At 64.2% G+C, this 57671-nt stretch carries 41 protein-coding genes and 1 pseudogene; 23 read left to right on the top strand and 19 right to left on the bottom strand.

Annotation, left to right across the window (positions count from 1 at the left end):
* Positions 1 to 537: 537 nt before the first annotated feature.
* Both dnaN and dnaA read right to left on the bottom strand, forming a co-directional pair.
* Entirely contained in the window at positions 538 to 1638 is a 1101-nt protein-coding gene (dnaN, locus tag ACVOLZ_RS06430; protein WP_057629944.1) for a DNA polymerase III subunit beta, read from the bottom strand.
* Between the two features lie 367 nt (positions 1639 to 2005).
* Positions 2006 to 3334, bottom strand: a complete 1329-nt coding sequence (gene dnaA / locus ACVOLZ_RS06425) for a chromosomal replication initiator protein DnaA (protein WP_296247335.1) — start codon at positions 3332 to 3334, stop codon at positions 2006 to 2008.
* 252 nt (positions 3335 to 3586) lie between these two features.
* On the opposite strand from dnaA, the gene rpmH reads away from it, so the two are divergent.
* From rpmH to ACVOLZ_RS06385, 8 genes are all read left to right on the top strand, one after another.
* Positions 3587 to 3727 carry a 50S ribosomal protein L34 gene (gene rpmH, locus ACVOLZ_RS06420; protein WP_006404565.1) on the top strand — a complete coding sequence of 47 codons (141 nt, stop codon included), beginning with the start codon at positions 3587 to 3589 and terminating at the stop codon, positions 3725 to 3727.
* Entirely contained in the window at positions 3724 to 4227 is a 504-nt protein-coding gene (rnpA, locus tag ACVOLZ_RS06415) for a ribonuclease P protein component (RefSeq protein WP_481515457.1), read from the top strand. Before rpmH ends, rnpA begins: the two co-directional genes overlap by 4 nt.
* Positions 4227 to 5936 carry a membrane protein insertase YidC gene (gene yidC / locus ACVOLZ_RS06410; RefSeq protein ID WP_481515456.1) on the top strand — a complete coding sequence of 570 codons (1710 nt, stop codon included), beginning with the start codon at positions 4227 to 4229 and terminating at the stop codon, positions 5934 to 5936. The genes rnpA and yidC overlap by 1 nt, the downstream gene beginning before the upstream one ends.
* A gap of 259 nt (positions 5937 to 6195) precedes the next feature.
* Positions 6196 to 8877: a polysaccharide deacetylase family protein gene (locus tag ACVOLZ_RS06405; protein WP_481515455.1), complete on the top strand. Its 2682-nt coding sequence runs from the start codon at positions 6196 to 6198 to the stop codon at positions 8875 to 8877.
* Between the two features lie 3 nt (positions 8878 to 8880).
* A complete protein-coding gene (mnmE, locus tag ACVOLZ_RS06400; RefSeq protein WP_481515454.1) occupies positions 8881 to 10230 on the top strand; it encodes a tRNA uridine-5-carboxymethylaminomethyl(34) synthesis GTPase MnmE in 1350 nt (449 codons plus the stop codon).
* A gap of 60 nt (positions 10231 to 10290) precedes the next feature.
* A complete protein-coding gene (locus ACVOLZ_RS06395) occupies positions 10291 to 10677 on the top strand; it encodes a VOC family protein (protein WP_481515453.1) in 387 nt (128 codons plus the stop codon).
* 213 nt (positions 10678 to 10890) lie between these two features.
* Positions 10891 to 12504, top strand: a complete 1614-nt coding sequence (locus ACVOLZ_RS06390; protein WP_481515452.1) for an ATP-binding cassette domain-containing protein — start codon at positions 10891 to 10893, stop codon at positions 12502 to 12504.
* 130 nt (positions 12505 to 12634) lie between these two features.
* Complete coding sequence (locus ACVOLZ_RS06385) at positions 12635 to 13669, top strand: glycerophosphodiester phosphodiesterase (RefSeq protein ID WP_481515451.1); 1035 nt, start codon at positions 12635 to 12637, stop codon at positions 13667 to 13669.
* Between the two features lie 243 nt (positions 13670 to 13912).
* Here ACVOLZ_RS06385 and ACVOLZ_RS06380 read toward each other — a convergent pair whose 3' ends face one another.
* Both ACVOLZ_RS06380 and ACVOLZ_RS06375 read right to left on the bottom strand, forming a co-directional pair.
* Positions 13913 to 14698, bottom strand: coding sequence for a rhomboid family intramembrane serine protease (locus ACVOLZ_RS06380; RefSeq protein ID WP_481515450.1), 786 nt, complete (start codon positions 14696 to 14698; stop codon positions 13913 to 13915).
* A 96-nt stretch (positions 14699 to 14794) separates the two neighbouring features.
* Positions 14795 to 15754: a TerC family protein gene (locus ACVOLZ_RS06375; protein ID WP_481515487.1), complete on the bottom strand. Its 960-nt coding sequence runs from the start codon at positions 15752 to 15754 to the stop codon at positions 14795 to 14797.
* A gap of 284 nt (positions 15755 to 16038) precedes the next feature.
* On the opposite strand from ACVOLZ_RS06375, the gene ACVOLZ_RS06370 reads away from it, so the two are divergent.
* Together ACVOLZ_RS06370 and ACVOLZ_RS06365 are read left to right on the top strand one after the other, a co-directional pair.
* The gene (locus tag ACVOLZ_RS06370) at positions 16039 to 17208 is read left to right on the top strand and encodes a class I SAM-dependent rRNA methyltransferase (RefSeq protein ID WP_481515449.1); all 1170 of its coding nucleotides are present in this window, start codon (positions 16039 to 16041) and stop codon (positions 17206 to 17208) included.
* Between the two features lie 338 nt (positions 17209 to 17546).
* Positions 17547 to 18788: a dipeptidase gene (locus ACVOLZ_RS06365; RefSeq protein WP_481515448.1), complete on the top strand. Its 1242-nt coding sequence runs from the start codon at positions 17547 to 17549 to the stop codon at positions 18786 to 18788.
* A 311-nt stretch (positions 18789 to 19099) separates the two neighbouring features.
* On the opposite strand, the gene ACVOLZ_RS06360 is transcribed toward ACVOLZ_RS06365, so the two are convergent.
* The 3 genes from ACVOLZ_RS06360 to ACVOLZ_RS06350 all read right to left on the bottom strand — a co-directional run bounded on the left by ACVOLZ_RS06360 (position 19100) and on the right by ACVOLZ_RS06350 (position 21951).
* Positions 19100 to 20536 carry an amino acid permease gene (locus tag ACVOLZ_RS06360; protein WP_481515447.1) on the bottom strand — a complete coding sequence of 479 codons (1437 nt, stop codon included), beginning with the start codon at positions 20534 to 20536 and terminating at the stop codon, positions 19100 to 19102.
* A gap of 218 nt (positions 20537 to 20754) precedes the next feature.
* Positions 20755 to 21384 (bottom strand): leucine efflux protein LeuE, encoded by a 630-nt coding sequence (leuE, locus tag ACVOLZ_RS06355; RefSeq protein WP_481515446.1) that lies wholly within the window; start codon positions 21382 to 21384, stop codon positions 20755 to 20757.
* Between the two features lie 18 nt (positions 21385 to 21402).
* Complete coding sequence (locus tag ACVOLZ_RS06350) at positions 21403 to 21951, bottom strand: nucleoside 2-deoxyribosyltransferase domain-containing protein (RefSeq protein ID WP_481515445.1); 549 nt, start codon at positions 21949 to 21951, stop codon at positions 21403 to 21405.
* A 120-nt stretch (positions 21952 to 22071) separates the two neighbouring features.
* On the opposite strand from ACVOLZ_RS06350, the gene ACVOLZ_RS06345 reads away from it, so the two are divergent.
* Positions 22072 to 23610: a DNA recombination protein RmuC gene (locus tag ACVOLZ_RS06345; RefSeq protein WP_481515444.1), complete on the top strand. Its 1539-nt coding sequence runs from the start codon at positions 22072 to 22074 to the stop codon at positions 23608 to 23610.
* Positions 23611 to 23928: 318 nt separating this feature from the next.
* Positions 23929 to 24474, top strand: coding sequence for a glutathione peroxidase (locus ACVOLZ_RS06340; RefSeq protein WP_481515443.1), 546 nt, complete (start codon positions 23929 to 23931; stop codon positions 24472 to 24474).
* Positions 24475 to 24646: 172 nt separating this feature from the next.
* Here the strand turns inward: ACVOLZ_RS06340 and ACVOLZ_RS06335 are convergent, their stop codons facing one another.
* The 6 genes from ACVOLZ_RS06335 to ACVOLZ_RS06310 form a co-directional block, all read right to left on the bottom strand.
* A complete protein-coding gene (locus ACVOLZ_RS06335) occupies positions 24647 to 25636 on the bottom strand; it encodes an MlaA family lipoprotein (protein WP_481515442.1) in 990 nt (329 codons plus the stop codon).
* 1 nt (position 25637) lies between these two features.
* Positions 25638 to 25946, bottom strand: coding sequence for an STAS domain-containing protein (locus ACVOLZ_RS06330; RefSeq protein ID WP_481515441.1), 309 nt, complete (start codon positions 25944 to 25946; stop codon positions 25638 to 25640).
* Positions 25936 to 26607 (bottom strand): MlaC/ttg2D family ABC transporter substrate-binding protein, encoded by a 672-nt coding sequence (locus ACVOLZ_RS06325; protein WP_481515440.1) that lies wholly within the window; start codon positions 26605 to 26607, stop codon positions 25936 to 25938. Before ACVOLZ_RS06325 ends, ACVOLZ_RS06330 begins: the two co-directional genes overlap by 11 nt.
* Entirely contained in the window at positions 26604 to 27128 is a 525-nt protein-coding gene (mlaD, locus tag ACVOLZ_RS06320; protein ID WP_481515439.1) for an outer membrane lipid asymmetry maintenance protein MlaD, read from the bottom strand. The genes ACVOLZ_RS06325 and mlaD overlap by 4 nt, the downstream gene beginning before the upstream one ends.
* 109 nt (positions 27129 to 27237) lie before the next feature.
* Positions 27238 to 27987 carry an MlaE family lipid ABC transporter permease subunit gene (locus ACVOLZ_RS06315; RefSeq protein WP_057629957.1) on the bottom strand — a complete coding sequence of 250 codons (750 nt, stop codon included), beginning with the start codon at positions 27985 to 27987 and terminating at the stop codon, positions 27238 to 27240.
* A gap of 187 nt (positions 27988 to 28174) precedes the next feature.
* On the bottom strand, positions 28175 to 28972 hold the full coding sequence (locus ACVOLZ_RS06310) for an ABC transporter ATP-binding protein (protein ID WP_481515438.1): 798 nt from the start codon (positions 28970 to 28972) through the stop codon (positions 28175 to 28177).
* A gap of 225 nt (positions 28973 to 29197) precedes the next feature.
* Between ACVOLZ_RS06310 and recC the strand changes: the two genes are divergently transcribed.
* The 9 genes and pseudogenes from recC (at position 29198) to ACVOLZ_RS06265 (ending at position 46149) form a co-directional block, all read left to right on the top strand.
* Positions 29198 to 32560 carry an exodeoxyribonuclease V subunit gamma gene (gene recC / locus ACVOLZ_RS06305; RefSeq protein ID WP_481515437.1) on the top strand — a complete coding sequence of 1121 codons (3363 nt, stop codon included), beginning with the start codon at positions 29198 to 29200 and terminating at the stop codon, positions 32558 to 32560.
* Positions 32557 to 36183 carry a UvrD-helicase domain-containing protein gene (locus ACVOLZ_RS06300; RefSeq protein WP_481515436.1) on the top strand — a complete coding sequence of 1209 codons (3627 nt, stop codon included), beginning with the start codon at positions 32557 to 32559 and terminating at the stop codon, positions 36181 to 36183. The genes recC and ACVOLZ_RS06300 overlap by 4 nt, the downstream gene beginning before the upstream one ends.
* Positions 36180 to 38147 carry an exodeoxyribonuclease V subunit alpha gene (recD, locus tag ACVOLZ_RS06295; protein WP_481515435.1) on the top strand — a complete coding sequence of 656 codons (1968 nt, stop codon included), beginning with the start codon at positions 36180 to 36182 and terminating at the stop codon, positions 38145 to 38147. Before ACVOLZ_RS06300 ends, recD begins: the two co-directional genes overlap by 4 nt.
* 203 nt (positions 38148 to 38350) lie before the next feature.
* Positions 38351 to 38896 carry a DUF3828 domain-containing protein gene (locus ACVOLZ_RS06290; protein WP_481515434.1) on the top strand — a complete coding sequence of 182 codons (546 nt, stop codon included), beginning with the start codon at positions 38351 to 38353 and terminating at the stop codon, positions 38894 to 38896.
* Positions 38897 to 39050: 154 nt separating this feature from the next.
* Positions 39051 to 39650 (top strand): GTP cyclohydrolase I FolE, encoded by a 600-nt coding sequence (gene folE, locus ACVOLZ_RS06285; RefSeq protein WP_282267683.1) that lies wholly within the window; start codon positions 39051 to 39053, stop codon positions 39648 to 39650.
* A 22-nt stretch (positions 39651 to 39672) separates the two neighbouring features.
* A complete protein-coding gene (locus ACVOLZ_RS06280) occupies positions 39673 to 41142 on the top strand; it encodes a DUF3375 domain-containing protein (RefSeq protein WP_481515433.1) in 1470 nt (489 codons plus the stop codon).
* Positions 41129 to 41845, top strand: coding sequence for a DUF4194 domain-containing protein (locus tag ACVOLZ_RS06275; protein WP_481515432.1), 717 nt, complete (start codon positions 41129 to 41131; stop codon positions 41843 to 41845). The genes ACVOLZ_RS06280 and ACVOLZ_RS06275 overlap by 14 nt, the downstream gene beginning before the upstream one ends.
* Before the next feature lie 73 nt (positions 41846 to 41918).
* Positions 41919 to 45464: pseudogene (locus ACVOLZ_RS06270) on the top strand (ATP-binding protein); the annotation flags it as partial.
* Positions 45465 to 45771: 307 nt separating this feature from the next.
* Positions 45772 to 46149, top strand: a complete 378-nt coding sequence (locus tag ACVOLZ_RS06265; RefSeq protein ID WP_481514069.1) for an MAPEG family protein — start codon at positions 45772 to 45774, stop codon at positions 46147 to 46149.
* Positions 46150 to 46359: 210 nt separating this feature from the next.
* On the opposite strand, the gene ACVOLZ_RS06260 is transcribed toward ACVOLZ_RS06265, so the two are convergent.
* The 4 genes from ACVOLZ_RS06260 to ACVOLZ_RS06245 form a co-directional block, all read right to left on the bottom strand.
* Complete coding sequence (locus ACVOLZ_RS06260; RefSeq protein WP_481515431.1) at positions 46360 to 49236, bottom strand: TonB-dependent receptor plug domain-containing protein; 2877 nt, start codon at positions 49234 to 49236, stop codon at positions 46360 to 46362.
* 144 nt (positions 49237 to 49380) lie between these two features.
* Complete coding sequence (locus ACVOLZ_RS06255) at positions 49381 to 50124, bottom strand: SDR family NAD(P)-dependent oxidoreductase (RefSeq protein ID WP_481515430.1); 744 nt, start codon at positions 50122 to 50124, stop codon at positions 49381 to 49383.
* Positions 50125 to 50200: 76 nt separating this feature from the next.
* A complete protein-coding gene (locus ACVOLZ_RS06250) occupies positions 50201 to 51832 on the bottom strand; it encodes an EAL domain-containing protein (protein WP_481515429.1) in 1632 nt (543 codons plus the stop codon).
* 96 nt (positions 51833 to 51928) lie between these two features.
* On the bottom strand, positions 51929 to 52708 hold the full coding sequence (locus ACVOLZ_RS06245) for a sulfite exporter TauE/SafE family protein (RefSeq protein WP_481515428.1): 780 nt from the start codon (positions 52706 to 52708) through the stop codon (positions 51929 to 51931).
* An 88-nt stretch (positions 52709 to 52796) separates the two neighbouring features.
* On the opposite strand from ACVOLZ_RS06245, the gene ACVOLZ_RS06240 reads away from it, so the two are divergent.
* Both ACVOLZ_RS06240 and ACVOLZ_RS06235 read left to right on the top strand, forming a co-directional pair.
* Positions 52797 to 53192 (top strand): YchJ family metal-binding protein, encoded by a 396-nt coding sequence (locus ACVOLZ_RS06240; protein ID WP_481515427.1) that lies wholly within the window; start codon positions 52797 to 52799, stop codon positions 53190 to 53192.
* A 314-nt stretch (positions 53193 to 53506) separates the two neighbouring features.
* Positions 53507 to 55666 (top strand): lytic murein transglycosylase, encoded by a 2160-nt coding sequence (locus ACVOLZ_RS06235; RefSeq protein WP_481515426.1) that lies wholly within the window; start codon positions 53507 to 53509, stop codon positions 55664 to 55666.
* A gap of 91 nt (positions 55667 to 55757) precedes the next feature.
* On the opposite strand, the gene ACVOLZ_RS06230 is transcribed toward ACVOLZ_RS06235, so the two are convergent.
* Positions 55758 to 56933 carry a benzoate/H(+) symporter BenE family transporter gene (locus ACVOLZ_RS06230; RefSeq protein ID WP_481515425.1) on the bottom strand — a complete coding sequence of 392 codons (1176 nt, stop codon included), beginning with the start codon at positions 56931 to 56933 and terminating at the stop codon, positions 55758 to 55760.
* Positions 56934 to 57466: 533 nt separating this feature from the next.
* The coding region (locus ACVOLZ_RS06225; protein WP_481515424.1) for a hypothetical protein at positions 57467 to 57671 on the bottom strand (205 nt) is incomplete at its 5' end.

The raw sequence follows: 57671 nt of genomic DNA, 5'->3' as shown, positions 1-57671 counted from the left end.
CACCGATTTGGCTGCTCGCCTAGCTCTGCCTATCGGGCATGAAGCTCTGAAAACCGAGAACGTTGAGCTGCAGATTCTTGATCTCGTTAGCCAACACGAAGGATCAGCGGAACCGTGCACGGACATGGACGCTGATGCAGCCGGGCAGGGAAGAGGCTCTGTGGATCAAAGGCTTCCGGTAAGCGCTGACGCGATCGGATCAGACAGGACATCCAGTGCAGGAATCTCGATGTGTTTCGAAGGCAAAGACGAGGCCGATCGGCATGAAGGGGTACCCGGTCTCTGAGCTCTGCTGTCGGAATGGTGGCCGGCCCTGATAGCTGGAGAAAGCCTCGAGATTCATATCGGCCGGAGATCTGGCGGCGCTTCGCTGCTCCACCGTGGGAAGCAGGCGGATAGGGCTGCCAGACATCCAGAAATCAGTGAATTCCAGGGTTTCGTCCTGGCGGTTCCACGTGGAACCTCAGCCAGAACCAAAGCCACAAAAAAGCCCGGCAATAGGCCGGGCTTCTTCGTGTTCCACGTGGAACCTGCTGGTCAGAGACGCAGCGGCATCACCACGTGACGCGACTTCTCGCTACTGGCTTCACGCACCAGTGCCGAGGAGTTGGAGTCGCGCAGCTGGATCACAACGTGCTCATCGCGCAGTGCCGACAAGGCATCGAGCAGGTAGTTCACGTTGAAGCCGATGGCCAGATCGCTGACCACCGTATCGGCTTCGATTTCCTCCTGAGCCTCTTCCTGCTCCGGGTTGTGCGCGCTGATCTTCAGCTGGCCCGGGGTCACTTCGACGCGAACGCCGCGGTACTTCTCGTTGGAGAGAATTGCCGCACGCTGCAGCGAAGCACGCAGGGTCTCACGCTCAACCTTCACTTCGCGGTCGGCGCCGATCGGAATCACTGCTTCGTAATCCGGGAAACGGCCGTCGATCAGCTTCGAGGTGAAGGTGACATCGTCGCGCTTCATGCGCACGTGGCTACGGCCAACTTCCAGCTCGACCTCACGCTCGCCGCCTTCCAGCAGACGCTGCAACTCAGTCACACCCTTGCGCGGCACGATGATCTGACGCTTGGCGCCGTTATCGTTTTCCAGTGCGGTTTCGCACAAGGCCAGGCGGTGGCCGTCGGTTGCGACGCAGCGCAGGATGCTGTCACGCAGATCGAACAGCAGGCCGTTGAGGTAATAGCGCACGTCCTGCTGCGCCATCGCGAAGGCAGTGCGCTCGATCAGTTCCTTCAGCGCTGCTTCCGGTACGACGACGCGTTCGGTGGCTTCAACTTCGTCTACCGACGGGAAGTCATTTGCCGGCAGGGTTGCCAGGGTGAAGCGGCTGCGTCCTGCCTGGACGGTGATCTTGTCGCCCGTCTGCGAAACCGTGATGCGGCTGCCATCAGGCAGGGCACGGATGATTTCAAACAACTTACGCGCCGGGATCGTGGTTTCGCCGTCCTGGGCATCTTCGACCGCGATGCGGGAGACCATTTCCACTTCCAGATCGGTGCCGGTCAGCGAAAGCTGGCCGCCCTGAACCTGGACGAGGAAATTGGCCAGAACCGGCAGGGTCTGACGGCGTTCAACCACGTTGACGACTTGGGCCAACGGCTTGAGAAAGGCTTCGCGCTGCAGTGTGAAACGCATGTGGTTTCGTGCCCCTATGCTTTTAAAAGATGTGGATTAAATCAAAAGCTTGGTGGTGCTGGTAGAGCCAGATTTGGCTTAAAACACACCTAAGTGTTTGTTTTTAAATGTTTTATTGAAGCTGAAACCCATGTATTACTGACGCTGAGCAGGTGGGTGAACCTGTGGATAATTTTGACGCGGATTTGCCGACCAATTTTATCCACAACTTCTCCCAAGCCTGCCCCCGAATCATGCACCGTTTTGTGCGATGACGCCGCAGTGGCGTCGGTGCATCATTCGCTCCACTTCCAGCCCAGACCCTGCTGCCCCAATGGTTTTCCCACCTGTTTCATCGATGAGCGTTTCCACAGGGCAGCGCCGGGGCTTACTCGCTGAGCTTGCGGATCAGCTTTTCCCAGTCCTCGCGCAGCTTGCCGTCGGTTTCCATCAACGTGCGGATCTGGCGGCAGGCGTGCAGCACCGTGGTGTGGTCGCGGCCGGCAAACGCATCGCCGATTTCCGGCAGGCTGTGTTCGGTCAGTTCCTTGGTCAGCGCCATGGCGACCTGACGCGGACGGGCCAGTGAACGGGTGCGCCGCTTGGACAGCAGATCCTTGATCTGCAGGCCGTAGTAGTCGGCAACCGTTTTCTGGATATTGGGGATGCTGATGGCTTGTTGCTGGGCACGCAGAAGATCGCGCAGGGTTTCCTGGGCAAACTCGGTGGTGATCGCGCGGCCGGTGAAATTGGCGCGGGCGGTCAGCGTATTGAGTGCACCTTCCAGATCGCGCACGTTGGAGCGCATCTTCTTGGCGATCAGGAATGCCACGTCGTCCGGAATCTCGGCGCCGCGTTCGCGGGCCTTGGCCAGCACGATCGCAGCACGGGTTTCAAAGTCTGGCGGCTCGATGGCGACCGACAAACCCCAGGCCAGACGCGATTTCAGGCGGGCCTCCAGACCTTCCACTTCGCGCGGGTAGCGGTCGCAGGTCAGGATGATCTGCTGCTTGCCGTCAAACAATGCGTTGAAGGTGTGGAAAAACTCTTCCTGGGTGCGGTCTTTGCCGGCGAAGAACTGGATGTCATCGATCAGCAGCGCATCGACCTGCTGGAACTGGCGCTTGAACTGGTCCATGGACTTTTCCTGCAGCGCACGGATCATCGCGCTGAAGAACTGTTCCGAACGCAGATACAGCACTTTTGCCGCAGGATTGGCCTGGCGCATGGCATTGCCGGCAGCCAGCATCAAGTGGGTTTTACCCAGACCGGTGCCGCCGTACAGCAACAAGGGGTTATGCGCACGATCACCCGGCTTTTGCGCCGCCTGGAATGCCGCCGCCAAACCGAGCTGGTTGCTGCGGCCTTCGACGAAATTGGTGAAGGTGTAGTGGGCGTCGAGGTTGCCGTTGAACGGCACCACCGGCGCGGCCGGCACATAACTGGCGCTCGGCGCGACCAGCGGGGCCGGTTCCGGCGCACGCGGACGCGAGCCGATTTCCAGGATCACCTCGCCGAAACCGGCGAAATGGGTCAGCAGTTCGCCGATGCGCGGCAGGTAGCGTTCGCGCACTTGGTCGACGATAAAGGCATTTGGCGCGTACAGCACGAGGCTGTCAGCGCGTTGGTCGGCCTGCAGCGGCTTCAACCAGGTGTGGACATCTTCGGGCGGAAATTCCGCCTCCAGACGTTCGAGACAACGTGTCCAGGCATCCATCAGCAATAGTCGTCAAAGGCTTGCCAGCCGGGCGCAGAAAGCCGCCGGGCCACAGGCCGGAAGGGGGAAAGTGGATGGCCCAGACTACCACCGCAGGCCCGATGCGGGAATGCTTGTCCCGGATTTATTCACAGGCTCATCCACAAGATGTACACCGGCCTGTGGATAGCTTTGTCAAGCAAGACTTGACGTGACCCCGGTAGGGTCTATAGAATTTCCGGTTCTTTCCGTCCACTTCATACAGGTGCCCCAATGGCCACCAAGCGCACGTTCCAGCCCAGCAACCTCAAGCGCAAGCGCGATCACGGTTTCCGTGCTCGTATGAAGACCGCCGACGGCCGCAAGATCCTGTCGCGTCGCCGCGCCAAGGGCCGCAAAGTCCTCAGCGCTTGATTGCGTTGCCGCGTGAAGCGGCAATCGCAACACCGATCGTGATCAGTGCCTACCCGCGTAAGCGATTTCCTCGCTCTGCGCGGGTTCGTACGCGTGCCGAATATACAACGGTCTTCAACGGCGCCCGCCGTGTATCCGATCCCTTGATGACACTCCACTGGTTGAAAGGGGATACCCCCGCTCGACTCGGTCTGGCTGTGTCACGCAAGGTGGATACGCGTGCGGTCGGTCGTAACCGTATCAAGCGTGTGTTGCGGGATGCAACACGCCATCTACGGTCGTGCCTGAGCGGTGGCGATTACGTCATCGTTGCCCGATCCGCGGCCAAGACCGCCAGTAATCAACAGATCCGTGAGGCGTTCGAGCGCCTGCTGCGCCGTTCCGGCGCATTGCCCGTTGTGGCTGCGGGCGGCACAATGCCGCCGCACGAGGGCGCACCCGCCCCTCTTCCTTTGAACGTACCGGACACTTCCTCCGGTCGAGCCGAGCCTGCCTGCTGATGAACCAGACCCGTGTATTCCTGATTTTTGCCTGGCTGATGGTAGCCGTGCTGCTGTGGATGGAATGGGGTCGCGAAAAGGCCGCACCGGATCCGGCAACCGTGGCCACCACCCAGCCGGCCGTGCCGGGTGCCAATGACGTGGACCTGCATGCGCCGGCCACCGCCGACGTGCCGCAGGCCACCGTGCCGGGCCAGCCGCCGGTTGCCGCCGCCGCGCCGGGTATGGAAGCCGCTTCCAGCGCCCAGCGCGTGACCGTCACCACCGACGTACTGAAGCTGGTGCTCGACGGCCGCAGCGTGCTCGACGCCGATCTGCTGCACTTCCCGCAGACCAAGGCCGCCGGCAGCCCGCCGGTACAGCTGCTGACCGAAGACAAGGCGCATCCGTACAGCGCCACCGCCGGTTGGGCCAGCCAGAACAACTCGCCGGTGCCCGGCGCGAATGGCTTCCAGCCAGTGCAGGGTGTCACCACCGTCGCCCTGGCTGATGGCCAGAACGAAGTGCAGGTGCCGTTCGTCTGGAACGGCCCGAACGGCGTCAGCATCCACCGCACCTACACCTTCAAGCGTGGCGATTACGCCATCAGCGTGAAGGACGAAGTGGTCAACACCGGTGCCGCAGCGTGGCAGGGCTATGTGTTCCGCAAGCTGGACCGCGTGCCGCCGGTGATCACCAAGGGCATGACCAACCCGGATTCCTTCAGCTTCAACGGCGCCACCTGGTTCAGCCCGGCTGATGGCTACCAGCGTCGTGCGTTCAAGGACTACCTGGAAGACGGCCCGATCAACCAGACCATCAGTGGTGGCTGGGTGGCGATGCTGCAGCACCATTTCTTCACTGCATGGATTCCGCAGGCTGACCAGTCCGCGCTGTACCTGCTGTCGCAGAACGGCCCGCGCAACGTGATCGAAACCCGTGGCCCTGGCTTCACCGTGGCACCGGGCCAGAAGGTCAGCACCGAGGCACGCCTGTGGGTGGGCCCGAAGCTGGTCAACCAGATCGCCAAGGAAGACGTGAAGGGCCTGGACCGCGTGGTCGACTACAGCCGCTTCTCGATCATGGCCATCATCGGCCAGGGCTTGTTCTGGGTGATGAACCAGGTGCACAAGCTGGTCGGCAACTGGGGCTGGGCCATCATCGGCCTGGTGATCCTGTTGAAGATGGCGCTGTTCCCGCTGGCCAATGCGCAGTTCAAGTCGCAGGCCAAGATGCGCAAGTTCCAGCCGCGCATCGCGCAGCTGAAGGAGCGTTACGGCGACGACAAGCAGAAGTTCCAGACTGCAATGATGGAGCTGTACAAGAAGGAGAAGATCAATCCGCTGGGTGGATGCCTGCCGCTGCTGATCCAGATGCCGATCTTCTTCGCCCTGTACTGGGTGCTGGTGGAGTCGGTGGAGCTGCGTCAGGCACCGTGGCTGGGCTGGATCCAGGACCTGACCGCGCGTGACCCGTACTTCATCCTGCCGATCATCAACATCGCGGTGATGTGGTTCACCCAGAAGCTGACCCCGGCTGTGGGCATGGACCCGATGCAGCAGAAGATGATGCAGTTCATGCCGCTGGTATTCGGCGTGATGATGGCCTTCATGCCGTCCGGCCTGGTGTTGTACTGGGTGGTCAACGGCGGCCTGAGCCTGCTGCAGCAGTGGTGGATGATCAAGAAGCACGGCGAAGACGCGCCGAGCAAGGTGATCGAAGCCAAGTAAGCAAAAGCCCGCCGCAAGGCGGGCTTTTCGCATGTGGGGGAGGCGATGCTAAGACAGGCCGTTCGGCTGTTTGTAGGAGCGGCGTAAGCCGCGAAGCCGACGCAGCATCAGATCGCACAGCTTCCAAGTGTTCCAGCAAGGCCAGCTTCGCGGCTTACGCCGCTCCTACAAAGGGGGCGGCATTTCGCCGCAAGCTTGCCTTTTCGCCTGTGGCGTTAGAATCACCACGCCCGTTGCACCTTTTCATCCCGAGCCTGCCATGCCCCGTTCGTTGTCGCGTCGCCTGACCTTGCCCGCTCTGTTGCTTGCCACGCTGACGGTTGTCGGCTGTTCCAAACAGGACGAGACCGGCACCGCGACGCCGACCCAGGCCAGCGCGCAGGCTGCGGCCGCAGCTAATCCAGCGGCGGCACCGCTGTTGACCGCTTTGCAGAAACAGTTGGACGGGCACCGCCGCATCGTCGTGTTGCTGGCCGACGAAGCACAGCAATCGCCGGCCGACCGCCAGACCTCCAGCCGCATCGGCCAGCAGCTGTTCCACGATGGTTTGGAACAGCGCCAGGCCATTGCAGCGCAGTTTGATGCCTTGCTGCGCGATCCCAATCCACAGCGCTTCGCCACCCTGGGCACGGTGCTGGACTACATCGAATCCTCGCCCGAGCTCTACGACGCAGATCGTCTGGCCTTCCGCGAAATACTGCGCGAACTGCATCAGCGTGTAGGTGTGGATTCCTCGCTGCCAGCGGTGAAGCTGCACCAGCGCATCGGCGAAGACCTGGAAGCACTCGATGAGATCGAGCGCAACTACAACCAGGAACTGACCCGCATCTTCAGCCGCTTCGAACGTACCCGCGCCATCGAGCTGAAGCGCGAGAAGTGGGACGACTACGTCGCCCACCTCAACACCCTCTACAAGCGCGACGCGATCCTGCGCGACTTCGGTGTGATCGAGCCTTACCCGATGTCGATGCAGGACAGCGACCGCGAGATCTTCGGCCGCGACCTGCCGGCAAAAACCGTTGTGCTGACCTTCGACGATGGTCCGCACAAGGCTTACACCGATGAAGTCGTCGCTATCCTGCAGCGCTACGACGTGCCAGGTGTGTTCTTTGAAGTCGGCCGCAACCTCGGCACAGTCGAGGCTGATGGCAAGGTCAAGCTTGGGTCGATGGCCGGCATCAGTCGCAGCCTGATGGAGCACGGCTATGCGGTCGGCAACCACAGCCTGACCCACGCGCAGTTGTCGCGCACCACCGGCGATGCGCTGCGTCAGCAGGTGCTGGATACCGACACGCTGCTCAAGGGCGTGGATGCCAAGCGCGCACCGCTGTTCCGCTTCCCTTATGGCGCGCGCAATGCCGAAGGCCTGCAGCTGCTCAACGAAGCCGGGCTGAAATCCATCATGTGGAACATCGACTCGATGGATTGGGCCGATCCGGTGCCCGAATCCATCGTGCAACGCGTGGTCGACCAGGTGCAGAAGGAACAGCGCGGCATCATCCTGTTCCATGACATCCACGACCGCGCGGTGAAGGCGCTGCCGCAGATCCTCGACAAGCTGATCGCCGATGGCTACCAGTTTGCTGGCTGGAACGGCCGCGACTTCAGCGTCAGCCGTGCGCGCAAGGGCGCGGTAGCCGACACCACGGTCACTACCGGCTATGAAAAATCCTGGGCGATCGTCATTGGCATCGATGAGTACGCAAAGTGGCCCAAGCTCGAATACGCCGGCCGCGACGCGCAATCCATCGCCGATACCCTGACCGGCCAGTTCGGCTTCCCGTCCTCGCAGGTGATTGTGCTGAAGAACCAGCAGGCCACCCGCAACAATATCCTCGCCGCCTTCCACGACCGCCTGGCCGATGAGCGCACCGGCAAGAACGACCGCGTGTTCGTGTTCTTCGCCGGCCATGGCGCGACCCGCCAGCTCGCCTCCGGCCGCGACCTCGGCTACATCATTCCGGTGGACTCGGACCCGAACGAGTTCGCCACCGATGCGATCGCGATGACCGACATCCAGAACATCGCCGAGAGCATGCAGGCCAAACACGTGCTGTTCGTGATGGATGCCTGCTACAGCGGCCTCGGGCTGACTCGCGGCGGCGGCAGTTCGTCGTCGTTCCTGCGCGAGAACGCACGCCGCAGCGCGCGGCAGATGCTGACTGCCGGCGGTGCCGACCAGCAGGTCGCCGACAGCGGCCCGAACGGGCATTCGGTATTCACCTGGGTGCTGTTGCAGGCGCTGGCCGGCAAGGGCGACCTCAATGGCGATGGCCTGATCACCGGCACCGAGTTGGCTGCGTATGTGGCGCCTGCCGTGTCGGCGGTATCGAGACAAACTCCAGCCTTCGGCAGCCTGCCCGGTTCGCAGGGCGGTGAGTTCGTGTTCCAGGTGCCGGACAGCCAGGAATTCCTCAATGCCGATACCCGTCAGCTTTCCGCTGACGCCATCGCCCTCAACAGTCGCGTCGATGCGGTGCAGGAAGCCAAACCTGCGGGCAAGACGGAGGCGCCGGTAACCGTTGCCGATCTGCAAGGTGGCAAAAGCACCTTGGTGGTGCCGGCCGCCGTGCCGACCTCGGATCGGCAGCGCGCGCAGCAGGCCAATGACCGCGGCCTGCAGCTGTACCGCGAGAAGCGTTATGACGAAGCCGCGGTGCAGTTCACCGAAGCACTGAAGCTGCGTCCGGACTTTGCCCAAGCCGCCAACAACCTTGGCTTCGTCTACTACCGCCAGCAGCGCTATGCAGAAGCCGCACGCTGGCTGGAGAACACCTTGAAGATCGATCCCTCGCGCGCGGTGGCGTATCTGAATCTCGGCGACGCCTACTTCAATGCCGGTGACAAGGCCAAGGCCAAGCAGGCCTACAGCACCTACCTGGAACTGCAACCGCAAGGCAGCGGTGCAGCCCAGGCTCGCGCACAACTGCAGAAGCTGTAAGCCATGAGCGACGTGTCCACTGGCCAGACCATTGTTGCCATCGCCAGCGGCGCTGCTGCCGGCGGCGTTGGCATGCTGCGTGTCTCCGGTCCGCAGTCACTGCGGATTGCGGTTGCATTGGGTTGTCCACAGCTCAAGCCGCGCCACGCCCATTACGCCAGGTTCCGCGATGACGCAGGCGAGGTCATCGACGACGGCATCGCCCTGTACTTCCCCGGCCCGCGCAGCTTTACCGGCGAGGACGTGGTGGAACTACAGGGTCACGGCAGCCCGGTCGTGCTGCGCCAGTTGTTGGCCCGCTGCATCGAACTGGGCGCACGCCAGGCCCGCGCCGGTGAGTTCAGCGAACGGGCCTTCCTCAACGGCAAGCTCGACCTGGCCCAGGCCGAGGCCATCGCTGACCTGATCGCCGCTGGCGATGTGCGCGCCGCACGCGCTGCCCGCCGCTCACTCGATGGTGTGTTCTCGCGTCGGGTGGAAGAGGTGGGCGAGCAACTGGTACGGCTGCGTATCCATGTTGAAGCGGCCATCGACTTCGCCGACGAACCACTGGACACGCTCGGTGGTGCGCAGGTGCGCGCCGGTATCGAACAGGCGAAGGCCTTGCTGGCTCAGCTGCGTATCGACGCTGAGCGCGGCCGCAAGCTGCGCGATGGCCTGCATGCAGTGCTGATCGGGCCGCCGAATGCTGGCAAGAGCTCGCTGCTGAATGCTTTGGCCGGCAGCGAACGTGCCATCGTCACCGATATTGCCGGCACCACCCGCGACACCTTGCGCGAGACCATCCGCATTGATGGTCTGGAGCTGGAACTGGTCGACACCGCCGGCCTGCGCGAAGGCGGTGACGCCATCGAACGTGAGGGCATGCGCCGCGCCCGCGCCGAGATGCAGCGCGCTGACCTGGCCATCGTGGTGCTCGACGCCCGCGACCCGGAAGCGGGCAGGGCAGCGATCGGTGATGCCGCCGCACAGGCCGCCCGCCAGCTGTGGATCTACAACAAGTCCGACCTGCTACCGCAATGGCCGCAGGCGCTGGGCGAAGACAGCATTGCTTTGTCTGCTGCCAATGGCCAAGGTCTGGAGCAGCTACACGCGCGCCTGCGCGAGATCGCCAGCCACGGCGCAGGCGAGGGCATGCAGGGCGAGTTCTCCGCCCGTCTGCGCCACGTCGAAGCACTGGCATTGGCCAGCGAACACCTCGACGCCGCTGATGGTCAACTGCACTACGACCAGCTGGAACTGGCCGCCGAGGAACTGCGCCTCGCGCATGACGCCCTCGGCGAAATCACCGGCCGCATGACCGCGGACGATCTGCTGGGCAGAATTTTCTCGAGCTTCTGCATCGGCAAATGATGCCGGCGTGGAGCCAACGGCCCGAAGGGGCCAGACAACACAGTAGTCAGGAGGTAGTGAATGTTTTCGCACATCATGGTGGGCGCCAATGACATCGAGGCATCCAAGGCGTTCTATGACGCGCTGCTGTCCACGCTCGGCGCAAAGCCTGGCTTCGTCGATCCCAAGGGCAATGTGGTCTATCTCCACGCCGGCGCCTTGCTGATCGTCGGCCATCCGCGCAACGGCGAGCCGGCCACCCATGCCAATGGCGGCACCATCGGCTTCAGCTGCGCCTCTCCAGAAGTGGTGGAGGCCTGGCATGCGGCGGGTGTTGGCCACGGCGGCGTGAGCGTGGAAGATCCGCCGGGACCGCGGCAAAGCCCGTTCGGTCCGCTCTACCTGGCATATCTGCGTGACCCGGCCGGCAACAAGCTGTGTGCCACGCACCGTCCTGCCCAAGCCTGAGCATCGCCTTTTCCGGCAGTGGCGGCGCGGAGCAGAACGCGCCACCGGTTACTGACTGTTCTGTTTGCCGCCGTTAGGCTAGGCCCTGTTACGGGATTCCCCCGCCAACGGAGTCAGTTCAATGCGCCATTGATGTCACCGTCTTGATGACGGTCCCTACCAGTCCCTGCTGCCGCTGGCGGCCGGGTGCTTCGGGCATCGATGGAATACCGCATGACAAACTCTATTTCAGTCACGCTGGACGGCGTCGCGTGGCAGACGCCTGACGGGCGCAGCCTGTTCTCCAATCTCAACGCACAGTTCGATGACCGGCCCACCGGTCTGGTCGGACGCAATGGCGTGGGCAAATCCGTGCTCGCACAAATACTGGCCGGGCTGCGCCAGCCCAGTGCCGGGCACTGCCGTCGCATCGGTGAGGCCTACTACCTCGCACAGCAGGTACAGCCACAAACAGGACAGCGCGTAGCCGAGCTCGCAGCTGTGGATAAGCGTGTGGATGCATTGCGCAGGATTGAAGCCGGAAGCACGCTACAAGCGGATTTCGACGCGATTGGCGAGCAGTGGAGCCTGTGTGAAACCTTGCAGCAATCATTGTCCGATGCAGGTTTGCATGGCGTGGATGCGGATACACCTGTGGATAAGCTCAGCGGCGGGCAATGCATGCGCGTTGCCTTGGTCGGCGCATTGCTGCAGCCGGTGGAATGGCTGATCCTCGACGAACCCAGCAATCATCTCGATCACGCCGGCCGGCAATGGCTGGCCGAGCAACTGCAGGCAAGAAAGCAGGGTCTGATCCTGGTCAGCCACGATCGTCTGCTGTTGCAACAGGTGGAGCGCATCGTTGAGCTGTCGCCGCAAGGCCTGCGCAGCTATGGCGGCAACCATGCTTTTTATGCACAGGCACGCGCTGGCGAACGCGCAGCAGCCGAGGCCTTGCTGCAGCAACGTCGACACGAACGCCGCAAGGGCGAGCAGGTGCTGCGCGATCAACGCCAGCGACTGGAACAACGCAGCGCGCGAGGCAACCGCGAGGCCGCCAATGCCAATCAAGCGCCGATCCTGCTTGGCCTGCAGCGCCAACGCGCTGAAGCCAGTCTGGGCAAGGCACGCGCGCAGTTGGATCAACGGCAGACACAGCTGCACGACGCGGTGCGCGAGGCGCAGGCGGACAGCGAGGCCGCCGCCCCGGTATTGCTGGTCCCAGGAGTGCAAGCGAGCGGGCCGGAGTGGGTAGTGCGTTCCACCGGACTGCAGCTGCCGCATGTGGCACCGGCGCTGCGCGCGCTGGACTTCAACCTGCGCCGTGGCGAACGTGTCGCCATCACTGGCGGCAACGGTGTGGGTAAATCGACCCTGTTGAAGGTGTTGGCCGGGCAACTGCCAGCGCTGGCAGGCGAGGTGAAGGTGCAGGTGCCAGTTGCCTTGCTGGATCAGCAGCTGCAGCTGCTGCCCGCGCACAGCAGCGTGCTGGAGGCCTTGCGTCTGCGAAATCCCCCGATGCCGGAAGGCGAGTTGCGTAGCCGGCTGGCCTTGCTTGGGCTGGATGCCACTCAGGTGCAGCTGCCTTCAGCCCAGCTCAGCGGCGGGCAACGCTTGAAGGCAGGCCTGGCCTGCGCGCTGTATGCCGATCCACCTGCACAGTTGCTGTTGCTGGACGAGCCCGGCAATCACCTGGATCTGGATGCGCTGGCTGCACTGGAAGCCTTGCTGCGCCAATACCAAGGCAGCCTGTTGTTGGTCTCGCATGACGAGGCACTGCTGAAGGCCATTGGCATCACCACGCGCCTGCATGCTGGCGCGGATGGCTGGCAGTGGCAACGCGAATAGTTGAAAGATGTTCTTCCCCGCGTCACATGCAGCCTTCATGCTTCGCGCCTTGTTCTCGATTGGAGTGCTGACGGTGCGAAGCTGGGCCTGGTTGATCGCAGTGGGGGTTGGCGTGGCATGCTGTTGGGCAATGGACAGCTCAGCCGCGCAGACTTATCCCCAGGTTTCGGTGTACGCGCATCGCGGTGCCAGCGCACTGCTGCCAGAGCACACCCTGGCAGCATATGCACAGGCCATCAGCGACGGCGCCGATTACATCGAGCCGGATCTGGTGATGAGCAAGGACGGGGTGATGCTGGCCCGGCACGAGAACGAGATCGGCTCGACCACCGATGTCGCCAGCCATCCGGAGTTCGCCAGCCGCCGAACCCGCAAGCTGATTGACGGCCAGCAGGTCGAAGGCTGGTTCACCGAAGACTTCACCGTCGCCGAGCTGAAGACGCTGTACGCACGCGAGCGTTTGCCGCAGATCCGTAGCACTGCTTTTGACGGCCAGTTCCGCATCGCCACTCTGGACGAGATCATCAGCTTCCTGGTGCAGCAGGCCGGCCGCGCCAACCGCGGCATTGGCTTGGCACCGGAGATCAAGCACGGCAGCTATTTCCAAAGCATTGGCCTGCCGATGGAAGACAAGTTGCTGAGCACCTTGCAGGGCAACAGCTACACCAAGGTCGCGCCGATCATGCTGCAGTCGTTTGAAACCGCCAATCTGCGGCAGATCCGCAGCAAGCTCGGCAAGGACAGCAACATCCGACTGCTGCAGCTGCTCGATGCCAGTGACGAAAAGCCGATCGACGTAGCGCTGGCCGGCGGCAAGCTGACGTATGCGCAGATGATGACTCCCGCTGGCCTGCGCGATATCGCCAGCTATGCCGATGCGATCGGTGTAGAACGGCGCGCGCTGGTGCCGCTGGACGCGCAGGGCAAGTTGGCTGCGCCTACTGCCTTGATCGGCGATGCGCATGCGGCAGGCCTGCAGGTAGTGGCCTATAGCTTCCGCCCGGAAAACCCGTTCCTGCCACCGGCATTGCGGCAGGGCACCGAGGGGGCGCGCAACCCGGAGGGTTCGGTGGCCGAGATCCGCGCCTACCTGCAGGCGGGCATTGATGCGTTCTTCACCGATGATCCGGCGCTGGGGCGGCGGGCGGTGGATGGTGGTTCTTAAAAGCTGAAGAGCGACCCCTCCCCAGCCCTCCTCTTGGCTGCGCCAAAGGGAGGGAGCCAAGCGGCTGCGCTGCGGGCTATCAGATCGCCAAGAAATGCCCCTCCCTTTGGCGCAGCCAAGGGGAGGGCTGGGGAAGGGTTAGCTCTTAGGCCTTTCAAGCTTCGCGGCTTGTGCTGCTCCTGCAGGTTGGTGGTTCGCTGGTAGAGCCTCTGCCGAGCATGGCTCGGCACTACCGCGCGGCTGTTACGGCCGCTCGTCTGAATCCCGCCGCCGCAACGGCACAACCACGTCATAGTCACGACCTTCGCGCGGCTGCCATAGCACTGGCACCTGGCCCGGTGCGGGCGGCTCCAGTTCGTTGTCGGCCTGGACTAGTTGTTCTTCTTCTTCGTCTTCCCAGCTATAGCGTTTGCGCTCAGCGCGCGGGTCGACGTTGCGGAACAGCAGTGCGGCGATCACGCCGGCCGCAGCTCCGCCCATATGCGATTGCCAGGACACACCCGGCTCGTGCGGCAGGATGGTGATCAACATGCTGCCGTAGAACAGGAAGCCGATCAGGCTGGCAGCAATTGCCGGCCGGTCGCGGCGCAGCAGGCCGAGCACGAATACCAGGAACATCAGGCCGTGGGTCAGGCCACTGGCACCGAGGTGGCGGCTGCCGGCGTCGCCCAGCATCCAGGCGCCCAGGCCGGAACCCAGCCACAGCAAGGGCAGGGCGCGCAGGGTGGCTTTGGGATAAACACTGCCAGCCAGCGTACCGAGAATAAGCAGGGCGACCGCGTTGGCGCCCAAGTGTTCAACAGAACCATGCAGCAGGGGCGCGCCAAGCAGGCCGGCCAGACCGCTGGCTTCCAGCGGCGCTACTGCCCATGGCCGCCAATCCCAACCACTGCTCTGCAGGGCGAACATCGCCACCAGCAGCAGGACGAAGCCCAGGCTGATGTTGAACGCGCGCAGCACCCGGCTGCGGTCGTTGCGGGCAGTGGTGGCCGGCGTGTCGCCGGTGTCGGGCAGGGTTGGCGTGTCCATGATCAAGGGATTGCGGCGTCTTTGGCGAAAGCCAAGGGCGCCGCGCATGGGAACTGGCGTGCCACCGGCGGGACAATCCCACCGGTGGCGCTAACGTCAAGCCTTGTGACCGCCCTTCGGCGGAATCTTCAGGCTCAGGATCACGGTGGCCACCAGGATCACCGCAACCACACCCAGCGATACCGGAACCGGGATCTTGAAGATGTCGATCAGCAGCATCTTGGTACCGATGAAGGCCAGGATGACCGCCAGACCATAGGGCAGCAGGTGGAAACGGTCCGCCATGCCGGCCAGCAGGAAGAACATCGCGCGCAGGCCCAGCACCGCGAACACGTTCGAGGTCAGCACGATGAACGGATCGGTGGTGATGGCGAAGATGGCCGGGATCGAGTCAACCGCGAAGATCACGTCGGTGACCGCGATCAGGATCAGCACCACGAACATCGGGGTGAACCAACGAACGCCGTCCTTCTCGGTGACCAGGTTGTTGCCGTTGTACTCGTGGCTGATGCGCAGGTGCTTGCGCATGAACTTCAGCGCCGGGTTGTTATCCAGGCTGGGTTCTTCGCTGGCGGCAAACCACATCTTCCAGCCGGTGTAGAGCAGGAAGGCGCCGAACACGTACAGCAGCCAATGGAACTGGGTAACCAGCACGGAACCGGCGAAGATCATGATCGTACGCAGCACGATCGCGCCAAGGATGCCGATGATCAGTACACGTTGACGCTGGGTCTCGGGTACCGCGAAGTAGCCCATGATCAGCAGGAAGACGAAGATGTTGTCGACCGCCAGTGCCTTTTCGATCAGGTAACCGGTCAGGAACTGCAGGCCCACTTCGTTGGCAACGGCCGCGCCTGCGGTCTCGTGCAGGTAGTACCAAAGGCCCGCATTGAAGGCCAAGGCCAGTGCCACCCAGCCCAGCGACCAGTAAATGGCCTCCTTGAAGGTGACTTTGTGCGGTCCGCCGTGGCGCATCAGCACCAGGTCGATCAACAGCGCGGCAATGACGACGACGATGAAGCCGCCCCAAAGCCAAGGATTACCAATTGTCTGCATCATGGGAAAAATTCCGGTCGTGAACGGGGGTATCTCGGAACCACAAAGGCCAAGAGCTGGACACGGAATCGGGGAGACCGGGGACAGAGCTTCGCCTATGCGGCGAAGGTCTTGCTCACAGTTCCAATGGCTGGAACTGCCGTTGCACCGGAGTCTTGCGACTCGAATTGACGGCGACAACGTCTGGGAGCTACTCCCCTTCTGGAGCGAATAGTGCCGTGCGGGCCTATTACAGTCAATGAATACGCTGCAGGCAGGGGGCGCTGCGCGGCTACAATAGCGCCATGAATACCCCACTCCCCGTCGTACGCCTGAAGAACGCGTGGCGCTCCAGCCACCCGTGGATTTTCCAGAAACTGGTCGAGAAGCCGACCGTCAAGCCCAAGTCCGGCACCATCGTCGATGTGGTCGGCGTGGACGGCGAGTGGATTGGCCGCGGCTTCTACAACGGCCACTCGCGCATCGCCGTGCGCATCCTGGAAACCAATCCGGACGTAGCGGTGGACCAGGCTTGGTTTGCGCAGAAGCTGGCGCAGGCGGTGTCGCTGCGCCGCGACGTGCTCAAACTGGATGCAAGCTCCAATGCCTGGCGCGTTGTCCACAGCGAAGGTGATGGTCTGTCCGGCCTGGTGGTGGACCGTTACGACGATCTGCTGGTGGTCGAGTTCTTTGCTGCCGGCATGTTCCGTCACCGCGAATGGATCTACGAAGCACTGCGCGACCTGTTCCCGGGCTGCCGCTTCCACAGCTTCGCTGACGAACACGTGCAGAAGCAGGAAAGCTTCGATTTCCACGGCAACACCACCACCGAACCGGCAGTCATCACCGAGTACGGCATCAAGTTCCGTGCCGACCCGGCCGGCGCGCACAAGACCGGTTTCTTCGCCGACCAGCGCGAGAACCGTGAGTGGCTGAGCCAGCAGGTGGAAGGCAAGACCGTGCTGGACCTGTGCTGCAACACCGGCGGCTTTGCGGTGTACGCCGCAGCGCGCGGCGCGGCCGACGTGCTGGGCGTGGACATCGACCAGGACGTGATCCATCTGGCCAAGGGCAATGCGCGTCTGAACAACGCCAAGCCGCGCTTCGTGCAGGCCGACATCTTCCCGTGGCTGCGTGATGCGGCCAACCGCGGCGACCAGTACGACGTGGTGATCCTCGACCCGGCCAAGATGACCCGTGACCGCGACCAGGTCATCACCGCGCTGAAGAAGTACCTGGACATGAACAAGCTGGCCTTGGGCGTGGTCAAGCCCGGCGGCCTGTTCGCCACCTTCTCCTGCACCGGCCTGGTGGCCGAGGACCAGTTCCTCGACATGCTGCGACGTGCGGCGTTCTATTCCAACCGCACCATCCAGATCCTGAAGGTTGCCGGCGCTGGCCCGGATCACCCATTCATGGCGCACGTGCAGGAATCGCGTTACCTCAAGGCGGTGTTCTGCCGCGTGCTGGACTGAGCCACCAACCGGGTTGTAGTGCCGAGCCATGCTCGGCAAAGGGCCTTCCCAGCGAAAAGCTGCCCTCACCCCAACCCCCGCTCCGCGCCCCGGCCCTTGCGCCAGCGCAAGGGCGTTCGATGGGCAGCGAACCAATGGTTCGCAAGCTGCCCCTCTCACCCCGCATGCGGGAGAGGGGCTAAAACGTAGTGCCGAGCCATGCTCGGCAGCGGCCTTCCCGGTAGAGCTCCAGCCGAGCATGGCTCGGTTCTACAAAAACCTGCTACATGCCGTCCGTCACTGGCCGACAACGGCACAGCGGCGCTAAGGTCTGGCCTTTCCCTTCACGGTGAGGCCTCATGACGCTGCGTCCCCTGTCCCTGCTGGTATCCCTGTCGTTGTGTACCCCACTGGCAGCCTCGGCGGTGGAGTTCAGCCAGGCTGAGCTGAGCAAGGCCAGCGCCTTGCAGCACAAGCTGCTGACCCTGGATTCGCATCTGGATACGCCGGCCAACTTTGGCCGCGCCGACTTCAACATCATGCAGCGCCACGACCACAATGCCTTGTCGCAGGTCGATTACCCGCGCATGGTCGAAGGCGCGCTGGATGGCGGCTTCTTCGCCATCTATACCGATCAGGGCGACCGCAGCCCGGCCGCGCATATCGCCGAGCGCGACCATGGCCTGCAGCGCATGCAGGAAATCCACGAAATGCTGGCCGCCAACCCGAACAAGTTCCAGCTGGCGCTCACTGCTGACGATGCCGCCAAGATCAAGGCGGCCGGCAAGCGTGTGGTCTACATCAGCATGGAGAACGGCAGCCCGCTGGTCGCCGATCCCACCTTGCTCAGCTACTACTACAAGGCCGGGCTGCGGTTGATGTCGACGGTGCATTTCGCCAACAACGAATTTGCCGATTCGGCCACCGACCCCAAGGGTGCCGAGTGGAAGGGCTTGAGCCCGGCCGGCAAGTCGCTGGTCAACGAGGCGGTGAAGCTGGGCATCGTGATCGACCAGTCGCATGCTTCCGATGCGGTGTTCGACAACCTGATCGAAATGATGCCGGTGCCCTTCATCCTCTCGCACAGCTCGGCCAAGGCGGTGTTCAACCACCCGCGTAATCTCGATGACGCGCGCCTGCGTCAGCTCGCCGCAAAGGGTGGCGTGATCCAGGCCAATGCCTATGGCGGCTACCTGGTCGATGAGACCAAGAGCGCCGAGCGCAAGCAGGCCGAAGAGGAACTGGAGAAGCGCCTCGGCGGTTGGGAAAACATGACCATGGCCAAGGGCGTGGAACTGCGCAAGGCGATGGCCGAGCTCGACCAGAAGTACCCGCGCCGCAAGGCTACGCTGGATGATTTCTTCCAGCACTTCGGCCACATGCTCGACGTGGTTGGTCCGGACCATGTCGGCATCGGCATGGATTGGGACGGCGGCGGTGGCGTGACCGGCATGGAAGACGCGGCTGACCTGCCCAAGATCACCGCCTGGATGCAGCGCCGTGGTTTGACCGATGCGCAGATCGGCAATATCTGGAGCGGCAATGTGCTGCGGGTTATGCGCCAGGCGCAGGACTACGCGGCGGCGCAGAAGAAGTCTTGATCGCGCGCTGTTGGATGTGTGGAATGACGAAGCGGGCCCAGGCCCGCTTTGTTTTTATCCACAAGTTACTGGGGATAAGTGGGTTGTCCACAGGTGGCGTTGAGCTTTAGGGCTTTCGAGCTTTAAGGCAAAGGCACCCCTCCCCAACCCTCCCCTGCGCTACGCGCAAGGGAAGGGGCAGAGCTTCTCCCTCCCTTTGCCGCAGGCAAGGGGAGGGTTGGGGAGGGGTGCTCTTCAAGCAGAACCCAAACCCCAAAAAACAAAAAACGGGCCGAAGCCCGCTTTTCGCTTTATCCACAACAAGCTGTGGATTACTTGCTACGCCCCAGCACCGCATTGCGGCGGCTGTACAGGGCATAGACCAGCAGGCCGAACACGTTCCACGCCAGGAACCACAGCTGGGTGCGCATCGGCAGGCTGATGAACAGGTAGATGCAGCCAGCGATTGCCAGCGGCCCCACCACCCACGCCAGCGGCGTGCGGAAGGTACGCGGACGGTTCGGCTCGCGCTTGCGCAGTACCAGCAGACACAGGCCTACCGCGGTGAATGCCGCCAGCGTGCCGGCATTGGCCAGCGCGGCGATTTCATCCAAGCGTGCCACACCGGCCAGTGCAGCCACCAGCACCGCAGTGAACAGGGTGATGGTTACCGGCGTACCGGTGCGCTGGTTGACCTTGGACAGGCTGCGCGGCAGCAAGCCGTCACGCGACATCACGAAGAAGATGCGGCTCTGGCCGTAGAAGAACGCCAGCAACACGGTCGGCAGCGCAATGATGGCGACGATGCCGATCACCAACGCAGCGGTGCCGTGACCGAGTTCGCGCATGATCAGCGCCAGCGGCTCGGCGCTCTTGCCGAACACCGTGTAGCTCATCGCACCGACCGCAGCCAAGGCGACCAGCAGGTAGATGATGGTGCAGCCAACCATCGAACCGATGATGCCGATCGACAGGTCGCGCTTGGGGTTCTTGGTTTCTTCGGCGGCGGTGGAGATCGCATCGAAGCCGTAGAAGGCGAAGAAGATGATCGCTGCCGCTGCCATCACCCCGCGTTCCACACCATCCGGACCCAGCGACTTGGGGAAGCCATAGGGCATGAACGGCTGCAGGTTGGCACTGTCGAAGGCCGGCAGCGCAACCGCCACGAACACCGCCAGCGCGATCAGCTTGAACACCACCAGCACCGCGTTGAGGGTGGCGCTCTCCTTGGTACCGACCATCAACATGCCGGCAACCAGGAAGGTGATGACGATGGCCGGCACGTTGAGGAAGCCGCCTTCCACGTGCGGGCCAGCGGCCAAGGCTTGCGGCAAGGCCACGTTCCAGCCGAACGAGGTGTGCAGCCACTCGAGGAAGCCGACGAAGTAGCCGGACCAGCCGACCGCCACCGTGCTGACCACCAGCGAGTACTCAAGAATCAAACTCCAGCCCACCACCCAGGCGATGGTCTCGCCCAGCGCGCTGTAGCTGTAGGTATAGGCGCTGCCGGCAGCCGGCATCATCGTCGACAGCTCGGCATAGGCCAGCGCCGCACAGGCGCAGATGGTGCCGGCGATGATGAAGGACAGCAGCACCGCAGGGCCGGCCTTGTCCGCACCCACGCCGATCAGCGTGTAGATGCCGGTGCCGACGATGGCGCCGATGCCAAGTGCGACCAGATGGGGCCAGCTCAGCGTTGGAATAAGCCGACGGCCTTCTTCGTGCTCGGTGAGTTGGTCGATGGGCTTGCGCCGGAGCCAGGATTGCATGCGGACCTCACGGTTCGTGGTGGTTCGGGGAAGCGGCCGAGTTTGGCGTAACGCAGTGCAGCAAAGCTAGAAAAACCCGCAATTTGGCGCGCTTTTACCGCGAATGGATGTCAACGTGCCGAATTCGGCATAAAACCACGGGCGCTGGCCAGGCCGCGGCCCCGGTAACCGAGCTTACGCTGCTGTGGCAGCTGAACAGTGCCGGCTTTGCAGCAGCATCACTCGGCAATGCCAAGCCGCAGCCCGAACACCACCAGGCAGACGCCAACCCCGCGGCGCAGCCATACGCCGACGCGTGGATAGCCGGCCAGGCGGCGGGCGATGAACTGGCCGCCGAAGATCAGCACCGAGCACCAGCCGATGCTGAGGATGGCGATCAGCACCGCCATCGTCGCCAGGGTCAGCGCACCGCGCTGGCGGACCGGGTCGATGAACAGCGGGAAGAAGGCCATGTAGAACAGGATCGCCTTCGGATTGAGCACACCGACCAGCAAGGCCTGGCGGAACCAGCGCCGCCCGTGTTGTACCGGCGCACTGTCGCCAGCGACCGCAGCTGCCGGTTCACGCAGCAGGTTGATGCCGACCCAGATCAGATAGGCCGCACCCACATAGCGCAGCGCGGCAAACAACACAGGATGCGCCTGCAGCAGCGCGGCTACGCCGGTGGCGGCAATCGCGATCAGGATCTGGTCGCCCAGCATCAAGCCGGCCAAGGTGGCGTAGCCGGCACGCACGCCACCGCGCGCGGTGGCGGTGAGCAGGGTGAAGGTGCCCGGTCCCGGCAACATCAGGAACAGGATCACGGCCACCACGAAGGTGCCCAGATCGTTGATACCCATCCACGGCATGTTGATTCTCCGGTGGGCTCAGCGCGCGCGCTGGTCGGCGATGCGTTGTTTCACCGCGTCGATCAACGCTGGTAGGTCATCAAAGCGCGGCACGCCGTAGCGGTCACCGGTGATATCCAGGTTGCCCTTGCGCCAATAACCCGCTGGTGCCGCCACCAGCAGCTTGCCTGAGTGCGCATACAGACCGAACTCGAGCAGGGTGATCGGGCTCTGCGTGCCCGGCGCGAAATACATCAGCACGATGTCGGCCTGCTCCAGCGCAGCCAGTTCCCATTCCACCTGACGGCGGAACTCGGGCTCGTCGGCCTCGGCACGCCAGGCCGGGTTCCAGTCGGCGCGGCGTGGATTGAGCATCAGCACGCCCTGGTCGGCTAACGCCGCCTGCACCTGCTGCTGCCAATCACCGGCCTTGCCCATCTCGATGCTGCCAGCCAGGAACACCTTGGGCCGCGCGTCGTTGACGGGCAAGGCGTTGGGCGAGGTGATGGTCTGCGAGTCACTGGCCAGGGCTGCCATCGGCAACAGGCACAACAGACTCGATAACAGCAGCAGCGACAGCGGCTTCATGGCGGGGATACGGCGGGTGGGGGTGCTTATGATCGCAGATAGGCGCCGATGGCAGTTTTCGCCAGTGGTCGGCTGGTTGCAGGATCAGCTTCTGAGACGGGCAGGGCTACACTTCTCCCCATGCAAACTGAAACCCTGATCCTTGGCGGCCTGCTGGTCGCCGTCCTCGTGCTGCAGCTGCTGCTGTTGCTACGCCGTAATGACAACTCTGCGCTGGAGAACACCTTGCGCGAAGAACAACGCAGTGGCCGTGGCGAACTGCGCGAGCAGCTGGAAACCATGGCGCGGCAGCAGGACATCCGCATCGATGGCTTCGGTCGCAACCTCACCGACTTGTCCACACGCACCGACCAGCGCCTGGACCTGCTGCGTGACAGTCTCAATGACGACGCCCGCAAAGGCCGCGAGGAAACCGCCAATGCGCAGCAGCTGCTGGCGCAATTGCTGGGTACGCGGCTGCAGGACGTGCGCGGCCAGCTCGACGTGTTCGGCCAGCAGCAGGAAGCGCGCATGGAAGCCTTCGCCCGCCAGCTGGCCGGCTTGCAGCAGAGCCTGGTCGAGGAAACCCGCAAGGGCCGCGAGGAAGGCGCGCAGGTACAGCTGCGCTTCGGCGAAACCCTCAACCAGAAGCTGGGCGAGCTGACCCAGCGCAACGAGCAGCGCATCACCGAGATGCGCCAGACCCTGGAAGCGCGGCTGAAGGACCTGCAGGGCGACAACGCCGCCAAGCTCGAGCTGATGCGCCAGACCGTCGACGAGAAACTGCAGAGCACGCTCAATACGCGCCTGGATTCCTCGTTCAAGCTGGTTTCCGAGCGGCTGGAGCAGGTACAGCGCGGGCTGGGCGAAATGCAGCAGCTGGCGACCGGCGTTGGCGACCTCAAGCGGGTGCTGAGCAACGTCAAGAACCGCGGCGGCTGGGGTGAAGTGCAGCTGGACAACATCCTCGAGCAGACCCTGACTGCCGAGCAGTACTCGCGTGGCGTCAAGCTGCGTGCCGACAGCGGCGAGATGGTCGACTTCGCCGTGCGCCTGCCCGGCCGTGGTGATGCTGATACGCCGGTTTGGCTGCCGATTGATTCCAAGTTCCCGCGCGAAGATTACGAACGCCTGCTCGATGCACAGGAAGCCGGCGATGCGGAGGCGGTGCGCAACAGTGGCAACCAACTGGAGCGCGCGATCCGCATCCAGGCCAAATCGATCAGCGAGAAGTACATCGTGCCGCCGCATAGCACCGACTTCGCGGTGATGTTCCTGCCGACCGAAGGCCTGTATGCCGAAGTGATCCGTCGAGCCGGTTTGGTGGACGCCTTGCAGCGCGAGCACAGGGTGGTGATTGCTGGCCCGACCACGGTTACTGCCCTGCTCAACAGCTTGCAGATGGGCTTCCGTACCCTGGCCATCGAACAGCGCTCGTCGGAAGTGTGGAGCCTGCTGGGCGCGGTCAAGAGCGAGTTCGGCAAGTTCGCCGGCATCCTCGAAAAGGCCGAGAAGCAGATCAACACCGTCGGCAAGAGCCTGGGCGACGCCAGCCGCAAGACCCGCACCATCGAGCGCAAGCTGCGTGGCGTGGAATCGCTGTCCAGCGACGCCTCGCAGGCAATGCTGGGCACAGACGATGACGCCGACGAAGCAGAAGACGAAAGCCCGACAGCGTAGTGCCGAGCCATGCTCGGCAGAGGCTTTCCAAGCAATCCCCAACCGTAGTGCCGAGCCACGCTCGGCAGAAGCCTTCCCAGCAAAGCTGCCCTCACCCCAACCCCTCTCCCGCACACGGGAGAGGGGCTGAAGCTGTAGTGCCGAGCCATGCTCGGCAGAGGCCCTACCGGTAACGCCACAGCCGAGCATGGCTCGGCACTACCAATACCCAGCCAGCCGAGCATGGCTCGGCACTACAGTGTTGCAGCACTGCGGTCGTGCCAGCGCCACCTGCGCCGTTTATGCTTGCGTTCTCCCAACCCCACAGCAGGAAACCGCATGACCGCTTCCGTGTACGACATCGCGCTGAACACCATCGATGGCGCCGCCGCTTCGCTGGCCGACTACCGCGGCAAGGTGCTGCTGGTGGTCAACACCGCCTCCAAGTGCGGCCTCACCCCGCAGTACGAAGGCCTGGAAAAGCTGTACCGCGAAAAGAAGGACGCAGGCCTGGAAGTGCTGGGTTTCCCGGCCAACAACTTCAACGGCCAGGAGCCGGGTAGCGAAGACGAGATCAAGCAGTTCTGCGCGCTCACTTATGACATCAGCTTCCCGATGTTCTCCAAGATCAGCGTCGCCGGCGCCGACATCCATCCGCTGTACCAGCAGCTGACCGCTGCCCAGCCGGACGCCATCGGCGAAGGCCCGATGCGCGAAAAGCTGGTCGGTTTCGGCATCGAGGCCAACCCGGCCCCGGCCGTGCTGTGGAATTTCGAGAAGTTCCTGATCGGCAAGGACGGCAGCGTTGTAGCCCGCTTCGCCCCGGACACCAGCGCCGATGACGAAGGTCTGCGCAAGGCCATCGACGCAGCGTTGGCTGCGTAAGGCCCAGGCTCTTGTAGGAGCGGCGTAAGCCGCGAAGCAGACATTGCCGACGGGCCGGATCAAGCTGCGATCTGCTGATCTACGAGCTTCGCGGCTGACGCCGCTCCTACAAAAAAGCAGAAAGCAAAAAGCCCGGGTTTCCCCGGGCTTCTTCATCCAGCGGCGACCAGAATCAGTCGCCCCAGTTCGGCATCGGCATTGCGTCGACCGGGATCGTCATCTGGTCGTCATCGTCGTGCTTGCGGTCGCGGCGCAGATCTTTCTCGATCTGGTAATTGCGGCGCTGCAGCCAGGCATCGCGGGTCAATGCGTATTCGTCCACCGCGGTGTCACGCAGCGAATCCACCGCCATCAGCTGTGCACGCATATCCACCAGTTGCAGACCCTGCAGACCGATGCGGACCTTGTCCATCTCGATCTGCCGCATCGGCGACAGCGGAATATCACCGGCCAGGCCGAACACATCACGCACGGTACGCGGGCCGAAGAACGGCAGCTCCACGTAACGCGAACGACGCCAGCCCCACGCACCCAGGGTCTGACCGAAGTCTTCGCTGCGCTTGGGCACCATCGCCTTGCTGGCCGGATCGAACAGACCACCGATGCCGAAGGTGGAGTTCATCAGGAACCGGCCCAGCGTGTCCCATGCATCGTCGGCATGACCTTGCAGCAGCTGGTTGACCACGGTCAGCGGTGAACGCAGGTTGCTGAAGAAGTTGCTGACGCCGGTACGTGCGAACTGCGGCACCACATTGACGTAGGCCGTGGCCAACGGACGTGCGACGGCGCGGTCCACCGCATTGTTGAAGCTGTGCACGCCGCGGTTGTACTTCTCCCACGGGTCGTAGGTCACGCTGGCAGCAGCTCCACCCGCTTCGCCTTCAGCGCTCGGCGCCGGGCCGCCATACAGCGCAGCGAAGTCGTCTTCGGCACCAGTCGGGGCCGTGCCATCGCTGGCTGCTGCGGTGTTCTGCGCGCTGTCGGCGGAAGCCGTGCTTGCAGTGTCCTGCACCGGTACAGCAGTGGCAGTGACGACGGCTTGTTCAGCGGCCTGCGGTGCAACCACGGTGGACGCAGGCAGCGCATCGCGCGCTGGCTTGCCGGCACAGGCCGCAAGCATCGCCACGCTTAGCAGGAGGAAGAGGGTGCGGAAAAGTTTCATGTCAGCTTCCTGCTGATGAGGTATTGAAATCGAGGGACGCTGACAGCCGATAGGCTGCACACAGTTCGTCCAGACCAGCCGGGCTGCCGCAGACGTTGCCGCCACCGTGTGCCCGTAGACGTGCGGTCAGTTCACCCAGCAACGCCAGGCCGGCGCTGTCGATGCCATCAACCGCGCCCAGGTCGAGCTGACGTACAGGCGCAAGCGCCCGCGTCAGCTGCGGCCACAGTGCAACCACCGCCTCGCGGTTGATCACGCCTGCCAGCAGCAGGGTGTCGCCCTCGGTGCGGAAGGTGGCGTTACTTGCCACGGGGAGCGGCCGGACCCGCATTGGCCTGCATGCTGCCGCTGCGCAGCTCGGTGGCGACCTGCTTGATCGACTTCTGCCGCAGCGGGGCGTCGAACTGGTTCTTGAAGGTCTGCACGTAGGAGATACCTTCGATCATCACGTCGAAGATCTTCCACTGCCCATCCACATTGCGCATCAGGTATTCGACCGGGGTCGGCTCGCTGCCGGCGCGGACCAGCTCGGTGGAGACCTTGACGCCGCGGTTGCCCGGCAGCGGCTGCTCGCTCTTGTACCGGAAGCTGGGCTTGCCCTGGATATCGAGCAGGGCCGAGCCGTAGCGCGACATCAGGTTGTCGGCCATGGCATCGGCGAACAGCTTGACGTCGGCATCGGCGGCACCGCGGCCGTGCACGCCCAGCACCAGGCGGGCGGCGTAGTCGCGGTCGAAGGCGCGGCTCAGCTCGCCATCGATATAGCTGCGCAGGGTTGCCGGGTTGGCGCGGAACTCCGCGCGGCGGGTCTGCAGGGCATTGATGATGCGGGTGCTGGAGTCCAGCACGGTGCGGGCGGCGGCCGAGGGCTGCGCGGCGGTTGCGGCCGGGCGCGTCTGTGCCAGCGTGACCGACGGTGCGGCGGCCAGCAGGACTGAGGCGAGCACGACGGTAAGCAGTTTCACGTTCATGGTTGCGGTTCCGTAGCGGGCGCGTCTGCGCCGGGGGTTTCATTTGCAGCCGCGCCGGTATTGCCGCCGCCGCTGAACATGTATTTGCCAACCAGCTGCAGCAGGTCTACCGCCGGCTGGGTGAAGACGATTTCATCGCCGGACTTCAATACGTCCGGGTCGCCACCGGGCTGCAGGCCGATATAGCTTTCGCCCAACAGACCGCTGGTGAAGATGCCGGCCGAGGTGTCGGCGGGCAGGTCCTTGAACTTGCTGTCCAGCGACAAGGTCACGATGGAATCGTATTTAATCGGGTCCAGCTGAATGTCAGCTACTTGGCCGATCGTCACACCGCCAACCTTCACTGGCGCCTGCTTGCGCAGCTGCCCGATCTGGCTGAAACGGGCCTTCAGTTCATAGCCGCCACCGCCGGTGCCGAAGCGCTGGTTGGTGGAGGCGACGGCCAGCACCAGCAGCGAGGCCAGGGCCAGCAGCAGGAAGGCGCCGACGGAAAATTCGAGTCTGGGTCCACGGATGGCCATGTTGTGTCTCACTCCTGATCCATCTGGTGCTTCGCAGAGCGAAGCGGGTTGTTCGGTTGTTTGTTTGATCCCCGCACACGGATGTGCGGACTTCTGCGAGGGACTCGCATCATTGGAACAGCAGCGCCGACAGCACGAAGTTGAACATCAGCACCAGCAACGAGGCGTTCACCACCGCACGGGTGGTGGCCACCGAGGTGCCTTCAATGGTCGGCTCGGCGTGGAAGCCGACATAGGCCGCGACCAGCGCTGCGGTACCGCCAAAAATCGCTGACTTGAGCAGGGCCACGGCAAAGTCGTCCCAGAAATCGACACTGCCGCGCAGCCCCGACCAGAACGTTCCGTTGTCCTGGCCCAGGATGTGCACCGCTTCGAAATAACCACCGGCGATGGCCAGCGAGCAGAAGATGCCGGTCAGCAGCGGCACGGTCAGCACTGCCGCCCAGAAACGCGGCGCGACCGCCTTGGCGATCGGGTCGATGGCCATCAGCTCCAGCGCCTTGATCTGGTCGGTGGCGCGCATCAGGCCGAGTTCGGCGGCGATCGAGCTGCCGGCGCGGCCGATGAACAGCAGCGCGGTCAGCACCGGTGCCAGCTCGCGGTACAGCGACAGGCCAAGCAAGGTGGACAGCGCATCGGAGGCGCCAAAGGTGGTCAGCGTGCGGTAGCCCTGCAGGGTCAGTACCAGCCCGACGAAGGCACCGCCGACGGCGATGATCGGCAGCGAACGCGCGCCGATCTTGTAGATCTCGCGGGTCAGCTCGGCCAGGAAATCACGCGTCGGCAGTGAGCCGCGCAGCACGGTCAGCGAGAACAGCCCGGCACGGCCCAATGAGCGGATGGAGGAGGTGAAGGGCATCAGGAAACGGCTCCCAGAGCGCGACGGCTGCAGGGCTGTTCTCCCTTCTCCCGCAAGCGGGAGAAGGTGCCCGAAGGGCGGATGAGGGTAGCTTTTGCTCCAAGTGCTTTAAAAGCGCCCTCACCCCAGCCCTCTCCCGCTGTGCGGGAGAGGGGGCCAAAAGCGGACTTCGCGTGCATCTTCAGCATCACGCGTTCTCCAGCCCGTAATTACGTATCGGCGCATCGAACGGAATCGGGCCGTCCGGTTCGCCGTGCAGGAACTGCCGCACCAGCGGATCGGTACTGGCCTGTAGTTCGTCCGGCGTGCCGGAAAACACGATGCCGCCATTGGCGATCACGACCGCCTGATCACTGATCGGCAGGGTTTCATGCACATGATGGCTGACGATGATGCTGGTCAGGCCCAGGCTGTCGTTCAAACGCTGGATCAGGCTCATGATCACGCCCGAGGCGATCGGGTCCAGCCCGGTCAGCGGCTCGTCGTAGATCATCAACGGCGGGTCCAAGGCCAGCGCACGCGCCAAGGCAACGCGCCGCGCCATGCCGCCGGACAACTCGCGCGGCCAGGCATCGGCAGCGGCCAGCAGGCCAACCGCATGCAGCTTCATCTGCACCAGACGCTGCAGCACCGGCTCCGGCAGTTTGGTATGCGCACGCAATGGCAGCGCCACGTTGTCGGCCACGCTCAGGTCGGTCAGCAGACCGTTGCCCTGCAACAGCACGCCGACGTTCTTGCGCATCTCCAGCAGATCACGGTTTCCGTGCGGGATATCCCGACCAAACAACTGCACGTTGCCGGACACCGGCCGCAACTCACCGGTCAGCGCCGCCAACATCGTTGACTTGCCACTGCCCGAAGGGCCGAGCACCGCGGTGATGCTGCCACGCGGTACCTGCAGCGAAACGTCGCGCAGGATGGTGCGTCCGCCGCGATCGATTCGCACGTTGGACAACTGCACCAAGGGAGTCCGGGCTGAGGGCATGACGGCCTTTAACGGAAAACCAACGTTCTAGGATTGCCAGCAGCGCCTGAACATAAGCGTACTGGACCGTGCAGTATTGTCTCATTGTCAGCACCCAGCGCCATGCACAGCTTGGGGCCTTGTCAGCAACACAGTGTGCAGGGGATGGGAGAGTCAGTCGGTCAGGATTGTGCGCAATGCATTCATGTCTCGCCCCCTGCGATGCTGCTGCGGCAAGATGGCGTGATGAGCAATGCCCCCGATTTCCGCCTGTACCATTCCAATGCACTGGATGTGCTTGCCCAGCTGTTGGCTCACGCGCTGCGTGAGCCGGCACCCGGCCAGCCCTTGCTGGCTGCCGATATCGTCCTGATCCCGCAGGTGGCGATGCGCCGCTGGCTGCAGTCGACCCTGGCCGCCGAATACGGCGTCTCAGCCAATCTGGAATTCCTGACGCCGGGCGAATTCGTTGCCAAGGCACTGAAGGCCAATGTGCCGGGCGAGCGTGATGACCTCGGTGCGACCGGGTTGCACTGGCGTTTGTATGGGGCGTTGACCGACAGCAGCTTGATGCAGAAACCTGCGATGGCCGGACTGCGTGCCTACCTTGATCGTGACGATCCGTTGCGCCCGTGGGCGTTGGCGGCCGAGCTGGGCGGGGTGTTCGAGAAGTACCAGGCCTGGCGCCGCGACTGGCTGCTGCGCTGGGAGGACGGTGCCGAGCCGGACGACCCGCAGGCCATCCTGTGGCGGCATATCGCTGGTGGCCAGAACTACCGTGCACGGCGAATCAACGATTACCTGGCCCGCTTCGAAGGCGAACACCAACCGCTGCCGCAAGGTCTGCCGCAGCGCCTGTTCGCCTTTGCCACGCTCAATGTCTCGCCGGACGTGCTGCGGGTGATCGCCACCCAGGCGCGGGTCGGTACGCTGCACTTCTATATGCCGACGCCAACGCGTTCGTATTGGGGCGATCTGCAGACGCTGAAGGAAAAGCTGCGCAGCGGCCTGGCCGAGCCATTCGGCACCGAGGCCGGCGAGAACCCGCTGCTGCAGGCCTGGGGCGAAGCCGGCCGTGACTTCATGGCAGTGCTGGGCGACTACGAAGTGGTGCACCCCAGCGGCGAAATCGCCGCCTACGTCGATCCGGAAAGCATTCCCGTTCCCGGTCTGGATGACGGCGGGCTCGGCGACAGCCTGCTGCACTGCCTACAGGCCGACCTGTTCCACCGCCGCGCGCTGCCTTCGCCGCCGTTGCGCGAGACGCTGCGGGTGGACGACCCCAGCATCCAGATCCACGCCTGCCATACCCGCCTGCGCGAGATGCAGGTGCTGCACGACCAGCTGCGCGCGCTGCTGGAAGACCAGCGCTTCGACCCGCCGCTGCAGCCGCGCGAGATCGCAGTGCTGGCGCCGGATATCGACCCCTACGTGCCCTACCTGGAATCGGTGTTCGGCGGCCGTGGCGGCAACGATGCGCACATTCCATGGGCGCTGGCCGATGCCAGTCCGTTGCAGGGCGAACCGCTGGCCGAGGTGTTCGTGCAGTTGCTGGGCCTGCCGGTGTCGCGCTTCGGCCTCAATGAAATCCTCGACCTGCTGTCCAGCGCGCCGCTGGCGTCCGCCTCCGGTCTGGACGCGGCTGCGTTCGAACGCCTACACGGCTGGCTGCAGGCGGCCGGCGCGCGCTGGGGCCTGGATGCCGGCCATCGCGAGCAGCATCAGGCGCCGGCCGACGATGCCTACACCTGGCAGTTCGCGTTGGACCGGCTGCTGCTCGGCCATGCCAGCGGCAGTGATGAGGACATCGCAGGCGTCGCGCCGTGGCCGGAACTGGAAGGCGGTGGCCTGGCTGCACTCGATGCGCTGATCCGTCTGCTGCGTGTTCTCGCTCGCCACCAGAAGACCCTGGCCGAAGCATTGAGCCCCAACCAATGGCGCGAGCGCCTGCTCGGCCTGTTGCTGGCGCTGTTGCCGGAAACGCCGACCGAACCGTCCGCTGTGCGCGCGCTGGACCGCCTGCGCAAGCTGGTCAACGAATTCGCCGAAGAAGCCAACAGCGCCGGTTTCGACGCGTCGGTACCGGCCGAAGTCGTGCGTGCACATTTCGCCTCGGTGCTGTCCGAGGCCGATACCCGCGCGCCGCTGCTGACCGGCGGCATCAGCTTCGGCCGCATGGTGCCGATGCGCCTGCTGCCGTTCCGGGTGATCTGCGTGCTTGGTTTGAACGACGGTGATTTCCCGCGCCGCGACCCGGCAGCTGGCCTGAGCCGGCTTACCGCCGAGCTGGGCACTGAGCGCCGTCGCTATGGCGACCGCTCGCTGCGCGAGGACGACCGCTTCCTGTTCCTGCAGCTGTTTGCTTCGGCCCAGGACGTGTTCTACCTGAGCTATCTCGGCGCCGATGCCCGAGACGGCAGCGTGCGCGAGCCCTCGGTGTTGGTCAGCGAACTGGTCAACGCGGCGTCGGCGTATCACTTGGATAACGCTGCCGCGCGCAAGCAACTGGTGGTGCGGCATCCGCTGCAGCCGTTCGCCCCGGCGGCATTTGGCGGCGATGGTGAGCCGCGTCGTTTCAGTTACCGGCGCCAATGGCATCCGGCCGCCAGCGCGGTCGGCGGCAGCCGGCAACGGCTGGCGCCATGGTTCGATGGCCCGCTGAACGCACCGCTGCCCACCGCGCTCAACGACGACAGCCTGTCGCTGGATACCCTGCGGCGTTTCATCAGTGATCCGGCCGCGCAGTTCCTGAATCAGCGCCTGGGACTGCGGCTGGCCGGTGAAATCGATGACAGCCAAGACATCGAGCCGCTGCTGGTACCCAGCGGCGGTCGTCTGCATTCGTCCTTGCAGCAACACGTACTCAGCGCCCTGCTGGAAGGCCGCGAAGCAGGCCTGTACCAGCGCCTGCGTGCCCGCGCGTTGTTGCCTTCCGGTGCGCTTGGGCGGCAGCAGTTCGAACGCATGCTCAGCCGCATCCGGCCCTGTGCGGAAACGTTTTCGCAGTGGTACGACGGCAAGCCGCTGGGCTCGCAACGTTACGAAGTCGAGCTCGATGGCGTGCGTCTGCACGGGCGTGTCGAGCAGATTCATCCACAGGGCCTGGTCCGCCTGCAGGCGGGGTCGCCAGGGGTTGCCTATGTGCTGCGCGGCGGCCTTGATTGGCTGCTGGTGAACGCTGCCGGTGTGCCGTCATCGATGCTGCAGTTCCATGACAACGGGCAGGCTGACTATGGCCCGCATCAGCTTCCAGAGCTGTCTGCAGAGACTGCGCAGGAAGCCTTGAAAGCCTTGCTGCGTCTACGTTCTGAAGGAATGCAGGCGCCGCTGCTGTTCGCTCCCTACACCGGTTGGGAGATCTACAACGCCGACGATGACAAGCGTGAAAACGCGGCGCAGGCGCGCTGGTTCGGCAGCGAGCACAGCTGGGGCGAGCGCAACGGTGAAGCCCTGCAATTGGCCTTGCGCGGCACCGATCCGTTCGCTTCGCCAAGCACTACTCACAGATTTATCCACAACGCCTTGTTGATATTTACCGCGCTACGCGAGGGCCGCGTTTTGCCCGATTTCGACGCTGAAAACGATGCCATGAACGGAGCCGGCGCATGAGCACCGAAGCGCTGCAGCAGGACCCGTATCTGCACCTGCCGTTGGACGGCCTGCGCCTGATCGAGGCCAGCGCCGGCACCGGCAAGACCTTCACCCTGGCCACGCTGTTCACCCGGCTGGTGGTGGAGCAGGGCCTGCGCATGGGCCAGATCCTGGCCGTCACCTTCACCGACGCCGCAACCCAGGAACTGCGCAAGCGCATCCGCGAACGCCTGGAACTGGCCGCCCGTGTGGTCGACAGCACGCCGGACGACAACGACAGCCCCGAAACCACGCTCACACGCGCCATCCTGCAACGCCATCTGCAGCAGGGCAGCGAGAGTGCCGCGCAGCTGGGCCGACGCCTGCGCATTGCCGCTGAAGAAACCGATCTGGCCTCGATCTTCACCATCCACGGCTTCTGTACCCGCGTGTTGGGCGAATACGCCTTGGAGAGCGGCCACACCTTCGCCGCGCCCGAGCTGTTGGCCAATACCCGCGAACTGCATGCCGAACTGGCGGCGGATCTATGGCGCCTGCATGCAGGGCAGGGCGAGCATCTGGAAGCGCTGCTAGGCCTGTGGAAAAGTCCGGATGCACTGGCCCGGGATCTGCCCGCATTGGCGGCCGAGCTGCCGCTTTATCCACAGCCACCGCAGACCCTGATCGAAGACACCCGCCCGTTCCGCGACGACGCAGCGCAGCGTCTGGCCGCCGGCATCGCCGCGCACGGCGAAACCTACCTGCAACAACTGCGTGGCGCGCTGGAAGGCGGCATCCTCAACAAGGCCAGCTACAAGCCCGATTGGATCGAGCCGCTGTTCCAGCAATTGCTGCAGTGGAGCCGTCACCCTGATCCGACCGCCGAACTGGACGAACGTCTGGAGCGGCTGACCTTGGACGTGCTCACTGCCAAGACCAACAAGGCCAAGGCCGGCAGCACCCCGCAATCGCCGCTGCAGCCGCTGATCGCCGATTACCTGCAGGCGTTGGCGCAGGTAACGCAATGGCAGCGTCAGCAGTCGATCGTGCTGTTGCACCAGCTGCGCAGCGAAGTCCGTCAACGGCTGGCCCAGCTCAAGCAGCTGCGCCGCCAGCAGACCTACGATGACCTGATCGACAACGTCGCCAATGCCTTGCACGGCCCGCATGGCGCGCATCTGGCCGAACGCCTGCGCGCGCAGTACCGCTTCGCCCTGGTCGACGAATTCCAGGACACCGACCCGCGCCAGTGGGACATCTTCCGCCGCGTGTTCGCAGCTGATGACGCTGATGCTGCGCTGTTCCTGATCGGTGACCCCAAGCAGGCCATCTACGGCTTCCGTGGCGGCGACGTGCATACCTATCTGCAGGCCAAGTCACTGGCAGAAGCCGCACCGGCGCTGGACCGCAACTTCCGCTCACGCCCGGGCGTGCTGCGCGCGATCCAGGCCTTGTACGACAACGCCGGCCCCGAAGCCTTCCTCGACGAGCGCATCCAGTTCGAGCCGGTACTGCCTGGCAGCAAGCGCAGCGATGCCGACTATCTGTTCGACGGCAAACCCGCGCCAGCGCTGACCCTGCAGCTGATTGCAGGCGACGCTGACGGTAAGCCATTGAAGGCCGATGCCTCGCGCGATGCCGCCACTGAGGCCTGCGTGGCAGATATCCACAAGGTGCTCAGTGCCGCCCGCGAAGACCGCGCGCTGGTCGATGGCAAACCGGTGCAGCCGGGTGATATCGCCGTGCTGGTGCGCTCGCATAAAGAAGCTTCCCGTGTGCAGCAGGCCCTGGCCGCGCTCGGCATTCCGGCGGTAGCTGCAGGCAAGCAGAGCTTGTTTGCCAGCGCAGAGGCGCATGAATTGCGTCTGCTGCTGTTGGCCTTGCTGCAACCGGCGGACGAAGGCCGCCTGCGCGCCGCGCTTGCCACCGTGCTGCTGGGCGAAAGTGCAGCCGCCATCGCTGCGATGGAGCACGAAGGCGAACAACAGCGCTTGCATCAGGAACGCCTGCTGCAATGGCGTGAGCGCTGGCAGCGTGGCGGCGTGCTGGCCCTGCTGTCGGACCTGTGCGCCGAACAGGCCGAGCGTCTGTTGCTGCTGATCGACGGTGAGCGCCGCCTCACCAACTACCTGCAGCTGGCCGAAGCCCTGCAGGAAGCCAGCAACCGCAGCATCGGTCTGCACGGCCTGCTCGATTGGCTGCAGGCACAGATCGCCCACGCCGATGAAGGCGACGAAGCGCAGCTGCTGCGGCTGGAATCCGATGCCCGCCGCGTGCAGATCATCACTCTGCACAAGAGCAAGGGCCTGGAATATCCGCTGGTCTATCTGCCCTTCGTCGGCATCGCCACCAATGCGCCGGACAGCAGCAACCATCGCACCGTGCACGACGGCGAACAGCGCGTACTGCATTGGAAGATCGACAAGGAAGATCCCGATTGGAAGGCCGTTGGCCAGCAGGTCAACGCCGATGAGGAGGCCGAAACCGCGCGCCTGCTGTACGTCGGTCTGACCCGCGCCGAGCATGCCTTGTGGATAAGTGGCGGTGCCTTGACTGGCTTGGCAACCTCGCGGCTCGGGCCGATGCTGCAGGGCTTGCCCGAGCATGCCGACATCCAGGTGATCAAAGACGACAGCGGCCCGGCGCCGACGCGCCTGCCGCCCGAACGCGAGCAGGCCTTGCCGCCGGTACGCGAGGTACGCCGCAGCGTGCCGCACGACTGGTGGGTCTACAGCTTCACCCAGCTCGCCCATGCCGAAGGCGGCCATGACACTGCCGCCGCCGCCACCGAAGACAGCGGCGGTGCTGCCGACGAACCGGCGCAGGTCGATGTGGATGCCGAGCCGGCCAATGAAGCCGCCACCGCACAGCCGGAGGTATTCGATCCGCGCTTCGCCGGCAGCCGCTTCGGCAACGTGCTGCATGCCGCACTGGAGAACGTCGATTTCGGCATCTGGCGTGATTGGAAAACCACCGAAGAGGCACCGCAAGGGCAGGGCGAGATCATCGCCAAGGCCATGCGTGCAGATGGCTACATCGACGAAGAGATTGATGATGGCGTGGCCTTGCTGACCGAGCTGATCGGCCAGACCCTCACCGTCACCCTGCCCGAAGGCGGTGCCCTGCATTCGCTGGGTGACGGCGAGCGCCGCGCCGAAATCGAGTTCCACTTCGCCATGCAGCCGACCACGGTGCCAGCACTGCTGCGCGTGCTGCATGCACACGGGGTTGTGCGCGGCCGTAACGGCTTTGGCCTGCGCCGCCAGCTGGAAGGGCTGATGACCGGCAAGATCGACCTTACCTACGTCCGCGACGGGCGTTGGTATGTGCTCGATTACAAATCCAACCGCCTGCCGGACTACGCCCCGGCGCAGCTGGATGCAGCCATGCGCCATAGCGAATACGACCTGCAGGCGCTGATCTACACCGTGGCCCTGCACCGCTGGCTGCGTTTCCGCATCGGTGCCGGCTACGACTATGCGCGTGACTTCGGCGGCATCCGTTATCTGTTCTGTCGCGGTCTGGATGCAACGCGTGCGCAGTCGCCGGGCCTGTACGCGCATAACTTCGCCCCAGAGCTGGTGCACGCGGTGGACGAATTGTTTGCCGGTGGCCGCGACGGCCATGCGGCCTTGTTGGCACGACTGGGAGGCGAGGCATGAGCCTGCTGGCCGCTTTGAACAAAATCGGCGCGCTGCGCGCGATGGACCATGCCTTGGCGCAGAGCCTGCGGCGCCTGGATACGGAGACACCGGACGCGGTGCTGGCTGCTGCTGCCTTGGCGTCGCTGTCGGTATCGCAGGGGCATGCGGGCTTTGATCCGGCCCAGCCGCAGCGATTGGTGGATACCGGTGTGGAATGGCCGGCTGCCGAGGAATGGATTGCGCAGCTTGCGTCGTCCAAGTGGATATCCACAGCTGTGGATAACAGCGTGGAGTCGCAGCAGGCACCTTTGGTGTGGGAGAACGGGCTGCTGTATCTGCGTCGCTATCGTGAGTACGAACGCCGCTTGGCGGCGGGTCTGCAGCGGATCGGGCAGGCGCCGGTTGCTGATGGTGATGTGGCTGGATTGGCAGCGGTGTTTGCTTGCTTGTTTCCTGGGCAGGCAGCGCCGCAAGAACCACAGACCTCAGCGCAGCCGGATCTCTTCCTTCTCCCGCCTGCGGGGGATCAAAGGGCCTGTCCCCGCGAAGGCGGGGATGCCCGAAGGGCGGATGAGGGGAAGCTCTTGGACCACCAAGCAAGAGCCGCAGCCACCGCCCTGCGCCACAACCTGCTGCTGGTCACCGGCGGCCCGGGCACCGGCAAGACCACCACCATCACCCGCCTGCTGGTGCTGTTGGCCGCACAGGCGCAGGCCGCAAACCAAGCAGCACCGCGCGTCGCCCTGGCCGCGCCAACCGGCCGTGCCGCCGAGCGCATGGCCGAAAGCCTGCGCCACGCCCTGCAGAAGCTCTCGGCGGAAGGCATCGACAGCGCCCTGTGCGAGCAACTGCCGACCACTGGCACCACCTTGCACCGCCTGCTCGGCGTGATCCCGGATTCACCGCGCTTCCGCCACCACGCCGACAACCCGTTGCCTTATGACGTCATCGTGGTCGACGAAGCCTCGATGATCGACCTGCCGCTGATGACCAAGCTGGTCGAAGCCATCGCTCCCGGCACCCGCCTGGTGCTGCTCGGCGATCCCGATCAGTTGCCCTCGGTGGAAGCGGGCGATGTGCTCAGCGCCATCCTGCGTGCAGCGGGCGATGGCCAACGCACCACTGCAACAGATGCCGATGCATTGCGCCCGCTGTTGGGCGAATTGCCAGTCGATGCGATCGAAACCACCCCCGCCGACTTCGCCGGTGCCCGCGTGCAGTTGCAGCGCGGCTACCGCCAGAGCGATGCCCTGCAGCTCGCACCGCTGGCCAGTGCCATGCGCGACGGCGATGCAGTGCAGGCATTGCAGCTGCTGCGCGACGCTCAACTGACTGGGGTGCACTTCCACGAAGGCGATATCGATCCGCTGCAGGCCTGGCGCGAGCCTTTGCAGCAGTACTGGCAGGCACTGGCCGATGCAGCCACGCCGGCCGACGCGCTGGCCCTGGCCGGCCGCATGCGCCTGCTCACCGCCGTACGCGAAGGTCCGCAGGGCGCACGCGGGCTCAACGCCCGCATCGAAGACCTGTTGGCCGGCAACCGCGGCCGCGCGTTGGGCCCGGGCTGGTTCCACGGTCGCCTGCTGATCATTGGCGAGAACAGCTACCGCCACCGCCTGTTCAACGGCGATGTAGGCATCTGCCTGCGTGATGGCGACGGCCGCAGCGTCAGTGCCTGGTTCCCCGGCGACGACCCCGCCAACCCACGCGCCTTCCATCCGGCGGCGCTGCCGCTACACGAAAGCGCATTCGCGATGACCGTGCACAAGGCGCAAGGCTCGGAGTTCGACCAGGTATGGCTGCAGCTGCCACGCCGCGACAACCGCGTGCTCAGCCGCGAGCTGCTCTACACCGGCATCACCCGCGCCCGTAACGGGCTGCATCTGGCTGGCAGCGCCGAGGTGATCGAAGCCGCCCTGGCCCGCCACGCCAGCCGCTGGTCAGGGCTGGCGCAGCGGCTGTCTCCTTCCCCCTTGCCATAGACAAAGGGGAGCGGCCAGTCCGCACAAGAAGCACCCCTCCCCAACCCTCCCCTTCGCCTTTGGCGAAAGGGAGGGAGACAAGCGCTCTGCCCCCTCCCTTTGGCGCAGCCAAGGGCAGGGCTGGGGAGGGGTGCTTCAAAGCCTTTGCTTTCCCCAGCAGTCCCGCCTAAAAAGACCCGTCAAACGAACACGCAAGGACGCCCATGAAAACCCTGGCAACCACCTCGCTGCTGCTCCTGGCCCTGACCGGCTGCAACAAGGACGCCCCCGCCCCCACCACGCCCGCAGCAACCCCGGCTACGGCTGGCACCAGCGCGCAGGACATCAGCAACGCCCGCAGCTTCCTCAGCCACATCTACGCCGGCTATCACCCCGACGCCGGGCTGGACGCCATCCTGCCCGACGAAGAGGTCTACACGCCGGCCCTGATTGCCGCGATGCAGGCCAATAGCGACGCGTACGCCGGTGAAGTCGGCTATCTGGACGGCGATCCGCTCTGTGACTGCCAGGACACCGCGCAGGACCTGCGCCAGCTCAGCTTCGATATCCAGCCGCTGGCAGACGGCCAGCTGCGTGCCAGCACCCAGCTCGATGACCCCCAGCACCCCTTGCAGCTGCAGTTGACCCTGCAGCGCCAAGGCAACAGTTGGCGGGTTGCCGATATCGCCACCGCGCGTGCCCCCAGCCTGTTGCAGGCGCTGGAGCGCGATACCGCCACGGCCAAGCAGGCCGCAGGGCAGGCAGGTTGAACCGGCGGATCGGCTGGTTTTAAGAAATCCCATATAAAACAATTGGATATATTCGGAGCGCCCGGCTCGCCGGAGCCGGTCAAGGCGCCGTAAATGCTCCTCCACACCCCCGGCTGGTAGCATGTCTACCCCGTAATCCAAGCGCAGTTCTGTAATGGCCGATCCCAAGAACCCGTCCGTCACCCAAGCCCAGGCCGAAGACGCCGTGCGCACCCTGCTGCGCTGGGCCGGTGAAGATCCCACCCGCGAAGGTCTGCTCGACACCCCGCGCCGGGTAGCCGAGGCCTATGGCGATTGGTTCAAGGGCTATAACGACGATCCGCGCGAGTACCTGGCCCGCACCTTCGAGGAAGTGGCCGGTTACGACGAAATGATCGTGCTGCGTGACATCGAGTACGAAAGCCACTGCGAGCACCACATGGCACCGATCATCGGCCGTGTGCACGTCGGCTACATCCCCAATGGCCGCGTGGTCGGCATCTCCAAGCTGGCACGCGTGGTCGAGGCCTATGCACGCCGCTTCCAGGTGCAGGAAAAGATGACCGCGCAGATCGCCGACGTCATCCAGGACGTGCTGCAGCCGATGGGCGTGGGCATCGTGGTGGAAGGTGCACATGAGTGCATGACCACCCGCGGCATCCACAAGCGTGGCGTCAGCATGGTCACCTCGCGCATGCGCGGCACCTTCCATGACGACGCGCGTACCCGCGCCGAGTTCCTGCGTTTCATCGAAGTCGGCCACGCCCGACGCTGAGCCCAGGGATCGCACGCGCTCGATGAAGTACCGCCAACGTATCGCCGGCTATCAGCGTCTGCGCGAGCAGCCGCTATGGAAACTGCTGGCCTCCGACCGTGCGCCGGTGCTGGTGGGCCTGTTGCAGGGCCTGCTGCTGGAAGCGGACCGCCGCATTCCCGGTTCCATCCTCGCCGAGCGCCTGCAGCAGCAGCTGGACACGCTCAATGGCGAGGAGCTCGAGGTCGAGCTGCCGCGCACTGCACCGGCTTACATCGCCTACTGGCTGGCCCAGGGCTGGCTGGTACGGCGCCTGCCTGAAGGCGCGAGCGAAGAGGAATACGAGCTGTCGCGGCACGCCGTGCAGGCGATCCGCTTCATCGCCGGCATCGAGCACAACGCCAGCCTGGCCACCGAAAGCCGCTTGGCGATGGTGATGCAGCAGATCTCGCAGCTGGCTCAGCAGACCGAGGCCGATCCGGAAGCACGCTTGGCCGCATTGAAGGCCGAGCGCGACCGCATCGATGCCGAGATCGCGCAGGTGTCCACCGGCAAGGTCAGCGCGCTGGATGGCAAGCGCGCGCTGGAACGCACCCGCGACGTGATCCGTCTGGCCGACGATCTGGCCGAAGACTTCCGCCGCGTGCGCGATGACTTCGAGCAGCTCAACCGCCGCTTCCGCGAACGCATCATCGACGACGAAGGCGCACGTGGCGATGTGCTCGACCGCCTGTTCAACGGCGTCGATGTGATTGGCGAATCCGACGCCGGGCGCAGCTTCCAGGCGTTCTGGGACCTGCTCAATGACCCGCGCCGCAGTGGTGAACTCGACGCTGCGCTGGACACCGTGCTCAACCGCGGCTTCACCCGCAAGCTGGACCGCAACGAGCGCAACTTCCTGCGTAACTTCACCAGCACCTTGCTGGAGCGCGGCGGCCAGGTGCATGAGGTGATGCAGCATTTCGCCCGCAGCCTGCGTGGCTTCGTGCAGAGCCGTGGTTACCTGGAACAGCGCCGCCTCAACCAGCTGCTCAAGCAGGCGCAGGGTCAGGCCCTGCAGCTGCGCGAAGAAGTGCGGCCAACCGCACCCACCGGCTTCGTGCTGCCGCTGTCCTCGGCGCGCGTGCGCTCGATCGGCCAGTGGCGCCTGCACGACCCGCGCACGCATCAGGTCGATACCTCCATCTATTACGCCGAGGCCGCCGAGATCACCCTCGACAGCGTTGGCGATCTGGTCGCACAGTCGGAAATCGACGTGCGCACGCTGAAAGACAATCTTTTCATGCTGCTGGGTTCGCGCCCGCGCCTGAGCATCTCGCAGGTATTGCGCGAGCGGCCGGCGCGGCAGGGCCTGGGCAGCGTGATCGGCTATCTCTCCATCGGCACCCGCCATGGCAAGGTGATGACCGACCAACTCGAAACCGTGGAATGGACCGGCGGTGACGGCGTGGTGCGACGCGCCCGCGTGCCGCTGATCTGGTTCCTCAAGGAAAGACGCGATGAACTGGTCTGAGACCGAAACCGATAGCGAAGCCATCAGCGCGCCGGTCGCGCCGGCACCCACCTTGAGCGGCGGCGCCCTGTTCGTCGGCGACAGCGGCCGCCTGCCGGTCGATGCACGCCGCGCGCTGTGCCTGCTGCTGGCCGGCCCCAGCGTCGACGCCCAGCGCCAGCCGGCGCAATGGGCGGCACTGCTGCGCAATGAAGACGAAGTACGCAGCCTGCTGTGCGAACTGTTCCTGGAACTGGTGCTGGACCGTGACGGCGGCGTCGCCTTCACCCGCCAGGCCGATACCGCCGAGCTGGATTCGCCCAACCTGTTGCGCGCTGCGCCGCTGACTTTCATCGAGTCGGTGCTGCTGCTGTTCCTGCGCCAGCAGCTGGCCGAGGCCGACACCCGCGGCGAACGCGCGGTGGTGGCTGAGTTCCAGCTGGTGGAAGCGATGAGCATCTACCAGAAGAACGTCTCCACCGATCAGGCCGGTTACGGCAAGCGTGTTGCTGCCGCCATCGCCAAGATGCGCGAGAACCAGCTGCTGTCCAAGCTGCGCGGCAGCGAGGACCGCTACGAAGTATCGCCGGCGCTGAAGCTGCTGTTCTCGGCCGAGGACGTGCAGGTGCTGGTCGAGGCCTATCGCCAGTTGCGCGACGGCGATGCTGTCGCTGACGCGGTTGCCGACGATGAAGAAAACACCAGCGGCGCTGCCGCCGAATGATGCCTGGCGCCCACGCCAGGCTGACCAGAATGACCACCGCCGCGCCTTGCGTGGCGGCTGAAGGATGAGCCGTATGGAAACCACTTCCCACACCCTGCTTCCCAATGCCGCGTTGTTCAACGACCCGGCCAGCGATGCGCGCGCGAACCAGTTCCGCATGCGCCGCCTGCAGGTGCTCAACTGGGGCACGTTCTCCGGCCTGACCGAAGTGCCGATCGCCGAACGTGGCTTCCTGTTCGTTGGCCGCTCCGGCTCGGGCAAGTCCACCCTGCTCGATGGCATGAGCGCACTGCTGACGCCGCCGAGCATCGTCGACTTCAACGCCGCCGCGCGTGAAGCAGAACGCTCCGGCCGCGACCGCTCGCTGGTGTCGTATGTGCGTGGTGCCTGGGCCGACCAGCAGGACAGCGAGTCCGGCGAAATCGCCACCCAGTACCTGCGCAAGGGCGCTACCTGGAGCGCATTGGCGCTGGAATACCACAACGCCCGCGGCGACGCGGTGTCGATCGTGCGTCTGTTCTGGATCGCCGGTGCCGGCACCTCGGCCAATGATGTGCGCAAGCACTACATGGTGATCCCGCGTCGCTTCGACCTGGCCAAAGAGATGGAAGGCTTCGACCTGGACCTGCGCAAGCTGCGCGGTCGCCTGGGCGAAGACGTTGGCCACTTCGACAGCTTCACCGGTTATGCCGAGCGCTTCCGTCACCTGCTGGGCATCGGCAACGACATGGCGCTGCGTCTGCTGCACAAGACCCAGTCGGCCAAGAACCTTGGCGACCTCAACGGCTTCCTGCGTGGCTTCATGCTGGAAGAGCCGCGTACCTTCGAAGCAGCCGACCGTCTGGTCGATGACTTCGCCGAACTCGATGGCGCCCACCACGCCGTGGTCACCGCGCGCCGCCAGGTCGAAACGCTGACCCCGGCGCGTGATTTCCACCAGGACTTGATGACGCTGCGCAAAGGCGTGGCAACGCTGCGTGACCTGCAGATCGGCATCGACGGCTTCCGCGAGGAAAAGCGCCTGGAGCTGGTCAACGAGCGCCTGAAAGAAGTGGAGATGCTCGACCGAGGCCTGATGGGCGAGGAAGGGCAGCGCCGGCAATCGCTGGACAACCACGAACAGAAGCTGGTCGAACTGGAACGCCAGCAGCGCGAGCAGGGCGGCGAGCGTGTCGACGAACTCGAACGCGAGCGCACCCGCGTCGAGCGCGAAGTCGAAGAACGCAGCCGCCGCCGCAAGCAGCTGGAAGGTGCCTGCCGCCAGCTCGGCATGGCCCTGGCCGAAACCGCCAGCGGCTTCTCCGAGCAGGTGGAGCAGGCGCGTGCATTGATCGACGGCACCAAATCCGGCGCCGGCACCGTGGACGACGCCATCGCCGAGCGCATGGCCGAGCGCCGCGATGATGAAAAGCGTTTCGCCGCATTGCGGGTGGAACTGGAATCGCTGAAGGCCACGCCGAGCTCGATCCCGGCACCGCTGCAGCAGATGCGTGCACGTCTGTGCGATGACACCGGCCTGTCCGAGTCCGCGCTGCCCTTCGTCGGCGAACTGATCCAGGTGCGCGAGGACCAGATCGGCTGGCGCGGTGCGATCGAGCGCGTGCTGCATGGCTTCGCGCAATCGCTGCTGGTCGACGAGAAGAATCACCAGCAGGTCGCCGAGTGGGCCAACCGTACCCACCTGGGCACCAAGCTGGTGTACTTCCGCATCCGTGACAACGAGCTGCTGCACGCCCGCGAGCCGGAGAAGCGTTCGCTGATCCACAAGCTTCAGTTGCGCGATCATCCCTACGGCGATTGGGTCTACAACGAGCTGCAGCGCCGCTTTGATTACACCTGCGTGGAAAACGCCGGGCAGCTGCGCAACGAAGACCGCGCGATCACCCGCGAAGGCCAGATCAAGCACCCCGGCGACCGCTACGAGAAGGACGACCGGCATGCGGTCAACGATCGCAAGCGCTGGATGCTGGGCCATGACAACCGCGACAAGCGCCGCGTGTTTGAACGCGAAGGACAGGAGCTTGCGCAGCGTATCGCCCGCAGCGAGGCCGACGTGGCAATGCTGCGCAAGCAGCGCGAAAGCGGGCAGGAAAAGCAGCTGGCCGCGCACTCGCTGATCGAGCGCGACTGGGACGAGATCGATGTCGGCCCGCGCCTGCAGCGGCTGAGCGATATCGACGAGCAGCTGGTTGATCTGCGCGAAGGCGACACCGCCTTGGCGCGCATTGGCCAGCAGATCGAATTGACTCGTGGCCTGCGTGATCAGGGCAAGCGCACCTATGAAGACGTGCGGCTTGAGCGCGGTCAGTTCTCGCGCGAGCGTGCACGGCTGGAGCAGCTGCGTGACAACGGCCAGGCGCGCGTCGCCAGTGCGCCGCTGACCGAGTTGCAGCGCGAAGGTCTTGAAGAGCGTTTGAACATCCTGCCGGGCTTGAACCTGGAAAGCCTGGAAAGCCACTTCCGCGTGGTCGAGCGTGGGCTGGCAGAAGAGCTCGGCAGCAGCCAGGGCCGCGATGCCAAGCTGACCCAGCATCTGCTCGATTGCTTCCGCAAATACACCCAGCAGTGGCCGGAAGACTCCGGCGACTTCACCGTGTCGCTGACCAGTGCCGACGATTTCCTTGCGCGTTTGACCCGCCTTGAGAGCGACGGCCTGCCGCGCCATGAAGGCCGCTTCTTCGAGCTGCTGCAGACCCAGAGCAAGAACAATCTGCTGGCCCTGCAGCGCCACACTGCGGAAGCGCACAAGGCGATCAAGCAGCGCATGGACGAGGTCAACGCCTCGCTGGAGCAGGTGGCGTTCAACCGCGGCACCGTGCTGGCGATCGACGTGCATGACCGGCGCCTGCCGGAAGTGCAGGACTTCCAGCTGCAACTGCGTGCGGTGCTGACCCACCAGCAGACTGAAGACCGCTCACTGGCCGAGTCGCAGTTCAACGTGCTGCGTGAGCTGGTGCGCCGTCTCGGTGCACAGGAACCGGAGCTGCGTCGCTGGCGCGAGCAGGTGCTCGACGTGCGCCTGCATGTGGAGTTCATCGGCGTCGAGCTGGATGCTGATACCCGCGAGCAGGTGGAAATCTATCGCAGCGGCGCCGGCAAGTCCGGTGGTCAGCGCCAGAAGTTGGCTACCACGTGTTTGGCTGCCGCATTGCGCTACCAGTTGGGCGGCGAAGACGGCGAACTGCCGCGCTACGCCGCGGTGGTATTGGACGAAGCCTTCGACAAGGCCGATAACGAATTCACCGCCTTGGCGATGAACATCTTCGAGAACTTCGGTTTCCAGATGGTGGTGGCCACCCCGCTGAAGTCGGTGATGACGCTGGAGCCGTTCATCGGCGGCGCCTGCTTCGTCGAGATCAGCGGTCGTCACGATTCGGGCGTACTGCTGATCGAGTACGACGACGAAGGCAATCGTTTGAAGCTGCCGGCGCGTGCACGTGGTGCGATGGCGCAGGCCAGTGCGGAGGATGCGGTGGATGTGCCGGTTGCTGTTGAAGCAGCGGCTGCGTCCAGCGCGACTGCTGATGCCGAGGTTGAAGCGCCGGCTGCTGAAGCTGTGGTGGAAGTGGAAGCCAAGCCTGCAGTGAAGAAAGCTGCGAAGAAGGCTTCGACGAAGAAGAATATTCCGGCCTGATTGCGGGCGGCCTGTGCTGTCCTGGTGATAGCCAGAAAACCAACATTGGCTAGAGAACTCGCGTTGTCCCCTCTCCCGCCTGCGGGGGAGGGTGCCCCGAAAGGGGCGGGTGGGGGGAGCTTTTGATCTTGCTTTGGCTGTTGCATGAAGCCAAAGCCAAAGCCAAAGCCAAAGCACCCCTCCCCAACCCTCCCCTTGGCCTTCGGCCAAAGGGAGGGAGCACGGCCAGAGCAAAGCCATCGCTGCGCTTGTTACCCACCCATAACCCAATACACGCGCAACGGAGATCAGCATGCATTACGTAGAAATCATCACCGCGCTGGTGGTGCTGCAATACCTGTTCTTCATTGTGCTGGTCGGCCGCGCGCGTGGCCGCTACGGCGTCAAAGCACCTGCCGTTACCGGCCACGAAGGCTTCGAGCGCGCGTACCGCGTGCAGATGAACACCTTGGAGCTGATGGTCGCGCTGCTGCCGTCCATGCTGATCGCCGCACGCTTCTGGCCAGCCGAATGGGTGGCGGGTATCGGCGCGGTGTATCTGATTGGCCGCTTCATCTATTGGCGCGCCTACGTAGGCAACCCGTCCAGCCGCGGACTGGGCTTCGGCCTGTCGATGCTGCCGGTGCTGGTGCTGCTGCTGATGGCCTTGGCCGGCGCGTTCCTGCGCTGAGCAATCCTGCTTTTGTAGGAGCGGCGTAAGCCGCGAGGCAGGACCGCCTGCCGCCGTCGATCAATTTGCAATCGAGACAAGCCCGGCGTTGGGTCAGCAGGAATTCCAGTGGACTGGGCATTCGAGCCCACCGGCTTCGCGGCTTACGCCGCTCCTACAACGGCAATAAAAACCAAGGGAGCCTTGCGGCTCCCTTGGTCGTCATCCAACTCAGAAATCCATGCTGAGCTTGGCGTAGGTGTAGCGGCCGGGCAGGTCGTAGGTTCCCGGGTCATAGCCATTGAGCGTGCAGCTCAGGCAGATCGGCGGGTTCTTGTCGAACACGTTGTTGACGCCAACGCTTACCTTCACGCCCTTCATCCACGCATCGGTACGCCAGCTGATCTGTGCGTCGTGATAGGTGGTTGCGCCCAGCCAGTGCTGGTCGGCAACGCTGTCGGTGCAGATCGCAAAGCCGTTGGCACCGGCACAGCTTTCGCGCAGACGGTCGATGTAACGCATCGTCCAGTTCACGTTCCAGTTGCGGAAGTCCCAGTTGGTGCTCAAGGTCGAGCTCCATTCCGGGATCGAGCTGTCACTGACTTCGATGCCCGGGCCCTTCGGTTCCGGTTGGCCGGACTCGTTGATCAGCTCATAGCGGGTCACCCAGGTTGCCTTCCAGTCGAAACCGAGCTGGCCCCAGCCGGTTTCCGGCAACAGCCAGTGCGCGTTGAAATCCCAGCCGCTGGTGTTGATGGTGCCGAGGTTGGCGAGGATGTCCTCGAAGCGGATGATCTGGCCACGGTCGTTGCGGGTGTAGCTGGCGCAGGCGATGGCATCGCGGGTATCGATGCAGCGGTCCATGATCGACTGCGCATCCGGTGCCTGGATCGCCTTGTCGATGGTGTGACGGTAGAAGGTCACACCCAGGTCCAGTTTGCTGGCCCAACTGCTGTCTTCGGCCCAGCTCGGGCTCCACACCGCACCGGCCATGAACGAACGGCTTTCTTCCGGCTGCAGGTCGCGGTTGCCGGCGGTCACCACCGAGATTTGTGGATTGGCCTGCTCGTAGCCAGGCGGCACACCGTCGGCAACACACTTGGGCGTGGTCGATGCGGCATTGTTGCAGGGATCGACGATGGTGGCGTCGAAGCGGCTCAGCGTGCCGTACAACTCACCGATCGACGGTGCACGGAAGCCCTGTGCGAACGACATGCGCAGCAGCAGTTCATCGGCCGGCTGCCAGCGCAGCCCGATCTTGCCGGTGTTGGTGCCGCCGAAGGTGGAGTAGTCCGAGTAGCGGCCGGCAATGCTCAGGTCCAGGCTCTTGCCCCAGAAACCTTCGCGCGCCAGCGGCACGTCGAACTCGACGTAGGCTTCCTTCACCGAGTAACTGCCGATGGTCACACCCGACGGCACGCCGTTGTACTCACCGGCGATGGTGATCGGGTCGGGGTGGTACTCACCCTTGTAGCGGCGCCATTCGGCACCAGCGGCGAAGGACACCGGCCCGGCCCAGATGTCGAACAACTCGCCGGTGATGTTGGCCGAGCCCAACGACAGCGTGTTCTTGCTGCGGTCACGCACGATCGGCGAGATCCACGCCAGCATCTGCGGGGTGATGGTGCCCGGCCCGCCAAACAGGTTCAGTGGCACGCACCCGGCGATAGCCGCACACGCCGCCGGATCGCCCAGCGCCTGGTTGATGTGCTTGATGTTGTAGCTGCCGGTATTGGTCTGGGTGGCCTTGCTTTCGCTGGACATCACGTTGACGTCCCAGTTCCAGGTGCGTTGGTTGACCTCGAACACACCATCCAGCCCGCCCGCGGCGTACCAGGTCTTCACGTCCTGCTCGTAGCGGCGTGGACCACCTTCGACCGGTCGTCGGCCGAGCAGGAACAGGTTGGGATTGGGGCCCATCGTGGTCAGGTCGAAGCCGAACGGGTTGTACGGATTGTTGGCCGAGATCACCAGCTTGGTTTCTGCCCAGTCGTTGTATACGCCGGCATCGGTGCCGAGGAAGAACGGCTCCGGCGCGGCCTGGTTGGCCGACTCACGCTCGCTGTAGAGGCCGCGGAACCAGCCGCTGACATTCGGGGTGAATTCGAAGCGCACCTGGCCGAAAACCGATTTACGTTCGTTCGGGGTCAACAGCAGGTTGTAGGGTGCGAAGTTGAAGCGGTCCGCCCTGGTGAAGCAATGGTAGTCGTCGGTGCGGGTACAGCCGGTTTGGCTGGGATCGAACACCGGCTTGGTGACACCGGTATTGGACGTGATGTTGTAGGTATTGCCACTGGGGTCGGCAAACACCAGCCGGCCCTGCGGCGTAGCCGAACTGCCGTTGGCCAGTCCGGTGCCGGGCACCGGTTCGCGTGCCCACAGGTATTCGGACGAACTGATCTCTTTCTGCTTGAACCACGACGCGCCAACAATCCACTGCGCACGATCGCTGCTGCCACCAAAACTCAGGTCGACGCTGCTGGTGCCGCCGCCCTTGAGGTTGTAGTCGCCGTACTGCACGTCGACATGGCCGCCTTCGGCGCCCTTCTTGGTGATGATGTTGACCACGCCGGCAATTGCATCGGAACCGTAGAGCGAGGACGCGCCGTCTTCCAGTACTTCGATGCGCTCCACGATCGCCAGCGGAATGGTGTTCAAGTCCACCGACGAACCTACGCCCGAGCCGGAGGATTCATTGACCCAGCGAATGCCGTCCACCAACACCAGGACGCGTTTGGCCCCGAGGTGACGCAGGTCCACCGTTGCTGCGCCCGCGCCGACACCGCCGCCATCAGGAGGAAAGCCGAAGTTGCCGCTGGAGTTGAGCTTGGTGCTCAGCGATGCGCCGCTGGCGGTGAGGTGCTGCACCACGTCGGCGATCGAGCTGTAACCGGTGCGTTCGATGGCTTCGCGGGTGAGTACCTGGACCGGAACCTGGGTTTCCAGTTCGGCTTTCTTGATGCGGGTACCCGTGACTTGAATGCTGTCCAGGGTCTTGGGCGTGCTGTCTGGTGCCTGTTGCGCGAAGGCCGCGCTGGGCAGCAGACACAACAGCGATAAGCGGACAGCGCAGCTGAGGCGGCGCGGGCGTAGCGGTAACAACGTCATCGGAATGCTCCTGGTGATTGCCGGACTACGTGCCCGCCACCATGACGGGCGTAGCCGAGTTGTAAGCAATTCGTTAGGAGCAAACAAGCGGCGTCGCCGCAATGCGAACCTGAATTCGCATAGTGAAACGGCAGTTACATCACATCATTGAGCTGAATAGCCTCCGTCGACCAAGTGGTAGCTTCCGGTAATGAAGGACGCTTTGTCCGACAACAGGAAGCAGGTCAACGCCGCCACTTCCTCGGCTGTGCCCAAGCGACCGGCCGGATGCAGCGCCACCAGCCCGGCATAGGCGCGGTCGTCCATGCTCTGCAGCAGCGGTGTATCGATGAAGCCCGGGCCCACCGCATTGATCCGCAGCCCGCGCGCGGAGTATTCCAGTGCCGCGCTCTTGGTCATGCCGACCAACGCGTGCTTGGCCGCTACATAGGCGGCAGCACCGGCCCAGCCATTGCTGCCCAGGATCGAGGCCATGTTGACGATGGCACCGCCGCCACTGGCCAGGATCGCCGGGATCTCATACTTCATCGAATAGAACACGCCGTGCAGGTTTACCCCGAGCACGCGGTGCCATTCTTCCAACGGGTAGTCGGCGGTCTGCAGGCTGGCACCGCTGATGCCGGCGTTGTTCACCGCCAGGTGCAGGCCGCCGAAGCGTTGGTTGCAGGTGTTGACCATCAGCCGCACGGCATCCGGATCGCTGACATCCACCTGCAACGGCTGTACCCGGTCGCCCAGCGACATGGCCACGGCGGTGGCGGCATCACCGTCGATATCGGCGGCCAGTACCTGCGCGCCGCGCGCAGCCAGTTGCCGCACCACCGCCTCGCCAATTCCAGAGGCGGCACCGGTAACCAGCGCTACGCGGCCGGCAAAATCGTCTTGCATGGGGGGCTTCCACAACTGCGGTCATTCCGCATGTGGCTAGGCTCCCGCGTTTGCCTTTCAGGCGCATTGCGTGGGATCAATCCAAGCTGGTGGCGGGGCTGTTCTTTGCGGATGTCGGCAGCGCTGCATGTTGTCCGGGATGCGTATGCAGTGGCACGAAGGCGCTCAGATCCTCTGCCCGCATCGGCCGACCAAAGAAATAACCCTGTCCGTAGATGACGCCCCTGTCGCGGAAGAAGTCGGCCTGCTCCTGGGTCTCGATGCCCTCCACCAGGGTCTGCATGCCAAGGCTGCGGGCCAGTTCGATGATGTGGGTGGCGACCTGGCTGGTCACCGCTTCGGTGCAGGCGGTGGAGGTGAAACTCTTGTCGACCTTGAGGATGTCGAACGGATAGGTGGTCAGGTAGGCGAGGCTGGAATAACCGGTGCCGAAATCATCGATGGCGATTTCGATGCCCATCGCATGGATCGCCGCCACCACATCCTGCGCGCTGGCTTCCTCCAGCAGGCCGCGTTCGGTGGCTTCCACCACGAACCGACCATTGCCAGCGCCGAGCGAACGCTGCATCTCCGCCAGCAGTTGCGGGGTCTCCATCGATTGCAGGTCACGCGGCGATAGATTCACACCCAGACGGAAGCGCGGGTATTGGCGGAAAAATCCGCTCAGGTCCTTGACCACCAGTTCCATTACCCGCCGGGTAACCAGCTGGATCAGCCCGGCATCCTCGGCGAACGGGATGAAGCGGTCAGGTGGCACCACGGTGCCGTCTTCGTGCTGCCAACGCAGCAGTGCTTCGGCGCCGATGCAGGTGTCGTCCTGCAGGCTGAACACCGGTTGGTACATCAGGAAAAAGTGCCCCTTGTTGATCGCGCGCAGCAACTCGGCGCGGGTCGACCATTGGCGGCGGATCATCACCAGTGCCATGCCCAGCACCGCCAGCCCGGCAATGATGCCAAGCGGGATGAACCAGTGTGCGAACTGCGCCATGCGCGCATCAATTGCCGACAGTGGCGTGGCCACGACTATCCCGGTGCCGCCGGGACGGAGCACGCGCCGCACCACCAGATAGCCGGCCTCGGCATCAGTGAAGTGGCCGTCGTTGTCCTGGTCGGCCGTCGTTGTGGTCCAGCGTTGCAGCAGCGTGCCTTGATGTGCGGCGTAGCGGCCATCCGCGCTGTTGAACAGGCCCAGTGAAAGATCGGGGCGTGCGAACGGGGAAATCAGTCCGTCCGGATAGACCAGCAGCGCATAGCCGTCCTTTTCCAGCACCGCAAACTCGCGCCCAGGCAAACCGGGTACTTGGACCTGCATGTAGACCTGTACGCCGTCTGGCCCTCGTGAAGGATCTGGCCGCAACACGATCTGCTGCATCAGCGCGCCGCCGGAGGAGCAGGCAACCTTGCCGTCCTGCAGGTACAGCGTGCTTTTGACGATGTGCGAGCTGATGCCGAAGCGCTGCATGCGCAGCAGCCCGGCCGGGCTGCAGGGTGCATCGCCGCTGCTGCGCATTTCCGCCTGCAGGCGCTCGATCACATCGATGGTGCCGGCCACCTGGCGGCTGATGCTGGTCGATACGTCATCGAGCAACACGTACTTCTCGCGGATGGCTTGTTTGCGCGCCTGATGCAGCGAGTACAGCACCGGCACACAGGCAAGTATCGCGGCGGCGAGCAGCAGCAGCGCAGCGATGCGGTAGCGATTCTTCATGGATGGCGCCATCCCAGGTTGGCTTCTAACTGCGCCACTATGTGATGTACGTCAAGAATTTCCAGTGACGAAGATTTAGCTATGTGCAGGCGGGCTTCACACCGGGCGGAAGGTATCCCAGGCCATGCGTGCGATCAGCACCACTACCAGCACCACAAAAAGCTTGCGAATCAATGGGGTGCCGCCGCGCAGGGCAAGCCGGGTGCCGGTCACCGCGCCCAGCACGTTGGCGGCCGCCATCGGCACAGCCAGCGCCAGCAGCACATTGCCGCTGGGTACGAAGAACGACAATGCCGCCACATTGGTCGCCAGATTGACCACTTTGGAGGCGGCCGAGGCGCGCAGGAAGTCCAGCCCGAAGAACCGCACGAACAGGAAGATCAGGAAGCTGCCGGTGCCCGGGCCGAAGAAACCATCGTAGAAGCCGATCACACCGCCCATCGCCAGCGCGATCAGCAACTCACGGCGGCCGACCTCGCGCGGGCGGTGCAGCGCGCCGAAGTCTTTTTTGGCCAGCGTATAGCCCAGCATCACGATCAACAGGGTCAGCACCAACGGCCGCACCGCCTCCTTGGACAGCAGGGTTACTGCGGTGGCCCCCAGGAAGGAGAACGCAAATGCCGCGGCGGCCGCCAGCAACACCGGCCGCCATGGGAAGCGCACCGCACGCGCATAGCGCAGCGCCGAGGCTCCGGTACCGAACACCGAGCTGAACTTGTTGGTGCCCAGCAAGGCCGCTGGGGTCTGCTGCGGCAGGGCAGTGAACAAGCCTGGCAACTGGATCAAGCCGCCACCGCCGACTGCCGCATCCACCAGCCCCGCGATGAAGGCGATGACCAGCAGCCACGGCAATTCGGGTGGAATCAACTCCAGCATGGCAACTCCGGCGCAGGGCGCGACAGCATACGCTCAGTGCAGCGGCGCATCGCTTGGAACCGCGTCGGACGTGGATGAAAATGCGCAGATGCAGACATCTCCTACTTCTCCCTGTCCCTGCGGGCGGAACCAGACCTACGCCGCCTGCTGTGGCCGCTACCACGGCGGTGAAGCCGCACCGGATGCCGAGTCGCTGATGCGTTCGCGCTACAGCGCTTATGTGCTCAAGGACGTCGACTACCTGTTGGCCAGCTGGCATCCGGACACCCGCCCGGCCACGCTCTCGCTGGAAGACGCTCCCGGCCAGCGCACGCAATGGCTGGGCCTGAGCGTGCAGCGCCACGTAGTCACCGGCGAAGACACGGCTGAGGTCGAGTTCACCGCCCGCTACCGCGTAGGCGGTGGCAGCGTGGTAAAGATGGTCGAGCACAGCCGTTTCCAACGCATCGATGGCCGCTGGTATTACCTGGATGCGGCCGGCTGAAGTACCCCAGCACATGCGCAGCGCGCTGGGGATGGCAGGCAGCGGCAGCAATCCCTTCGTAGAGCCGAGCCATGCTCGGCTGAGGCTTTACCGGTGAAACCCCTGCCGAGCATGGCTCGGCACTACGCTTTTGCTCCCTCCCTTTCGCATAGCGAAGGGGAGGGTTGGGGAGGGGTGCTCTTGGCTCGTGGCTCTCCGCGACCCTCAAGCACCGCCAGCTTCGCGGCTCACGCCGCTCCCACATCCAAGCAAAACCAGCCGCAGCCACACACCCACAGCGCTTATCATCAAGCTCCAGTGCAAGGAGCGTATGGATGAACCCGATCAATCTGCTGCGTGCAGGCACCACGTTGGCAGCGCTGACGCTGGCCCTCTCTGCCCAGGCCGCGATCACCGACTTCGGCAGCTGTGGCGCCTCACTCAAGAGCGCCGCCGTTGCCCAAGGCATCAGCGGCGAAAAGCTTGATCAGGTCTTCAGCAGCATCACCCCGGACCTGAGCGTGCTGCCGCTGCTCGATGCGCAGCCTGAGTTCACCACCCCGATATGGGATTACCTGGCCTCGCTGGTCGACAGCCGCCGTATCGCCGATGGCCGCGCGCTGCTCAGCCAGCACCGCGTGCTGCTGGATCAGGTCAGCGCCCAATATGGCGTTGATCCGGCCACCATCGTCGCGGTCTGGGGCGTAGAGAGTGACTACGGCCGGGTGTTCGGCAAGCGTCCGCTGCTGCAGTCGCTGGCCACACTGTCCTGCAATGGCCGCCGCCAGCCCTTCTTCAAGGGCGAGCTGTTGGCCCTGCTCAAGCTGATCGACAAGGGTGACTTGAACCCGACTGGCCTGACCGGCTCCTGGGCCGGTGCCTTCGGCCACACCCAGTTCATGCCATCGACTTATGCCCGCATCGCCGTGGATGGCGACGGTGATGGTCGGCGTGATCTGGTCGCCAGCATTCCCGATGCACTGGCCTCCACCGCCAACTATCTGAAGCAGTCCGGCTGGCGCACCGGTCAACCTTGGGGCGTGGAAGTCCGCATCCCGGCCAATTTCAATGCCGCACTTGCCGGCCGCACCAAGCGCAAGCCGCTGGCGGACTGGCGCGCGCTGGGTATCACCCTGGCCGATGGCAAGCCGCTGCAGGCATCGGCCATCGCTGATGACAGCAACGCCGCCTTGCTGCTGCCAGCCGGAGCCAAGGGCCCGGCCTTGCTGGTGTTCCGCAATTACGACGCGATCTATTCCTATAACGCCGCCGAAAGCTACGCCCTGGCCATTGCCACCCTGGCCGACCGGTTGCGCGGCGGCACCGGCCTGAGCGCGGCCTGGCCCACCGATGACCCGGGCATCGGCCGCGACGAGCGCCGTGAACTGCAGACCCTGCTGCTCGCGCGTGGCCACGACATCGGTGCCGCCGACGGCATGGTCGGCACCGCCACCCGCCGCGCCATCCAGGTCGAACAGCAGCGCCTTGGCTGGAAGCAGGCCGACGGCCGCGCCGGCACTCGCATCCTGCAGGCGTTGCGCAACGCCAAGCTGGCGCAGCCCACCGCGTTTCAGCTACCACCCAATTACCAGCAACTTGTCCAATCACCGATCGTACGGAGCAGCGTTTCAATGAAGGATGTGCAGGGCCTGAGTACAGGCGACTTCAAGGGTTTCGACGCATGGAAGGTGGAAACCCCGTTCTCCACTGCTGCCATCAGCGTGTTCGGCGGGCAGTTGCTGTCGTTCGTGCCGAACGGTGGCCAGGACGTGATGTGGCTCTCGCCCACCGCCAAGCAGCCGCCTACGCCTATCCGTGGCGGTGCGCCGGTGTGCTGGCCGTATTTCTCGCGGCAAGGGCAGGGCAATGACGTGCCTGCACATGGTTTCGTGCGCACAGTCGCCTGGGAACTGCGCGATGCACGCCGCGAAGCCGATGGCAGCATGGTGTTGACCCTTGCACCGCCGGTGATGGAGAACCTGAGTCTGCGCCTGCAGATGGTGCTGCGGATCGGCCGCACCCTGCAGCAGGAACTGATCACCGAGAACACCGGCAGCCAAACCACCAGTTTCACCCAGGCACTGCACAACTACTTCAATGTCAGTGACGCCTTGAAGGTGGATGTCACCGGTCTGGACGGGCTCACCTACCTGGACAAGCTCGACAACGGCAACGCGCACGTGCAGAAGGGCGACTGGAACCTGCGCGACCCGCGTGATCCGGGCCGCAGCGACCGTCTTTACACCCAGGCCGGCGGTCACTACGTGCTGCGTGACCCGGGTTTCAAGCGGGCCATCGACATCAGCACCAGCGGCAGCCGCACCGCCGTGGTCTGGAATGCCGGCGAAGCCGGTGCCGCGAAGATGGACGACATCGGTGCAGCGTGGCGCAACTATGTCTGCGTGGAAGCTGCCAACGCCGGCCCTGACGTGATTGAGCTGGCACCAGGCGGACGCCACGTCCTCAAGCAGGTGTTCGAGGTGAAGCCGCTCTGAGCCTGGAAGCCCCTCTCCCATCGGGAGAGGGGTAGAGGGACGGCGGAACCTCCAGTCCTCAGCAGCCACAGTGGGCTTGGTTGCCCACCAATCAGCGACGCAGCACCAGCAAGGTGATCACACCGGCCACCAAGCCCCAGAACGCAGAACCAATGCCGGCCATCGACAGCCCCGATGCCGTCACCAGGAAGGTCACCAGTGCCGGCTCGCGCTCGGCCTCTTCCTTCAACGCCACCGCCAGACTATTGCCGATGGTGCCGAGCAGGGCGATACCGGCCAGGGTCGCAATCAATTCCTTGGGGAACGCGGCAAACACCGCCGCCACCGTCGCCCCGAACAAGCCGATCACGATGTAGAACACGCCAGCACTCACTGCAGCCGTATAGCGTCGCGCCGGATCCTCGTGCACATCCCGGCCCATGCAGATCGCCGCAGTGATCGCGGCCAGGTTCAAGGCATAGCCACCGAACGGCGCCAAGGCGGTATTGACCACCCCGATCCAACCGATCACCGGTGAGATCGGCGCGTCATAGCCCGAGGCCTTCAACACCGCCACGCCCGGCACGTTCTGCGAGGCCATGGTCACGATGAACAAGGGTAGGGCGATGCCGAACAACGCCGCCCACGACAGCGTCGGCACGGTGAACACAGGCAGCGCCATCTGCAGCTGCACCTGTTCCATATGCATCAGCCCCTTGCCGCTGGCGATCGCCACACCCACCAGCAAGGTCGCGATCACCGCATAGCGTGGCAACCAGCGCCGCCCGATCAGATAGGTGGCAAACATCAGCAACACAAGCAGTGGTTGGGTGTTCACCGAAACAAATACGTCCAGGCCAAAGCGCAGCAGCACCCCGGCCAACATGCCCGAGGCCAGCGACACCGGGATCCGCCGCATTGCCTTCTCGAACACCCCCGAGAAACCAGCCAGCGTGCCCAGCAACGCTGCCAGCACAAACGCACCGATCGCATCGGACAACGGCAGCGTAGTCGCCCCTACCACCAGCATCGCCGCACCGGGCGTGGACCAAGCAGTCACTACCGGCACCCGGTAACGCAGTGACAGGCCAATACAGGTCACGCCCATGCCGATGCCCAGCGCCCACATCCACGACGCAATCTCAGCCTGCCCGGCACCAACGGCCTGTGCCGCCTGGAACACGATCACCGCCGAGCTGGCAAAGCCCACCAGCACCGTAATGAAGCCGGCAACCACAGCAGGCAGCGAGAGATCACGAAAGAACGAACGCGAAGCCGGATTGCTCATCTATATATAGGTGCGACGGATCAACCCGCATTGTGGCCCAGCAAGCAGACCAACAGGCCCCAGCAACGCCAACCGAAGACAAAGCCCCTCTCCCGTTCACGGGAGAGGGGTTGGGGTGAGGGCGGCTCTTTGCACTGCGGCATGACTGCCTTGGACTGGAAGAGCCAAAGCGGCAGCATCACCGCCAAGCCCAACGGCGCATCAGCTTTAGCGCTTGACCGGAGTGTCAGCAGGCCGGAAAGCCTCACAAAGAGCGAAACCCAACCCCCAAGCACCTCCGGCACTTTGCCAACTCTGGCCCCAACCTCCGATTTGCCGCTCTGCAACAAAAAGTGATTGCGATTTTCACAAACATGTCTAGAATCCACCTCCTCGCTTCACGGCGCTGATCACACAAGTGACCGGCACCAAGAAACGACGTCACCAGCCTCGAAACAGGGTGTTGACGGAAACAAAAAGCCTGCCATAATAGGCGGCTCGCTTCGACGAAAAGCCTTCGGGCTCAACCTTGAAGCCGCTGAGTCAACAGCCTCTCAAAAAGGTGTTGACGAAGCAGAAAAGCCACCATATAATGGGCGGCTCGCTACGACGGAAACGTCGCAGCCTACGAAGAAGGCGCTGAGGCCTGATTCGAAGTTCTTTGAAAGTATGCGCAGGTATCTTGTGAGGACGCCTGCAGGAATGGATGACTGTCCATCTTGCAGACGTTTAATCAAGCAATGATTCAATTGTTTTAAT

Source organism: Stenotrophomonas sp. STEN020, from assembly GCF_056760195.1.
The sequence above is the reverse complement of the archived record's forward strand: the minus strand, read 5'-3'. Positions and strand labels throughout refer to the sequence as shown.

What these genes read in the sequence shown, in the direction of transcription:
- ACVOLZ_RS06315 (WP_057629957.1), bottom strand. Translation starts at nt 27,987, where the DNA reads ATGCCCTTCACCTCCTCCATCCGCTCATTGGGCCGTGCCGGGCTGTTC.
- ACVOLZ_RS06375 (WP_481515487.1), bottom strand. Translation starts at nt 15,754, where the DNA reads ATGCAGACAATTGGTAATCCTTGGCTTTGGGGCGGCTTCATCGTCGTC.
- mnmE (WP_481515454.1), top strand. Translation starts at nt 8,881, where the DNA reads ATGAGCGACGTGTCCACTGGCCAGACCATTGTTGCCATCGCCAGCGGC.
- recC (WP_481515437.1), top strand. Translation starts at nt 29,198, where the DNA reads ATGAGCAATGCCCCCGATTTCCGCCTGTACCATTCCAATGCACTGGAT.
- ACVOLZ_RS06245 (WP_481515428.1), bottom strand. Translation starts at nt 52,708, where the DNA reads ATGCTGGAGTTGATTCCACCCGAATTGCCGTGGCTGCTGGTCATCGCC.
- ACVOLZ_RS06300 (WP_481515436.1), top strand. Translation starts at nt 32,557, where the DNA reads ATGAGCACCGAAGCGCTGCAGCAGGACCCGTATCTGCACCTGCCGTTG.
- ACVOLZ_RS06340 (WP_481515443.1), top strand. Translation starts at nt 23,929, where the DNA reads ATGACCGCTTCCGTGTACGACATCGCGCTGAACACCATCGATGGCGCC.
- ACVOLZ_RS06235 (WP_481515426.1), top strand. Translation starts at nt 53,507, where the DNA reads ATGAACCCGATCAATCTGCTGCGTGCAGGCACCACGTTGGCAGCGCTG.
- ACVOLZ_RS06395 (WP_481515453.1), top strand. Translation starts at nt 10,291, where the DNA reads ATGTTTTCGCACATCATGGTGGGCGCCAATGACATCGAGGCATCCAAG.
- ACVOLZ_RS06335 (WP_481515442.1), bottom strand. Translation starts at nt 25,636, where the DNA reads ATGAAACTTTTCCGCACCCTCTTCCTCCTGCTAAGCGTGGCGATGCTT.
- ACVOLZ_RS06230 (WP_481515425.1), bottom strand. Translation starts at nt 56,933, where the DNA reads ATGAGCAATCCGGCTTCGCGTTCGTTCTTTCGTGATCTCTCGCTGCCT.
- ACVOLZ_RS06255 (WP_481515430.1), bottom strand. Translation starts at nt 50,124, where the DNA reads ATGCAAGACGATTTTGCCGGCCGCGTAGCGCTGGTTACCGGTGCCGCC.
- dnaA (WP_296247335.1), bottom strand. Translation starts at nt 3,334, where the DNA reads ATGGATGCCTGGACACGTTGTCTCGAACGTCTGGAGGCGGAATTTCCG.
- ACVOLZ_RS06290 (WP_481515434.1), top strand. Translation starts at nt 38,351, where the DNA reads ATGAAAACCCTGGCAACCACCTCGCTGCTGCTCCTGGCCCTGACCGGC.
- ACVOLZ_RS06405 (WP_481515455.1), top strand. Translation starts at nt 6,196, where the DNA reads ATGCCCCGTTCGTTGTCGCGTCGCCTGACCTTGCCCGCTCTGTTGCTT.
- ACVOLZ_RS06345 (WP_481515444.1), top strand. Translation starts at nt 22,072, where the DNA reads ATGCAAACTGAAACCCTGATCCTTGGCGGCCTGCTGGTCGCCGTCCTC.
- recD (WP_481515435.1), top strand. Translation starts at nt 36,180, where the DNA reads ATGAGCCTGCTGGCCGCTTTGAACAAAATCGGCGCGCTGCGCGCGATG.
- ACVOLZ_RS06385 (WP_481515451.1), top strand. Translation starts at nt 12,635, where the DNA reads ATGGACAGCTCAGCCGCGCAGACTTATCCCCAGGTTTCGGTGTACGCG.
- ACVOLZ_RS06265 (WP_481514069.1), top strand. Translation starts at nt 45,772, where the DNA reads ATGCATTACGTAGAAATCATCACCGCGCTGGTGGTGCTGCAATACCTG.
- mlaD (WP_481515439.1), bottom strand. Translation starts at nt 27,128, where the DNA reads ATGGCCATCCGTGGACCCAGACTCGAATTTTCCGTCGGCGCCTTCCTG.
- ACVOLZ_RS06370 (WP_481515449.1), top strand. Translation starts at nt 16,039, where the DNA reads ATGAATACCCCACTCCCCGTCGTACGCCTGAAGAACGCGTGGCGCTCC.
- ACVOLZ_RS06350 (WP_481515445.1), bottom strand. Translation starts at nt 21,951, where the DNA reads ATGAAGCCGCTGTCGCTGCTGCTGTTATCGAGTCTGTTGTGCCTGTTG.
- ACVOLZ_RS06325 (WP_481515440.1), bottom strand. Translation starts at nt 26,607, where the DNA reads ATGAACGTGAAACTGCTTACCGTCGTGCTCGCCTCAGTCCTGCTGGCC.
- ACVOLZ_RS06365 (WP_481515448.1), top strand. Translation starts at nt 17,547, where the DNA reads ATGACGCTGCGTCCCCTGTCCCTGCTGGTATCCCTGTCGTTGTGTACC.
- ACVOLZ_RS06280 (WP_481515433.1), top strand. Translation starts at nt 39,673, where the DNA reads ATGAAGTACCGCCAACGTATCGCCGGCTATCAGCGTCTGCGCGAGCAG.
- ACVOLZ_RS06275 (WP_481515432.1), top strand. Translation starts at nt 41,129, where the DNA reads ATGAACTGGTCTGAGACCGAAACCGATAGCGAAGCCATCAGCGCGCCG.
- folE (WP_282267683.1), top strand. Translation starts at nt 39,051, where the DNA reads ATGGCCGATCCCAAGAACCCGTCCGTCACCCAAGCCCAGGCCGAAGAC.
- ACVOLZ_RS06380 (WP_481515450.1), bottom strand. Translation starts at nt 14,698, where the DNA reads ATGGACACGCCAACCCTGCCCGACACCGGCGACACGCCGGCCACCACT.
- ACVOLZ_RS06310 (WP_481515438.1), bottom strand. Translation starts at nt 28,972, where the DNA reads ATGCCCTCAGCCCGGACTCCCTTGGTGCAGTTGTCCAACGTGCGAATC.
- dnaN (WP_057629944.1), bottom strand. Translation starts at nt 1,638, where the DNA reads ATGCGTTTCACACTGCAGCGCGAAGCCTTTCTCAAGCCGTTGGCCCAA.
- yidC (WP_481515456.1), top strand. Translation starts at nt 4,227, where the DNA reads ATGAACCAGACCCGTGTATTCCTGATTTTTGCCTGGCTGATGGTAGCC.
- rpmH (WP_006404565.1), top strand. Translation starts at nt 3,587, where the DNA reads ATGGCCACCAAGCGCACGTTCCAGCCCAGCAACCTCAAGCGCAAGCGC.
- ACVOLZ_RS06360 (WP_481515447.1), bottom strand. Translation starts at nt 20,536, where the DNA reads ATGCAATCCTGGCTCCGGCGCAAGCCCATCGACCAACTCACCGAGCAC.
- ACVOLZ_RS06250 (WP_481515429.1), bottom strand. Translation starts at nt 51,832, where the DNA reads ATGAAGAATCGCTACCGCATCGCTGCGCTGCTGCTGCTCGCCGCCGCG.
- ACVOLZ_RS06260 (WP_481515431.1), bottom strand. Translation starts at nt 49,236, where the DNA reads ATGACGTTGTTACCGCTACGCCCGCGCCGCCTCAGCTGCGCTGTCCGC.
- ACVOLZ_RS06240 (WP_481515427.1), top strand. Translation starts at nt 52,797, where the DNA reads ATGCAGACATCTCCTACTTCTCCCTGTCCCTGCGGGCGGAACCAGACC.
- leuE (WP_481515446.1), bottom strand. Translation starts at nt 21,384, where the DNA reads ATGCCGTGGATGGGTATCAACGATCTGGGCACCTTCGTGGTGGCCGTG.
- ACVOLZ_RS06390 (WP_481515452.1), top strand. Translation starts at nt 10,891, where the DNA reads ATGACAAACTCTATTTCAGTCACGCTGGACGGCGTCGCGTGGCAGACG.